General features: G+C 35.9%; 59 protein-coding genes and 1 tRNA gene (1 of these 60 running past the window's edge). 45 read left to right on the top strand and 15 right to left on the bottom strand.

Translation table 11 applies throughout. The features are described 5' to 3' along the window. The 3 genes in view from H3T55_RS12945 to H3T55_RS12935 are tightly spaced (at most 35 nt apart) and all read left to right on the top strand, a layout consistent with a single transcriptional unit that may run on beyond the window. Positions 1 to 243 carry the final stretch of a gamma carbonic anhydrase family protein gene (locus H3T55_RS12945; RefSeq protein WP_225534918.1) on the top strand. The gene continues 249 nt to the left of window position 1, outside the view, so only the last 243 of its 492 coding nucleotides appear in the window; its start codon lies off the left edge, out of view; the stop codon is at positions 241 to 243. A 15-nt stretch (positions 244 to 258) separates the two neighbouring features. After that, a complete protein-coding gene (gene wecB / locus H3T55_RS12940) occupies positions 259 to 1,404 on the top strand; it encodes a non-hydrolyzing UDP-N-acetylglucosamine 2-epimerase (protein ID WP_225534919.1) in 1,146 nt (381 codons plus the stop codon). Between the two features lie 35 nt (positions 1,405 to 1,439). Next, positions 1,440 to 1,793: an iron-sulfur cluster biosynthesis family protein gene (locus tag H3T55_RS12935; RefSeq protein ID WP_225534920.1), complete on the top strand. Its 354-nt coding sequence runs from the start codon at positions 1,440 to 1,442 to the stop codon at positions 1,791 to 1,793. A 315-nt stretch (positions 1,794 to 2,108) separates the two neighbouring features. Here the strand turns inward: H3T55_RS12935 and H3T55_RS12930 are convergent, their stop codons facing one another. Further along, a complete protein-coding gene (locus tag H3T55_RS12930) occupies positions 2,109 to 2,729 on the bottom strand; it encodes a flavin reductase family protein (protein ID WP_087642260.1) in 621 nt (206 codons plus the stop codon). 21 nt (positions 2,730 to 2,750) lie between these two features. After that, positions 2,751 to 3,722, bottom strand: coding sequence for a ring-cleaving dioxygenase (locus tag H3T55_RS12925; protein ID WP_225534921.1), 972 nt, complete (start codon positions 3,720 to 3,722; stop codon positions 2,751 to 2,753). Between the two features lie 162 nt (positions 3,723 to 3,884). Between H3T55_RS12925 and H3T55_RS12920 the strand changes: the two genes are divergently transcribed. Both H3T55_RS12920 and H3T55_RS12915 read left to right on the top strand, forming a co-directional pair. After that, a complete protein-coding gene (locus tag H3T55_RS12920; RefSeq protein WP_225534922.1) occupies positions 3,885 to 4,754 on the top strand; it encodes an SPFH domain-containing protein in 870 nt (289 codons plus the stop codon). Positions 4,755 to 4,771: 17 nt separating this feature from the next. After that, positions 4,772 to 5,425: an HAD family hydrolase gene (locus tag H3T55_RS12915; RefSeq protein WP_225534923.1), complete on the top strand. Its 654-nt coding sequence runs from the start codon at positions 4,772 to 4,774 to the stop codon at positions 5,423 to 5,425. A 106-nt stretch (positions 5,426 to 5,531) separates the two neighbouring features. On the opposite strand, the gene H3T55_RS12910 is transcribed toward H3T55_RS12915, so the two are convergent. Beyond that, a complete protein-coding gene (locus H3T55_RS12910; RefSeq protein ID WP_225534924.1) occupies positions 5,532 to 6,035 on the bottom strand; it encodes a cupin domain-containing protein in 504 nt (167 codons plus the stop codon). Between the two features lie 361 nt (positions 6,036 to 6,396). Here H3T55_RS12910 and nox point away from each other — a divergent pair, with 361 nt between their 5' ends. The 8 genes from nox (at position 6,397) to H3T55_RS12870 (ending at position 14,251) form a co-directional block, all read left to right on the top strand. Beyond that, complete coding sequence (nox, locus tag H3T55_RS12905) at positions 6,397 to 7,734, top strand: H2O-forming NADH oxidase (protein ID WP_225534925.1); 1,338 nt, start codon at positions 6,397 to 6,399, stop codon at positions 7,732 to 7,734. 476 nt (positions 7,735 to 8,210) lie between these two features. Beyond that, positions 8,211 to 9,377, top strand: a complete 1,167-nt coding sequence (gene mltG / locus H3T55_RS12900; RefSeq protein ID WP_412523581.1) for an endolytic transglycosylase MltG — start codon at positions 8,211 to 8,213, stop codon at positions 9,375 to 9,377. Between the two features lie 234 nt (positions 9,378 to 9,611). Continuing rightward, positions 9,612 to 10,085, top strand: coding sequence for a transcription elongation factor GreA (gene greA, locus H3T55_RS12895; RefSeq protein ID WP_087642267.1), 474 nt, complete (start codon positions 9,612 to 9,614; stop codon positions 10,083 to 10,085). A gap of 296 nt (positions 10,086 to 10,381) precedes the next feature. Further along, positions 10,382 to 11,113 carry a cell wall-active antibiotics response protein LiaF gene (liaF, locus tag H3T55_RS12890; protein ID WP_087642268.1) on the top strand — a complete coding sequence of 244 codons (732 nt, stop codon included), beginning with the start codon at positions 10,382 to 10,384 and terminating at the stop codon, positions 11,111 to 11,113. Beyond that, positions 11,110 to 12,174, top strand: a complete 1,065-nt coding sequence (locus tag H3T55_RS12885) for a sensor histidine kinase (protein WP_087642269.1) — start codon at positions 11,110 to 11,112, stop codon at positions 12,172 to 12,174. Before liaF ends, H3T55_RS12885 begins: the two co-directional genes overlap by 4 nt. Positions 12,175 to 12,412: 238 nt before the next feature. Then, positions 12,413 to 13,045 (top strand): response regulator, encoded by a 633-nt coding sequence (locus H3T55_RS12880; protein WP_087642270.1) that lies wholly within the window; start codon positions 12,413 to 12,415, stop codon positions 13,043 to 13,045. Positions 13,046 to 13,198: 153 nt separating this feature from the next. Next, complete coding sequence (locus tag H3T55_RS12875; protein WP_088271290.1) at positions 13,199 to 13,864, top strand: potassium channel family protein; 666 nt, start codon at positions 13,199 to 13,201, stop codon at positions 13,862 to 13,864. A gap of 75 nt (positions 13,865 to 13,939) precedes the next feature. Continuing rightward, positions 13,940 to 14,251, top strand: a complete 312-nt coding sequence (locus H3T55_RS12870) for a HesB/YadR/YfhF family protein (protein WP_087642272.1) — start codon at positions 13,940 to 13,942, stop codon at positions 14,249 to 14,251. A 57-nt stretch (positions 14,252 to 14,308) separates the two neighbouring features. Here H3T55_RS12870 and H3T55_RS12865 read toward each other — a convergent pair whose 3' ends face one another. After that, complete coding sequence (locus tag H3T55_RS12865; protein ID WP_225534927.1) at positions 14,309 to 15,796, bottom strand: helix-turn-helix domain-containing protein; 1,488 nt, start codon at positions 15,794 to 15,796, stop codon at positions 14,309 to 14,311. Between the two features lie 410 nt (positions 15,797 to 16,206). On the opposite strand from H3T55_RS12865, the gene H3T55_RS12860 reads away from it, so the two are divergent. Further along, complete coding sequence (locus H3T55_RS12860; RefSeq protein ID WP_225534928.1) at positions 16,207 to 17,145, top strand: glycosyltransferase family 2 protein; 939 nt, start codon at positions 16,207 to 16,209, stop codon at positions 17,143 to 17,145. A 73-nt stretch (positions 17,146 to 17,218) separates the two neighbouring features. Here H3T55_RS12860 and H3T55_RS12855 read toward each other — a convergent pair whose 3' ends face one another. From H3T55_RS12855 to H3T55_RS12845, 3 genes are all read right to left on the bottom strand, one after another. After that, positions 17,219 to 18,181 carry a phosphoglycerate dehydrogenase gene (locus tag H3T55_RS12855; RefSeq protein ID WP_225534929.1) on the bottom strand — a complete coding sequence of 321 codons (963 nt, stop codon included), beginning with the start codon at positions 18,179 to 18,181 and terminating at the stop codon, positions 17,219 to 17,221. 102 nt (positions 18,182 to 18,283) lie between these two features. Further along, complete coding sequence (gene ispG, locus H3T55_RS12850; protein WP_087642276.1) at positions 18,284 to 19,375, bottom strand: flavodoxin-dependent (E)-4-hydroxy-3-methylbut-2-enyl-diphosphate synthase; 1,092 nt, start codon at positions 19,373 to 19,375, stop codon at positions 18,284 to 18,286. A gap of 144 nt (positions 19,376 to 19,519) precedes the next feature. After that, on the bottom strand, positions 19,520 to 20,332 hold the full coding sequence (locus H3T55_RS12845) for a DUF1189 domain-containing protein (protein WP_225534930.1): 813 nt from the start codon (positions 20,330 to 20,332) through the stop codon (positions 19,520 to 19,522). A gap of 169 nt (positions 20,333 to 20,501) precedes the next feature. On the opposite strand from H3T55_RS12845, the gene H3T55_RS12840 reads away from it, so the two are divergent. The 20 genes from H3T55_RS12840 (at position 20,502) to H3T55_RS12745 (ending at position 40,294) form a co-directional block, all read left to right on the top strand. After that, positions 20,502 to 21,110 carry a superoxide dismutase gene (locus H3T55_RS12840; RefSeq protein WP_225534931.1) on the top strand — a complete coding sequence of 203 codons (609 nt, stop codon included), beginning with the start codon at positions 20,502 to 20,504 and terminating at the stop codon, positions 21,108 to 21,110. A 118-nt stretch (positions 21,111 to 21,228) separates the two neighbouring features. Beyond that, positions 21,229 to 22,209 carry a diaminopimelate epimerase gene (dapF, locus tag H3T55_RS12835; RefSeq protein WP_225534932.1) on the top strand — a complete coding sequence of 327 codons (981 nt, stop codon included), beginning with the start codon at positions 21,229 to 21,231 and terminating at the stop codon, positions 22,207 to 22,209. A gap of 65 nt (positions 22,210 to 22,274) precedes the next feature. Then, entirely contained in the window at positions 22,275 to 23,093 is an 819-nt protein-coding gene (locus H3T55_RS12830; RefSeq protein ID WP_225534933.1) for a hypothetical protein, read from the top strand. A 163-nt stretch (positions 23,094 to 23,256) separates the two neighbouring features. Then, complete coding sequence (locus H3T55_RS12825; protein ID WP_225534934.1) at positions 23,257 to 24,084, top strand: YveK family protein; 828 nt, start codon at positions 23,257 to 23,259, stop codon at positions 24,082 to 24,084. A gap of 11 nt (positions 24,085 to 24,095) precedes the next feature. After that, positions 24,096 to 24,797 (top strand): CpsD/CapB family tyrosine-protein kinase, encoded by a 702-nt coding sequence (locus H3T55_RS12820; RefSeq protein ID WP_088271301.1) that lies wholly within the window; start codon positions 24,096 to 24,098, stop codon positions 24,795 to 24,797. Positions 24,798 to 24,822: 25 nt separating this feature from the next. Continuing rightward, on the top strand, positions 24,823 to 25,587 hold the full coding sequence (locus H3T55_RS12815) for a tyrosine-protein phosphatase (RefSeq protein ID WP_225534935.1): 765 nt from the start codon (positions 24,823 to 24,825) through the stop codon (positions 25,585 to 25,587). 215 nt (positions 25,588 to 25,802) lie between these two features. After that, entirely contained in the window at positions 25,803 to 26,510 is a 708-nt protein-coding gene (locus H3T55_RS12810) for a sugar transferase (RefSeq protein ID WP_263864720.1), read from the top strand. Next, positions 26,510 to 27,700, top strand: a complete 1,191-nt coding sequence (gene cps2T, locus H3T55_RS12805) for a beta 1-4 rhamnosyltransferase Cps2T (RefSeq protein WP_225534936.1) — start codon at positions 26,510 to 26,512, stop codon at positions 27,698 to 27,700. Before H3T55_RS12810 ends, cps2T begins: the two co-directional genes overlap by 1 nt. Positions 27,701 to 27,704: 4 nt before the next feature. Beyond that, positions 27,705 to 29,024: a glycosyltransferase gene (locus H3T55_RS12800; RefSeq protein WP_225534937.1), complete on the top strand. Its 1,320-nt coding sequence runs from the start codon at positions 27,705 to 27,707 to the stop codon at positions 29,022 to 29,024. Beyond that, positions 29,017 to 29,718: an acyltransferase gene (locus H3T55_RS12795; protein WP_225534938.1), complete on the top strand. Its 702-nt coding sequence runs from the start codon at positions 29,017 to 29,019 to the stop codon at positions 29,716 to 29,718. Before H3T55_RS12800 ends, H3T55_RS12795 begins: the two co-directional genes overlap by 8 nt. Further along, positions 29,711 to 30,928: a hypothetical protein gene (locus H3T55_RS12790; RefSeq protein WP_225534939.1), complete on the top strand. Its 1,218-nt coding sequence runs from the start codon at positions 29,711 to 29,713 to the stop codon at positions 30,926 to 30,928. The genes H3T55_RS12795 and H3T55_RS12790 overlap by 8 nt, the downstream gene beginning before the upstream one ends. A 3-nt stretch (positions 30,929 to 30,931) precedes the next feature. Next, the gene (locus H3T55_RS12785; protein WP_225534940.1) at positions 30,932 to 32,122 is read left to right on the top strand and encodes a polysaccharide pyruvyl transferase family protein; all 1,191 of its coding nucleotides are present in this window, start codon (positions 30,932 to 30,934) and stop codon (positions 32,120 to 32,122) included. 2 nt (positions 32,123 to 32,124) lie between these two features. Then, on the top strand, positions 32,125 to 33,081 hold the full coding sequence (locus H3T55_RS12780; RefSeq protein ID WP_225534941.1) for a DUF6625 family protein: 957 nt from the start codon (positions 32,125 to 32,127) through the stop codon (positions 33,079 to 33,081). After that, a complete protein-coding gene (locus H3T55_RS12775; RefSeq protein ID WP_225534942.1) occupies positions 33,078 to 33,941 on the top strand; it encodes a glycosyltransferase in 864 nt (287 codons plus the stop codon). Before H3T55_RS12780 ends, H3T55_RS12775 begins: the two co-directional genes overlap by 4 nt. Further along, a complete protein-coding gene (locus tag H3T55_RS12770; RefSeq protein ID WP_225534943.1) occupies positions 33,938 to 35,350 on the top strand; it encodes a lipopolysaccharide biosynthesis protein in 1,413 nt (470 codons plus the stop codon). The genes H3T55_RS12775 and H3T55_RS12770 overlap by 4 nt, the downstream gene beginning before the upstream one ends. Positions 35,351 to 35,462: 112 nt before the next feature. After that, positions 35,463 to 35,984: a CatB-related O-acetyltransferase gene (locus tag H3T55_RS16765; protein WP_412523578.1), complete on the top strand. Its 522-nt coding sequence runs from the start codon at positions 35,463 to 35,465 to the stop codon at positions 35,982 to 35,984. A 5-nt stretch (positions 35,985 to 35,989) separates the two neighbouring features. Next, complete coding sequence (locus H3T55_RS12760; protein ID WP_225534944.1) at positions 35,990 to 37,195, top strand: Coenzyme F420 hydrogenase/dehydrogenase, beta subunit C-terminal domain; 1,206 nt, start codon at positions 35,990 to 35,992, stop codon at positions 37,193 to 37,195. A gap of 229 nt (positions 37,196 to 37,424) precedes the next feature. Then, positions 37,425 to 38,543: an LCP family protein gene (locus tag H3T55_RS12755; RefSeq protein ID WP_225534945.1), complete on the top strand. Its 1,119-nt coding sequence runs from the start codon at positions 37,425 to 37,427 to the stop codon at positions 38,541 to 38,543. Positions 38,544 to 38,671: 128 nt separating this feature from the next. Further along, positions 38,672 to 39,373: a glucosamine-6-phosphate deaminase gene (nagB, locus tag H3T55_RS12750; RefSeq protein WP_225534946.1), complete on the top strand. Its 702-nt coding sequence runs from the start codon at positions 38,672 to 38,674 to the stop codon at positions 39,371 to 39,373. Between the two features lie 216 nt (positions 39,374 to 39,589). Next, entirely contained in the window at positions 39,590 to 40,294 is a 705-nt protein-coding gene (locus H3T55_RS12745) for an MgtC/SapB family protein (RefSeq protein WP_087642290.1), read from the top strand. A gap of 94 nt (positions 40,295 to 40,388) precedes the next feature. Here H3T55_RS12745 and H3T55_RS12740 read toward each other — a convergent pair whose 3' ends face one another. Further along, positions 40,389 to 41,198 carry a DUF92 domain-containing protein gene (locus H3T55_RS12740; RefSeq protein WP_225534947.1) on the bottom strand — a complete coding sequence of 270 codons (810 nt, stop codon included), beginning with the start codon at positions 41,196 to 41,198 and terminating at the stop codon, positions 40,389 to 40,391. A 161-nt stretch (positions 41,199 to 41,359) separates the two neighbouring features. Here H3T55_RS12740 and H3T55_RS12735 point away from each other — a divergent pair, with 161 nt between their 5' ends. Continuing rightward, the gene (locus tag H3T55_RS12735; RefSeq protein WP_225534948.1) at positions 41,360 to 42,469 is read left to right on the top strand and encodes an AI-2E family transporter; all 1,110 of its coding nucleotides are present in this window, start codon (positions 41,360 to 41,362) and stop codon (positions 42,467 to 42,469) included. Positions 42,470 to 42,532: 63 nt separating this feature from the next. Here the strand turns inward: H3T55_RS12735 and nrdF are convergent, their stop codons facing one another. The 4 genes from nrdF to nrdH all read right to left on the bottom strand — a co-directional run bounded on the left by nrdF (position 42,533) and on the right by nrdH (position 46,481). Beyond that, positions 42,533 to 43,495, bottom strand: a complete 963-nt coding sequence (gene nrdF, locus H3T55_RS12730) for a class 1b ribonucleoside-diphosphate reductase subunit beta (protein WP_087642293.1) — start codon at positions 43,493 to 43,495, stop codon at positions 42,533 to 42,535. 242 nt (positions 43,496 to 43,737) lie between these two features. Continuing rightward, a complete protein-coding gene (gene nrdE, locus H3T55_RS12725; RefSeq protein WP_412523579.1) occupies positions 43,738 to 45,903 on the bottom strand; it encodes a class 1b ribonucleoside-diphosphate reductase subunit alpha in 2,166 nt (721 codons plus the stop codon). After that, a complete protein-coding gene (gene nrdI, locus H3T55_RS12720) occupies positions 45,869 to 46,255 on the bottom strand; it encodes a class Ib ribonucleoside-diphosphate reductase assembly flavoprotein NrdI (RefSeq protein ID WP_087642294.1) in 387 nt (128 codons plus the stop codon). The genes nrdE and nrdI overlap by 35 nt, the downstream gene beginning before the upstream one ends. A gap of 1 nt (position 46,256) precedes the next feature. Then, the gene (gene nrdH, locus H3T55_RS12715; protein ID WP_069664941.1) at positions 46,257 to 46,481 is read right to left on the bottom strand and encodes a glutaredoxin-like protein NrdH; all 225 of its coding nucleotides are present in this window, start codon (positions 46,479 to 46,481) and stop codon (positions 46,257 to 46,259) included. Between the two features lie 579 nt (positions 46,482 to 47,060). Here nrdH and H3T55_RS12710 point away from each other — a divergent pair. The 5 genes from H3T55_RS12710 (at position 47,061) to H3T55_RS12690 (ending at position 51,074) form a co-directional block, all read left to right on the top strand. Next, positions 47,061 to 47,528 (top strand): FeoA family protein, encoded by a 468-nt coding sequence (locus H3T55_RS12710; protein ID WP_225534949.1) that lies wholly within the window; start codon positions 47,061 to 47,063, stop codon positions 47,526 to 47,528. A 4-nt stretch (positions 47,529 to 47,532) separates the two neighbouring features. Beyond that, the gene (gene feoB / locus H3T55_RS12705; RefSeq protein WP_225534950.1) at positions 47,533 to 49,686 is read left to right on the top strand and encodes a ferrous iron transport protein B; all 2,154 of its coding nucleotides are present in this window, start codon (positions 47,533 to 47,535) and stop codon (positions 49,684 to 49,686) included. A gap of 4 nt (positions 49,687 to 49,690) precedes the next feature. Continuing rightward, complete coding sequence (locus H3T55_RS12700) at positions 49,691 to 49,822, top strand: FeoB-associated Cys-rich membrane protein (RefSeq protein WP_225534951.1); 132 nt, start codon at positions 49,691 to 49,693, stop codon at positions 49,820 to 49,822. Positions 49,823 to 49,931: 109 nt separating this feature from the next. Next, positions 49,932 to 50,004 (top strand) — tRNA-Lys (locus tag H3T55_RS12695). Between the two features lie 191 nt (positions 50,005 to 50,195). Next, entirely contained in the window at positions 50,196 to 51,074 is an 879-nt protein-coding gene (locus H3T55_RS12690) for a hypothetical protein (protein ID WP_225534952.1), read from the top strand. 690 nt (positions 51,075 to 51,764) lie between these two features. Here H3T55_RS12690 and H3T55_RS12685 read toward each other — a convergent pair. After that, positions 51,765 to 52,271, bottom strand: a complete 507-nt coding sequence (locus H3T55_RS12685; protein ID WP_087642299.1) for a phosphatidylglycerophosphatase A — start codon at positions 52,269 to 52,271, stop codon at positions 51,765 to 51,767. An 85-nt stretch (positions 52,272 to 52,356) separates the two neighbouring features. On the opposite strand from H3T55_RS12685, the gene H3T55_RS12680 reads away from it, so the two are divergent. Beyond that, positions 52,357 to 52,599 carry a DUF1450 domain-containing protein gene (locus H3T55_RS12680; RefSeq protein WP_087642300.1) on the top strand — a complete coding sequence of 81 codons (243 nt, stop codon included), beginning with the start codon at positions 52,357 to 52,359 and terminating at the stop codon, positions 52,597 to 52,599. Between the two features lie 50 nt (positions 52,600 to 52,649). On the opposite strand, the gene H3T55_RS12675 is transcribed toward H3T55_RS12680, so the two are convergent. Next, positions 52,650 to 53,663 (bottom strand): NAD(P)/FAD-dependent oxidoreductase, encoded by a 1,014-nt coding sequence (locus tag H3T55_RS12675; RefSeq protein ID WP_225534953.1) that lies wholly within the window; start codon positions 53,661 to 53,663, stop codon positions 52,650 to 52,652. Positions 53,664 to 53,892: 229 nt separating this feature from the next. Here H3T55_RS12675 and H3T55_RS12670 point away from each other — a divergent pair, with 229 nt between their 5' ends. Next, positions 53,893 to 54,480 carry a peptidylprolyl isomerase gene (locus H3T55_RS12670; protein ID WP_088271325.1) on the top strand — a complete coding sequence of 196 codons (588 nt, stop codon included), beginning with the start codon at positions 53,893 to 53,895 and terminating at the stop codon, positions 54,478 to 54,480. 122 nt (positions 54,481 to 54,602) lie between these two features. Here the strand turns inward: H3T55_RS12670 and H3T55_RS12665 are convergent, their stop codons facing one another. Next, positions 54,603 to 55,769, bottom strand: a complete 1,167-nt coding sequence (locus H3T55_RS12665) for a MalY/PatB family protein (RefSeq protein ID WP_225534954.1) — start codon at positions 55,767 to 55,769, stop codon at positions 54,603 to 54,605. 201 nt (positions 55,770 to 55,970) lie between these two features. Between H3T55_RS12665 and H3T55_RS12660 the strand changes: the two genes are divergently transcribed. The 3 genes from H3T55_RS12660 to H3T55_RS12650 all read left to right on the top strand — a co-directional run bounded on the left by H3T55_RS12660 (position 55,971) and on the right by H3T55_RS12650 (position 57,433). After that, positions 55,971 to 56,339 carry a CvfD/Ygs/GSP13 family RNA-binding post-transcriptional regulator gene (locus H3T55_RS12660; protein WP_225534955.1) on the top strand — a complete coding sequence of 123 codons (369 nt, stop codon included), beginning with the start codon at positions 55,971 to 55,973 and terminating at the stop codon, positions 56,337 to 56,339. 64 nt (positions 56,340 to 56,403) lie between these two features. Next, positions 56,404 to 56,775: a hypothetical protein gene (locus H3T55_RS12655; protein WP_176372910.1), complete on the top strand. Its 372-nt coding sequence runs from the start codon at positions 56,404 to 56,406 to the stop codon at positions 56,773 to 56,775. A gap of 145 nt (positions 56,776 to 56,920) precedes the next feature. Beyond that, positions 56,921 to 57,433, top strand: a complete 513-nt coding sequence (locus H3T55_RS12650; RefSeq protein WP_225534956.1) for a GNAT family N-acetyltransferase — start codon at positions 56,921 to 56,923, stop codon at positions 57,431 to 57,433. The last annotated feature ends 238 nt before the right edge of the window (positions 57,434 to 57,671 follow it).

Raw genomic sequence — 57,671 nt, 5'->3', positions numbered from 1 at the left:
TTGATCGGTATGGGTTCAACGATCTTAAATCATGCAAAGATAGGTAAAAATAGTTTGATCGGAGCAGGTTCTCTCGTCACGGAAGAAGTTGAAATTCCAGAGAATGTGCTGGCCTTTGGGCGTCCAGCCAGAGTGATTCGACCGTTGACGAGAGAAGAGATTCGCAAAAATAAAGAAAATGCTCAACAGTATGTCGCACGCTCAAAAGAATTTCTTGAAGAAAAATATCCCCGTTTAACGTGAAAGGATGAATCGCTGATGAAAAAAATCAAAGTAATGACCGTATTCGGTACTAGACCAGAGGCTATTAAAATGGCTCCGCTGATTAAAGAATTAGAACAGCATCCAGAACAATTTGAGTCCGTAGTGACTGTTTCTGCGCAACATCGGCAAATGCTGGATCAAGTATTGGCTGATTTCCAGATCACACCCGATTATGATTTGGATATCATGAAAGCTGGACAAACACTCGCTGATATCACAAGCCAGGTTCTGACTAATTTGACCGATGTATTACAGACGGAAAAACCAGACATAGTATTGGTTCATGGGGATACAACGACATCATTTGCTGCTGCTTTATCTGCTTTTTATCATCAGATCATGATCGGACATGTTGAAGCAGGATTACGTACGTGGGAAAAATATTCTCCGTTCCCAGAAGAATTGAATCGTCAGCTTGTAGATGATTTGACTGATATCTATTTTGCACCGACAATGGAAAGTAAAGAGAACTTATTGAAAGAGAATCACCCGAAAAAGCATATTTATGTCACCGGAAATACGGCGATCGATGCCATGGATTATACGATCACTGATGATTATCAGAATGAGGTTTTGGAAGCAATTGGGGAAAGCCAACGTTTGATTTTGATGACGATGCACAGACGTGAGAATTTAGGCATACCGATGGAACAAGTATTTAAGGCTGTTCACCAAATCGTTGAAGAAAATCCTGATATCGATGTGGTTTTTCCAATGCACAAAAATCCAAAAGTTCGTGAGGTTGCTGAAACTTACTTAGCCGGGCTAGACCGTGTTCACTTGATTGAACCACTGGATGTCGTTGATTTTCAAAATTTTGCAGCACGTAGCTATTTGATATTGACAGATTCTGGCGGTGTTCAAGAAGAAGCGCCATCTTTAGGGGTTCCTGTATTGGTTTTAAGAGATACAACAGAGCGCCCGGAAGGTGTCAAAGCAGGGACGTTGAAACTAGTCGGAACAGACCAACAAATCGTTTATGAAGCAGTCACTGAGTTATTGACGAATGAATCGGCTTATAAAGAAATGGCTCATGCTGAAAATCCATACGGTGATGGTAAAGCAAGTCAGCGGATTCTTGAAGCAATCGCTTATGAGTTCCAACAAACAGAAAAGGCACCATCTGCCTTTCAAGCTTAAAAATCGTTAAATAAAATAGAGTAGGAGTGATCTATATGTACTTGAATATTAGTGAAGAAGCGAAACAAAAGTTGATGCCGTATGCGAAAAATAATGCAGTGATCGTTTTGGATTTAGATGATGGTGTTGGAAGATATTCAAAAATGGGTGTTTGTTCATTGGATACAAGTTTTCGGATTTTATTACTGGATCAAGCGCAGGATCGCTCAGATTTTAGCGCTACGGTAGAATCAGATTTAGGAACAATTTACATCAAAGATTATTCTCATCGTTATTTGGATAAGGAAATGACCTTAGCAGTGGACCCTCGTTTACAGGTTCTAAAGTTAAATAGCTCCAGTGGGATTTTAGATGGAAATGTTCCAATCGTAGATTTAAGAGGAAAGTGAAAAAGTATGAGAGGTTGAGACAGAAGTGTTTAATCCCGAGAAATAAGAAAGAATTCACGAAAATTATTTTCCAAATTTTTGTGAATTCTAGCTTATTTCCGACCTTCAAACCTTAGGGCTTTAGCCCTTAGCATTTGATGAGATCGGAGTGCAACGTAGTGGGATTGCTTCTGCTCTCACCGTTTATCCGGATTACAGGTGTACGGGATTTGACTCGCAGAGTTTTGTTCCAGACACTCTAAAATTTAATGAACAGGGATCAAAAGTCAGGTTATTCGCTATGTTCCTAAAAATCGACTTTTGTCTCAGCTTCTTTTAATTCGGTCTTTTTAAATCAAATAATCCATCGATATGAGCAAAAGTTGCACCTGCTAATCGTGCAAGCGGGTTGAATTTTTCAGGTAAAATATACTCATTTTCTTGATCGAAAATTTCTTCATCGAAATAAAAGTCAGTGATTTCAACGATGAACAAATCCGTAATGATCTGCTCTTGTTGATTTTTGATCGGAACATATTGATGCAGCCGAGCCTCCATTCGAAGCGGTGCTCCTTTGATACCTGGAACCTTAACAGAACGACTTTGAACAGTTTCGATCTGATTCAGGCTGATTTCACTTTGTTCAGGTGGCAATGGAGCAGAGGTTTGATTCATTTGTTCCACGTGTGCGTCATTGATCAAATGGATAACTAACTCTTTTGTATCCAGAATATTTCGAGCAGTATCCTTCATCTCAGTATTTTGTCTAAGAATGGATAGCGTTGCTAAGGGAATCTCAGAAGCTGCAGCATTGAAAAAACTGAAAGGCGCAGCATTGATCACCTGTGATTCATGATTCATAGATGTTACCCACGCGATCGGACGAGGGATGATACTGCCCGATAAAAATTTGTAACTCTGCTTTTTTGATAAATTTTTTGTTGAATAATGTAGCATTCTTTTTCTCCCATTCTTTTTTTAGCGCTGAATATTAGCCGAAGAAGTATCAAAAGGTCGAACATCTGCTTCGATTTCTTGTCGTTTACCTTCTAGAAAAGGTGGTAAAGATAGTTTTTCACCAGCAGATTCATAGGTTTCATCTTCTAAAAATCCTGGACCGTCAGTAGCTAATTCAAACAAGACTTGTGGAGCAGCTCTAAAGTAGTCAGATTTAAAATAGAAGCGTTCGACAAAGCCGGAGTTAGGGAAGCGCAGTTTAGCGATTCTATCGATCCAAAAACGTAATGCATCTTCATCTTCAACACGCAATGCTAAATGATGCACATTTCCGAAGCCTTCTTGTGCTTCTGGAAGATCCTCACGATGTTCAACGATAATGCTGGCACCATTTCCGCCTTCGCCTACTTCAAATAAGTGAAAACTTCCTTCCGCATCGACTAATTTAAATCCTAATACTTCAGCTAATACCAACTGCATATGCTCAAAATTCGTTACTGTCACAAAAACTGGACCTAAGCCGATCAAAGCATGTTCAGCAGGGACATCTGTTTTCTTCCAAGGAACACCAGCAGCCACGCCATGGTTTTGCTCATCTGAAATCAGTTGATAACGTTGGTTGTCAAAATCCTCAAATTCTAGATATTTTTTTCCAAAACGTTCTTGAATTGGACCATGATCTATGTCGTGTTCATTAAAGCGATCGATCCAGTAGTCTAATGAAGCATCATTTTTTACACGAAAAGAAGTACGGGAAATAGTATTCGTTCCTTTTGTTCCTTTAGGTAGACCAGGAAAATCAAAAAAAGTCATGTCTGTACCAGCAGAGCCTAAATCATCTGCAAAAAATAAATGGTAGGTTTGAATGTCGTCTTGATTGACTGTCTTTTTGATCAAGCGTAACCCTAAGATATCCGTAAAGAACTGATAGATTTTTTCTGCACTAGATGTCATTGCAGTAACGTGATGAATGCCTTTGATAGTTGTATTCATGATAGAAACCTCCAAATGTTTTAAATAATAAACTTACTAAAAGTAAGTTTACATTAAAATAGTTGATTTATCAACTACTTTGACTTTCTCTAACTATTGATAGAACCTTGAAAGAAGAGTAAGATGAGAATAATCATTCTATGAAAGAAAGTAGGGACAAAAATGGAAGAGAAAAAAACGTTTCATGTCAATGGATACATTGCTTTAGTTGTTTTGATCATCTTGATTGTGATCGGCGGTTATTGTTTTTATTTTGGGGTAACAGATGAAAGTATTGCAATGATCACAGTCAGTATTGTTTTGTGGGTGATTTCCGGATTATTCTTAAGCTCGTTGACGATCGTTAGTCCGAATCAAGCCAAAGCCATTTTATTTTTTGGGCAGTATTTAGGAACGATCAAGGAAAACGGTCTATTTGTGACGACTCCTTTAACTCAAAAAATCAATGTTTCATTGAAGGTCAGAAATTTTAATAGTTCTTTGCTGAAAGTAAACGATTCAGATGGTAATCCAGTTGAGATTTCTGCAGTCATTGTTTTCAAAGTCGTCGATACAGCAAGAGCATTGTTTGATGTAGATCGTTATCAGGATTTTGTGGAAATTCAAAGTGAAACTGCGATTCGTCACATTGCGACACAATATCCATATGATACATTTAATGACGATGATTTGACCTTGAGAGGAAATACTAATGAGGTTTCAGAAGAACTAGCGAAAGAATTGCAAGAGCGTTTAGCAGTTGCTGGAGTTGAGGTGATTGAAACACGCTTGAATCATCTGGCGTATGCGACTGAAATTGCTAGTGCGATGCTGCAAAGACAACAAGCGAAAGCTATTTTATCAGCACGCCAAACAATCGTTGAAGGCGCAGTGTCCATGACTCAGATGGCTTTAGAACAAATTGAAGAAGGACAGGAAATCAATTTTACCGACGATCGTAAGATTCAATTGATCAATAATTTATTAGTCTCAATCATTACCGATAAAGGCACTCAGCCCGTCATTAATACAGGCGATGTGACTGAGCGCTAAAGAAAGTGAGTTTTGCTATGAAGTACACGACGATTTTATTTGATTTAGATGGAACGATCACAGATTCAGGTGAAGGAATCATTAATTCTGTGAGTTATGCATTAGAAAAAATGAACTTACCTGTTCCAAATAAGGAGCAGCTCTATTCATTTATTGGACCACCACTGAATGATTCATTTCGTAAGCTGTATCAATTGAATGGATCAGCTATTGATCAGGCAGTGAACTACTATCGCGAAAATTATCAAGACAAGGGAATGTATGAAAACCATGTATATGAGGGTATAACAGCACTACTGGATGACTTGAAGACAGCTGGTTGTCAGTTGTATATTGCTACATCCAAACCAGAAGTGTATGCAAAACAAATTTTAGCTCATTTCGATTTGGACACCTATTTTGAGGGTATCTATGGCGCAAGTTTAGATGGCGATCGTTCCAAAAAAGGGGACGTGATACGTTACGCCTTGTCATCTGCAAAGGTTACTTCATTAGAAAAAGCACTGATGATCGGTGATCGAAGTCACGATATCATTGGAGCGAAGGAAAATCAATTGGCTAGCGTAGGCGTCTTATACGGTTTTGGAGATCAGGACGAGCTAACAACTGCAGGAGCAGATTACCTTGCAGCAACTCCGAAAGAAATAGCAAACATTATTTTAGAAAAATAGAAAAAGAAGAGGCCGGGACAGAAGTGATCACTTCTGTCCCGGCCGTTTATTCGATTATGAAGAGCTTGAGACATAACTAGGAAAGTTATGTCCCAAGCACTTTTTTTTAATCAGGTAAATGATCATAAGCTAGACGGTCAATAACCTTTTCATGTTCCGGATATGAAGATAAAAGCTGTTTTTTCGTAAACAATTCAAAGTCCTGATAATCAAATCCAGGTGAAACCATACAACTAACTAAAGCAAATGCTTGATCAGTGTCAACAGTCGAACCAAAAATCACATTTTTAGGAACAACAGCTTGTAATACCTCTCCAGCTTCCAAATCATTTCCTAATCGAATGATTTCATAGTGACCATCGGGGTAAAGCAAATGGATACTAAGGGGTGAACCCGCGTGATAGTACCAGACTTCATCAGATTTCAACCGATGAAAATGCGACGGATTTTCACTCGTTAAAAGAAAATAAATACTTGTATAATAGGGTCTAACTACTTTTTCAGATGTTTGAAGCGATTGATCACTACTTAATACTTGTTTGAAATAGCCTCCTTCTGAATGAGGTTCTAATTGTAGTTGTTCGATCCAATACTGTTGATCTTTTTTCATAAAATACCTCCAGCTTTCTTTTTTGATCAAATTTTATAGTATGATTGATGATTCAATCTTATCATGAAACATCATCGTATGGTTGCTTGAAAGTGGTGCCTCGTTTCCTTTTTTATAAATAATGTAAATATTTAGTGGTAAGGAAATCGACATAGTTTCTACGCGAGTAGTCATTTTTTTGTATTCCATCTACTTCTATTATAACGATATTTATTTATAAATCAGTCTTGAATTCTGAGTTTTTGATGAAAAAAATTAAATATTCTCAAATATTTTAGCCAAACGCCGATAAATTGAAAAAAAGAAAGCCTTTTCTTCGGTTATAATTAAGTTCAATAAATCACATTTAAAGGAGAGTCTTATGAGCAAATTAAAAACAGTTATCGTCGGTGCAAATCACGCAGGTATCGCTGCAGCAAACACGTTGTTGGATAATTACCCAGACCAAGAAGTTGTTATGATCGATCGAAATACGAATCTTAGCTACCTAGGGTGTGGGACAGCACTTTGGGTCGGACGTCAAATTGAATCATACGAAAATCTTTTTTATACGAATAAAGAAGCTTTTGAAGCAAAAGGCGCTAAAATCTATATGGAGACAACAGTTGAGCGGATCGATTTTGACAAAAAAATCGTTTATTGCAAAAAACACGATGGAACAGAACTAACAGAATCCTATGACAAGTTGATTTTAGCAACAGGTTCAGCACCGATCAATCCGGATATTCCTGGAAGAAATCTAAAAAATGTAGAATTTCTCAAACTTTTCCAAGATGGACAAACCGTTGATGCAGCAATGGCTAAAGCAGAAGTCAAAACAGTGGCAGTGATCGGTGCAGGCTATATCGGAGTTGAGATCGCCGAAGCAGCGAAACGCCGTGGGAAAAATGTGTTATTATTTGATGCAGCTGAAAGATGTTTGCCAAATTACTATGATAAATGGTTCACAGAAGACATGGATAAAGTGTTGGCAGATAATGGGATCGAGCTTCATTATAATGAATTAGCGAAAGAATACAAAGGCAGTGATCACGTCGAAACACTTGTGACGGACAAAGGAGAATATGCTGTTGATTTAGTGATCAATGCAATTGGTTTTAGACCAAATAATGGATTAGGCAAAGACCACTTAGAATTGTTTACTAATGGTGCATATCTAGTAGACCTTCACCAACAAACAAGTGATCCTGATGTTTATGCCGTAGGTGATTGTTCAACGATCTTCTCTAATGCAGTTCAACAAACGACCTATATCGCGCTTGCAACAAATGCTGTCCGTTCAGGTATCGTTGCTGCGCATAATGTCGGCGGAACAGCGCTGGAATCGATCGGTGTTCAAGGCTCAAATGGTATTTCTATTTTTGGCTATCATATGGTTTCGACTGGTTTGACTGTGCAGGAATCAGAAAAACTAGGATTGAAAGTCAAACATACAGAATTTGAAGATTTACAAAAACCAGGCTTCATGAAAGAAAACAACTCTGTGAAAATCAGAATCGTTTATGAAGAAGAGTCTCGTAGGATCGTTGGCGCTCAAATGGCCTCTTACGAAGACATCTCGATGGGGATTCATATGTTCTCCTTGGCGATCGAAGAAAAAGTGACTATCGACAAATTAAAACTCTTAGATATCTTTTTCTTACCGCATTTTAATCAACCATATAACTACATTACGATGGCTGCTCTCAGCGCTGAGTAGTTATCTGATCAGAAAGCTTTGAACCGAATGTTTACAGGCATTTAAAGAGACTAAGGACGACTCATAGAGTTGTACCTTAGTCTCATTTTTTGAATAAAAAAAGTTCAAGCAAATCTTACAAGTTGGTGACTTTTCTCTAAAAAAGTTTAAATTTAAAAAGCTTTCATGTATAATGGTAAAAGTTAAAGACGATACATAGAAAGTAAGGAGGATTTGTTTTGGCAGAAGATAACCAAAATAATCAAGATCATTCCAACTCTTCATTCAAAGATCAAGTGCTACGTTCTTTACGCGGCGAAGAGATCGGTAATGATGATTCAGCTTCCTTTGATCCTAACGCTAATCAACCACAGCATAATGAAGCAGAATATCATAAGACTGAACATACAGAGCAACATAATAATCATACAGAGGAGCCAACTAGCGTACCAGAGATCGAACCTGTCGGCTCAAGAAGTTCGGAACAACCAAAGCGAATCGATCAATCGAAATCAACAGATTTAGCACAATCTCAGGATGAAAAATCAAAAAAACGTACAAGGAAAAAAGAAGATCGAATCGTAGGGCGGATCGTGTTGATCGTAGCCTCAGTCTTGCTTTTAGTGATTGCGATTTTCGGTTTTACGTTTTATAAATATGTCACAACAGGCTTGGAGCCATTGAACAAAAAGGATTCCAAACTTGTGCAGGTTCACATCCCTGAAGACTCTTCTAATAAGAAGATCGCGAATATACTCGAAGAAAGCAAAGTCATCAAAAGTGGCATGGTATTCAATTATTATGCAAAATTCAAAAATCTGACTGACTTTCAAGCTGGTTACTATCAAATGTCGCCGGATATGACACTTGATGAAATCGGAGCACTTTTAAGAGAAGGTGGCACCGCAGAACCAACACAACTGGCAGACGGCAAGGTGACGATCCCGGAAGGTTTTGATATCGACAAGATCGGAGATGCCATCGAGAAAAATACAGACTTCAAAAAGGATCAATTTATCGAATTGATGAAGAAGCAAGAATTTTTCGATGCGATGAATCAGAAGTATCCAGAATTACTAGGAAGTGCTGGAGAAGCAGCAGATGTTCGCTATCGTTTGGAAGGCTATTTGTTCCCAGCAACGTATGATTACTATAAAGATTCGAAGATCGAAGATTTTGTAGAGCAAATGATTGCAAAAACCAACAGTGTGATGGAAGGGTATCTTCCGATGGTGCATGCAAAAGGAATGACGATCCAGCAAGTCTTGACATTAGCATCCCTGGTTGAAAAAGAGGGTGTCAAAGAAGACGACCGCAAAAAAATTGCGCAGGTTTTCTTCAATAGAATTTCAGCAAATATGCCGCTGCAGTCCGATATCTCTATTTTATATGCTCTAGGAGAACATAAAGAATTAGTGACATATCAAGACTTAGAAGTCGATTCACCATATAACTTATACAAAAATACTGGTTATGGACCAGGACCATTAGACAGTCCAAGTGAGCAGGCAATCAATGCTGTATTGAATCCAACACCGAATAATTACCTGTATTTTGTGGCAGATATTTCAACAGGAAATGTATATTTTGCTGAGACATATGAAGAGCATCAGGAATATGTAGAAAAATATGTAAACAATACTGACACTGAAAAAAGTGAATAATAGTTAAACGTGCGTATCTTAATTACGAGCCAACCTAGAACATAGGCGGGGCTCGTTTCGCTTTCCCATCAAGCTGTAAAAGAGAACTGGAAGATTGGATCGAATTACCATAAAAAAATAAGCGAATATTATTTACAATTTGCTTAAAGCGTGGTACTCTTTTGTGGATTGAATACGGAATTTCAAAAAAGACTCAAATAAACCATAGTAGTAGATTAAGAAGGAGAATTCAACATGGCAGAAAAAGTATTTCCTATGACACTTGAAGGAAAAGAAAAATTAGAACAAGAATTAGAAGAATTAAAGACAGTTAAACGAAAAGAAATCGTTGAACGTATAAAGATCGCAAGAAGCTTTGGAGATCTATCTGAAAACTCAGAATATGAATCAGCTAAAGATGAACAAGCCTTTGTAGAAGGGCGCATCACAACTTTAGAAAACATGATCCGTTTTGCTCAAATCATCGATAATGATGGCGTTGATTCTGACGAAGTTTCTATCGGAAAAACGGTGACGTTTATTGAGTTACCGGATGGTGAAGAAGAAGAATATACGATCGTTGGAAGTGCAGAAGCAGATCCGTTTTCTGGGAAAATTTCCAATGATTCACCGATTGCTCAAGCATTGATCGGTAAAAGATTAGAAGATCAAGTAGCGATCGCTACTCCTGGCGGAGATATGCAGGTAAAAATTATCAAAGTCAGCTAAATTTGACCCTTTGAGAGAGTGCGAAACAAAACGAAAAATCAGTTTTGTTTCGCACTCTAAAACTTAATAAACGGTGGAGAAGAGTCAAGATCTTCAACAATTTCCTGAAAATCGAGCAATACGAAAAGTGTATTGTTCGATTTTTACACCAATTGTTCGAACCTGATCGACTTTTTGGCTCAACCTCTCGTTTTCTTCAAAAATTAGGGCTAAAGTCCTATAGCCAAATGGGGCTTTAGCAACTAACATTAATACGGGAATTAAGCTATACTAGTTCCATAGAAGGGGGGATCTTCATGAATAATCCATGGCGCTTTTTTATCGTCGTTGAATCATTACTTTTCATTTTTGCTTTGTGGCAAATTATACATAACCCTGGCCTGGCAGTTTTGATGGTCTTAGGTATTTTAAGTGTTGTCTATGCGATGAAGAAAGTTCATCGTACTAATTTTAATAATTTTCAACTTGTTTTAGGAATCATTTTGATTTTGATCGGTGTAATGAATAGTCCGGCATTTTGGCTAATGTTAGTTATTGGTGTTTTATTTATCGGGCTAAAAGGTGTCGAAATCGCAGGAGTGGACATCACCCAGCGGGCACCATGGCGTAAGAAACAAATGATCATGGTCGAAACGGCCAATGTCGAACCTAAAGGCGGCCGTCGTTTTAAGCGTCCTTGGTTTGCCAATGAACGTATCGGCAGCAATGTCTATGAATGGGATGATATCAATATTGATATTATTTCTGGTGATACGATCGTTGACTTAGGGAATACTTTACTTCCGAAAGATGACAGTATTATCATTATTCGCAAAGGCTTTGGCCGTACGAGGATTTTAGTTCCTCTAGGAGTGGCGGTAACCTTGGAGCATTCTACTTTTTATGGCAGTGTTAATTTTGAAGAAGAAAAATATCATTTGAAAAATGAATCGTTGAAAGTCTACAGTAACGATTTTGACTCTAATAATCGTCGTCTGAAAATCATAACAAATACGCTGGTCGGAGATGTCGAGGTGATTCGTGTATGAGTGGTAGGATGTCTCGACAAATGCTATCTCTTTATGCAGCCTGCAGCACATTTATTGTTGTGCTGCTTACGCTGTTTTCATACTTTTATTCGATCAAACAAAAAAACTGGATGCTGGAGTTGATTCAGCGAAAAGTCTTTTACATTCCATTGATCTTCCACATGCTTTTGATTTCCCTGCTGGTCGGTTTGTCGACTTTTTTACTCGTATCTATTGTTCAGAAAGCTCAGTATGGTAGAATTGAAGAAAAACTACGGTTACTTGCCAGAGGCAGCTATGAAAATCCAGTGATTGAAAAAAAGGTTCCTCATGCCGATAATGATCAATATATCGGGGAGGTGGATCAGGACATTTTAAGTATCAGAAAAAAATTAGTTGAAATGTCAAAAGAATTGCAATTATTGAATAGTCGACCACAAATGGTGGATGGAGAAACAAAAGAAGAAATTCTGGAAGAAGAACGTCATCGTTTGGCGCGGGAATTACATGATTCTGTGAGTCAACAGCTGTTTGCTGCAATGATGATGTTATCGGCGTTAAACGAGCAGGCCCAACGTAGTGAAACACCAGAAATGTTTCGAAAGCAGTTAGTGACAGTAACAGACGTCATCAATGCTTCACAATCTGAAATGCGGGCATTATTACTTCACTTACGTCCAGTAAGTTTAGAAGGAAAGAGCCTACGTAAAGGGATCGAGCAATTATTAATAGAATTACAAACAAAAATAAAAATTGAACTGACTTGGGATGTAGAAGATGTGCATCTCAACAGTAGTATTGAAGATCATTTGTTCAGAATCGTCCAAGAGCTGTTGTCTAACACATTGCGACACGCTAAGGCAAAAGAGTTAGAAGTTTATCTGCATCAGGTAGATAAGAATGTTTTACTTAGATTAGTTGACGATGGTGTTGGATTTGATATGAGTGAAAATGGAAATAAAGCTGGAAGTTACGGCTTGAAAAATATTCGTGAACGAGTTGCTGGAATGGGTGGTACTGTTAAAATCATAAGCTTTAAAGGGCAGGGAACGAGTGTGGAGATCAAAGTGCCTGTGATTTAGGTATTGAGATAAGTCACTCTTAGAAGAATGATGCTTGTTGCGAGAGTCCTAAAGCGTCTCTTCTAATTGAGACTAATAGAGCTTGTTCCGCTATTATCGTTATCCAGTTGCACAAGCCAGCCTTTCGGAAAAAAGATAAAAATGAATTGTGGCAAAAAAGCACCACATTTCATTTTTCCTATTTTTCTGTCAAGGTTAAGCGGCTTGTTCCGCTTTTAAATTAAGGAGGTATGTATAAGTGATCAAAGTAATGTTAGTGGATGACCATGAAATGGTACGTTTAGGTGTATCCTCTTATTTATCGATTCAAGATGATATCGAGGTCGTCGGTGAAGCTGAAAACGGACGGATCGGTTATGAGAAAGCGTTAGAGTTAAGACCAGATGTGATCCTGATGGACTTAGTTATGGATGAGATGGATGGTATTGAATCCACGAAAGCGATTCTAAAAGACTGGCCTGAAGCTCGAATCATTATTGTAACCAGTTTTATTGATGATGAAAAGGTTTATCCTGCAATTGAAGCTGGGGCTGCTGGCTATCTACTAAAAACATCGACAGCGCATGAAATTGCTGATGCGATTCGTAAAATTTTTAGAGGTGAACGTGTTTTAGAGCCGGAAGTGACGACGAAGATGATGGAGCGTTTAACGAAAAAGCAAGAACCTGTTTTACATGAAGACTTGACGAATCGTGAGCATGAAATTTTGATGTTGATTGCTAAAGGACGCAGTAATCAAGAAATTGCAGATGAATTATTTATTACCCTTAAAACAGTAAAAACGCATGTGTCGAATATATTAGCAAAATTAGATGTCGAAGATCGTACACAAGCAGCGATTTACGCGTTTCAACACGGATTGGCAAAATAGAATAAGACCGAAAGTGGATAAAATCGCCTCATAGTGGTTGCTTTATTCGCTTTTTTTGTAGATATAGAGAAGGATCAGATTGATTGGTGTTCCTGTTCAATTACCTATTGGTTTGATATACTTAGATTAAATTTGAAACTAGGAGAAGTAAGCATGAAACAGAATTTTGCAATTATCGGACTTGGGAGATTTGGCGGGAGTATATGTCAGACGCTGATCGAATCTGGTCAAGAAGTTTTAGCTATTGATAGCAATGAAGATCGTGTAAATGAATATATGAATATTGCAACACATGCAGTTGTAGCAAATGCCCAAGATGAAACGACACTGCGATCTTTAGGTATTCGTAACTTTGATCATGTAGTAGTGGCAATTGGTGAAGATATTCAAGCCAGTATTTTAGTCACATTAATGGTTAAAGAAATGGGTGTCCCTAATGTATTGGCGAAAGCAGTCAATGAATATCATGCAAGAGTATTGGATAAAATCGGTGCCGATTTAGTCGTTCATCCAGAACGTGATATGGGAATCAGAGTTGCTCATAAACTAGTATCCAGAAATATTTTGGACTATATCGAATTATCGAATGATGTTTCCTTGGCAGAAGTACGTGTGTCGAATCCGAAATTTTATGGGAAAACGCTAGGTGATCTAAACTTTCGTCAGCGTTTTGGTTTGACCGTTGTTGCAATCAGACGTTCTAAATCAGAAGTGATCGCTTCACCAGCAGCGGAAGAAATTGTTCGGGAAAATGATAATTTATTAGTAGTAGGCGAAACAGATGACGTTGATTTATTGGATGAAAAGATGAATCAATAAAACGTAAGCACTTTATTCTATGAACCTTAAACTTTATGCTAGAATAACAAGTGAGAGCAAAGGGGAGAGATAGAGATGAAATTAACGATTACACCAGAAGCACAAGAATGGTTTAAAAATGAAGTAGGCGTTACTTCTGATAGTGGTATTCGCTTTTTCGGTAAAATTTATGGGAAAACAGATGTCCATGATGGATTTTCCATTGCGATGTCTGTTGAAGCACCAGATCAACCGATGGTGAAAGAGGTTATTGATGATATCACTTATTTCATTGAGGAAACGGATGACTGGTTTTTTAAAGGATATGATCTCTTAGTTGATTACGATCATGAAAAAGACGAGCCTAAATATGTATTTGCTGAAAATAAAGAAGATTTACAGCAGTAAAATCAAAATAAAAAGGAAAGAGTTATGGTCCACGCAACTCTTTCCTTTTTAGTTTACTTAAGCAATCAAAGCAGTAGATTTTTCAGTATATTTTTGGTGTAGATTATCAATCAGATTTACTTGATAATCCAGTAATGGAGACAAAGGAATGATTTGGTAATTTTCTTCTTGCTTCGCCTTATCCGGCAGTAAAAGTTTCGATGTTGCGATGTAAAAGTCATAGTTGTCGTCAGAAGTTGAAGTAACAAATGAAACGGAGATAAATGATAGTTTTTCAAGGAAGTCAAAAAGTGACTGCAGAAAAATAGCATTCGGTGATAGAATGATTCCAACTTTTAAACGATATTTAGTGTTACTTCTTTGATAAAAAGGAAGTAGGAAAAAAGAACAGATATAGACTAAATCATTCAGATTATTTTTGATCCAGGCAAATTCCGGCTCAGATGTAAGAGACGTTAAAAATGTTCTGACTTTTTTTGAAAGATGAACAAATAAAGGTTGCTGATCTTTGATGAAATCTTCCATAAAATTGATAGCTAATGGCAAAGATCCCTTTACTACAGAATGATTGAGGCAAGAATTGAAAAAATTGATATTTAGTATTTCTTGTTCATTAGGTGATAATTTTTTTTCTGAACATAGTGGAAGATAAAATTCTTCAAATCGTTCGATCAGGTTTCCAAAGGGCTGATGATCGCTGTTCATGTATTCTTTCACATAATGGATTCTAGGGTCATCCGCATAAAAATAAATACTCCAGTAGAACATCATGAAAGATAAAAAGGTTTTTTCTCTTTCTATGTAATGTGAAGGTACGTTCATTTGCTGTAACTCTCTGACAAATGAAGCATTTACTTCGGGAAAAATCAATTCTTTAAATGGCGGTTCTATTATGTAATGTTTTTTCTTGATCCGTAATTTTGAGATGGTTTTTAATAAGTACCATTCTCTAGGTTCGGTATAGGTCATCCATTGATGGTCTTCTGAGTCAAATAAGTCCATTCCGCGTTTAGGCTCTTCCAAAGCTATAAAAAGATCTTCTCCATAAGACGCGATCCAAAAGAGGTTTAGATAGACGATACGGATCAAATTCTCTTCTCCGCTTAATTGAAGTTGGGAGCAATTTAGTTGGACGTTAAAGCTTTTTAGGTAGCGGATAAGTGGTTGAAGTTTTCTGATGATGGACGCTCGGCTGATATAATGATCTTTACAGAAATTATCAATAGTGTAGTTACGTTCTAAGATGGTTGCTAGTAAAAATTGGTAAGACAAGCTCTTCCTGAATAAAAACTGATGATAGGGAATATCCCGTAAAGCAGCATTATCGATCTGGACTTTGCCTTGTTTGTTCAACAATTCGATATTTTGCTTTTCTAAAAGATCGTCGTGGATATCAGCAAAAATCGAATTTAAACGTGCATAAGAAAAATCAGTGAATTGTTCAAAATAATGAACACTGTATGTACCGTCTGTAGTTGCTATGAGCTGATTGAAAACGATGAGCTTGCGCTGAGCAGAATCATCTAATAAAATTTCTTCTAACATATTTAGTCTCCCTACTATTTAAAATATTCTGAAAAAAGGATCATATAAAAATTCATAACACATAAATTCAATGTATAAAAATTAATCTATGGTATTATAATAACCACTTTTTGACCAAATTTCAATTATATAATTAAATAGAAACGAAAATGTAATGATTATTTAAAATTAGGTTAATCCTTTAGTTATTAGGTAAATTAGGTGTTATCCTAATCTTGATGGCTATATTTTTTTGTTTTAATTAAAAAATATTGGTTATTTATTTCAATAATATTTCTTTTAATGATCGGTGATTTTTCTTTAGAAAAAAATTGGAGGCAGAAGGGAACAAAGATCTCTGTCCATTTTTTTGTAACTCACCGTTAGATGTATGTTATAATCAAAAAAGAATGTTTTTTGGAGGAAAGCTTATGTTGTCGATTGTTGTTCCTTGTTATAATGAAGAGGAATCCATTCCATTATTCTTTGAAGAAGTGGAAAAAATCAGCGTGCAGATCAAATATGATATTGAATATATTTTTATTAACGATGGGTCAAAAGATGGGACGTTGGAATCATTAAGAAAATTGTATAAAGCTCATCCTGATAAAGTCCGCTATCTTTCTTTTTCTCGCAACTTTGGGAAAGAAGCAGGGTTGTACGCAGGGCTCAAGGAAGCTCGCGGGAGTCTAGTTACTGTGATGGATGTTGATTTACAGGATCCGCCTGAACTATTACCGCAAATGATTCAAATGTTGGAAGCAAATAAAGAATTGGACTGTATTGGTACTAGACGTGGTGATCGCGAAGGTGAACCGCCAATTCGTAGTTTTTTTGCTCGAATGTTCTACCGCTTAGTCAATAAAATCGGTGAAACAGAGATGGTCGATGGTGCCAGAGATTTTCGTTTGATGACGCGTCAAATGGTAGATGGGATTCTAGAATTGACAGAATATAATCGCTTTTCAAAAGGGATTTTTAGCTGGGTCGGATTTAATACAGAATACTTATCTTATGAAAATCGTGAACGTGTAGCTGGATCTACTTCTTGGTCATTTTGGAGTTTATTGAGTTATTCCATCGACGGTATCGTTAACTTTTCGGAAATGCCTTTGAACCTAGCTTCTTACGTAGGTGCTCTTTCTTGTGCTGGATCAGTCATTGCGATGCTGGTGATTTTCTTTAGAACGATCATTATTGGTGACCCAACTAGTGGATGGCCGTCTATGGTTTGTATCATTTTATTTGTAGGCGGGCTGCAACTTCTTTGTCTTGGAATCATTGGTAAATATATTGGAAAGATTTTTTTGGAAACGAAAAAACGCCCGATTTATCTTGTGAAGGAAACAGAACAAGATAATAAGGAATAACAGAATTAGAAAGTAATCAGAAAAGACCAGCTTTGATCTCATTGAGAATCTAAGGCTGGTCTTTTTGACGTGCTCAGTAGCCTTGGCTCAGAGCAATTTCATTTTTAGCTAGTGTGCCATCTGATAAGAATTGGATCAGATTTTGTTTGAAGATAGCTAACAGCTTTGTTTTAAATTGAGGGGTGAGTCCAGAAATATGAGGTGTTACTAGCACGTTTTCCATAGTCCATAAAGGGCTGTCTGACGGCAAAGGTTCTTCTTCAAAAACATCTAAAGCAGCAAAACTCAGCTGACCGTTTTTTAGTGCTTCGATCAGGTCAGTTGTGTTGACAGATGGTCCACGGCCCACATTGACAAACACAGCTCCTGGTTTCATCGCAAGAAACATTGATTCATTGTACATTTGGTAGGTTTCATCGGTTAACGGTAAAATATTTACAACGATATCCATTTCTTTGATGATCCGCTGCATGTTTTTTTGTGAGTAGCATTCAATAAAACCAGGAGTGACATGTCCTGATGTGTTGATACCATATGGCTGGATATTTAGACCTTGAGCAAATAAGGCCAGCTGTTGACCGATATTTCCAGTGCCGACGATCAACATCTTTTGCATAGATAATTGCTTATAGGAAATATTTTCTCGGCTCCATATCCGATTTGTCTGGTTGATGATGCTTGTACGAATCCCACGGAAAGCCGCGAATAAAACACCTAATACGTGTTCTGAAATCGAAACACTGTGAATACCGCTTGCGTTTGACAAAAGAATGCCTTTTTCCGCAAAGCGGTCTAAATCATAGGAATCAACACCTGCTGAAATCGATTGTACCCATTTTAAACGACTAGTTTCAGAGTCCAGAAGATATTGGCCTAACTCTTTATCCCAGCCTAACATGATTTCAATATCATCCTTGATTATTTGGGGTGTTTCTCTGTGAGCATCAACAACGATATGATCAACAGCTGTCTTTCGAATATCCTCCACTTGTTCTTCCTTCATTTTTTCAAAAAGATAAATAATTGGTTGTCCCATTTTGATTCCTCCCTGCATCATCATTGTAACAAAAAACGAAGTCAAACTAAAAAGGATTGAACTATGAGTCGTTCAATCCTTTCAAATATAGTATGGTTCAAATTAGATTTCTTCACCGCGGGCATAAGCGGCTGCTAGAAGATCTACTTCTTTTTTCAACTCTTCAACCATGATCTCTTCTGGAACTGTACGGATGATTTTCCCTTTTTTAAACAACATTCCTTTACCATTTCCACCAGCGATACCGATATCTGCTTCTCTAGCTTCACCAGGACCATTCACGGCACAACCTAAAACAGCTACTTTGATCGGTGCTTTGATCTTTTCGATATATTCTTCGATTTCATTAGCAATAGGAATCAAGTCGATTTCAATACGTCCACAAGTAGGACAAGAAATCAATGTCGCAGCATTACTTGCTAAACCAAATGCTTTTAGAACTTCTTTAGCTACTTTGATTTCTTCGACAGGATCTGCAGATAGTGAAACTCGGCAAGTATTTCCAATGCCGCGGGAAAGCAAAGCCCCAAGCCCAGCAGCGGATTTCATTCCGCCGGAAAATTTCGTTCCAGCTTCAGTGATTCCCAAATGTAAAGGATAATCAAATGTTTGAGCAGCCAAAGTATAGGCTTCGATCGCCAAATTCACGTCACTAGCTTTTAATGAAACGATAATGTCATAAAAGTCTAAATCTTCAAGAATTTTGATATGTTCTACAGCACTTGCAACCATCGCTTCGGCAGTTGGATAGCCATACTGCTGTAAGAATTTCTTTTCTAAAGAACCAGCATTCACACCGATTCTAATAGGGATTCCTTTGGCTTTGCAAGCAGTAACTACTTTTTCTACGCGGTCTTTTCTACCGATGTTTCCTGGATTGATCCGAATTTTATCTACGCCTTGTTCGATTGCTTTCAGTGCTAAACGATAATCAAAATGAATATCTGCGACTAACGGAATCGAGATTTGGCTTTTGATGGCACCTAAAGCATTCGCTGCTGCTTCATCAGGAACAGCCACACGCACGATCTGGCAACCTGCTTCTTCCAATTGTTTGATTTGCGCAACTGTTGCTTCAATGTCATGTGTCTTTGTTGTACACATACTTTGAATAAATAATTCATCACTTCCGCCAATCGTTAAGTCGCCGATTTTCACCGGACGTGTATTTTTACGATGGGTCAATTCTCCCATAATAGATTCTCTCCTTATTTTGTCGTACAGTTTTTTTATTGTTAATTCCTCAATAAGTATAATTCAACGTCTATCTTAACACATAATGATAAATCTGAGAATGTAAGAAAAGTTTAAGATTTCTTCTTAACATCATCAAAAAGATTAGATCGTCGGTGGTTCTTGCCGCGCTTCTTTTCGGGTAGCAAAGAAAAAGAGCATCAGCGAAACGAAAATGATCAAAAAGCTATCATCAAAAGGTCTGACCAACAGTTGGAGTAAGCTGCTGACGATCACTGGTAAGGTTGAGCAGTAGACAACTATCTTTAAGCAATCAAGAAAGCGCAGTTTGTATAAACGAACTTTACTATAAAGATTGGCACCGATCGTGATCAGCAATAGATTGATGATCAAATTAATAAATGCTGGATACAATGTAACTACAAAAACAATGAGTTTGAGCCAAAATGGCACATTCGATTCATCTAGTGCTTGTTTCAAATCTTGACTGTTCAATCCATCTAGAGTACCTTGTGAATAAGGCACTTCAAACTGACTTGTGCCAAATAAGGCATCTGCCGTTCCAGAACTTGGTAGGGAAACAACAAACTCGTCATCTAAAAAACCGACACTGACTGCATTTCCCACAGAATCAGCGGTAATATCACTGAGCGAACGTTTTCCTTCCGGATCGAAGGTGAAGATAATCGAATTTGTTTGATAAATAAAACCTTTGGTAGAAGGATCTGTTTTTAATCGACCATCGGTAATTGTAAAATCAGGTAATTTTTCAGCGATTTTTTGACCATCATTTTTGATATCTTGAACCATAGAAAATATTTGTTTTGTTAATGGAAAAGCAAGAATCACACTTAAAAAAAGGATGTACAAAATGACTTTCCAAAAGGGCATGTTCTTTGCTTTATGAAGTTCGGAAAATTGAAAAAAAGCGTGTTTAAATAATGTGAATGTATTCATAGATTTTCTCCTGACTTGATTTTACGTACAGTCGTCATTTTAAAGGAGTTAACCTGTAAAAACAAGTGTCGTGCAAATTTTTGTAAGCAATTACTTTGAAGGTTAGCATAAAATCTGTTATGCTATAAATGTATGAAAATTTATACTTACTTAAATGGAGGGATTTTTTATGACTTACACTTTACCAGAATTACCTTATGCTTATGATGCGTTGGCACCTTACATCGATGAAGAAACAATGCATTTACACCATGACAAACACCATAACACTTATGTGACGAACTTAAATGCTGCAATTGAGAAACACCCTGAACTTGGTTCGAAATCTGTAGAAGAATTGATTTCTGACATGGATGCGATCCCAGAAGATATTCGTACTGCTGTACGTAACAATGGTGGCGGACATGCGAACCATGCATTTTTCTGGAACATCATGGCACCTAATGCAGGCGGCGCACCAACTGAAGATATCAAAGATGCGATCGATGCAGCTTTTGGTAGCTTTGACAAACTAAAAGAAGAATTTAAAGCTGCTGCAACAGGACGTTTCGGTTCTGGTTGGGCATGGTTAGTTTTAAATAACGGCAAATTAGAAGTGACATCAACTGCTAACCAAGATTCTCCTTTAATGGAAGGCAAAACACCAGTTTTAGGTTTAGACGTTTGGGAACATGCGTATTACTTAAACTATAAAAATGTTCGTCCAGAATACATTGACGCATTTTGGAACATTGTGAACTGGGATGAAGTAAACAAACATTTTGCTGCAGCAAAATAAGTAGAGAATAATAGAAATTCTATCTTTTCAGAGGAAAACAGTAAAATGTACTGTTTTCCTCTTTTTATTTGTGGCATACTAATAGTAGGAAAAAGATAGCTGAAGGAGCTTGATGAGAATGAATCTAAAAATACAGAAGGTCCACGGGTCAGAAAATGACTTTTTTTTGATTGATCAATTACAGTTAGAGCGTCCTTTTACGAAAAAAGAACTTGAAGACCTACGTATTCGCTTATGCGATCGTAAAAACGGATTGCTTGGAGGCGCGGACGGATTATTGCTTGTTGAAGCATCGAAACAAGGTGAAGCATTAGCAAAGATGCGTGTCATTAATTCAGACGGCAGTGAAGCGAGTATGTGTGGAAACGGCTTGCGGACAGTTGCTAGATATTTATCTGAAAAGCATGATGAACAGTCATTTATAGTAGAAACGATGTTTGCGGATCTTAAAGTTCGCAGAGCCGAAGAATTAGGCAAAGGGGTAGCTACCTATCAAGTGGAGATCTCACCTGTTCGTTTTGAAGCAGAGGCAATACCGATGGTGACGAATAAAAATAGAATTATTGATGAAGTAATACCAGAACTATCTGATGAAATAAAATTTTCTGTAGTAGCAGTTCCAAATCCTCATCTTATTGCATTTGTAGATCATCAAATGTTGGTTAGTCCGGAGTTTGAACGGATTGCAGCTTATGTCAATGGAGAGAATCCGCTTTTCCCAGATGGAATCAATGTCAGTTTTGTTGAGATTTTGGGAGAAAATCAATTGTTTGTTCGGACCTATGAACGTGGAGTAGGTTTTACAAGCGCATGTGGAACAGCAATGTGTGCGAGCAGCTTGATGTATGTATTGTTGAATGAGCGAGTATTTGGAGAAACAGTCACAGTTAAAAATGTGGGAGGAATTGTAAAAACAGTTGTTCATGAAGACGATGCTGAAGGATATTGGATGGAATTGATCGGTAATGCAAGTGTGACACATCTTTTGTCAGGTGATTTAGTTGATTTTACGGATGGACAGTTCAATAGATTACAGATCGATGAAACAGATGAACAGGCAGCTTACATAGCATTTTTAGAATCGATCAAAATAGACTAGTGCGCTGGGAGATCTTGTCTGATCGAAACAAGAGGATCGCTTTGGAGAACTAAGGGAGTGTCAAAATGAATAATTTTGGTTGGGTAAACATGAATCTGATAAAAAGGGTTGGCTGCATAGCAGTCATTGGTAGTTCGTTGTTGATTTGTTTTTTAGGAGTAAGGATGAATGCTGAGCAGCGACGACAAAAAAAAATCGATTACGCAGAAATAACGATAAGAAATGAAACAGAAAAAATCACGTTTTTAGATAAACAGCTCAGTAAGCTTTATAAAGATGAAACGGAAGAGTTTTTGACTGAATCAATAGAAGAAGTACAAATCAAACAACTAGAAAGCAAAATCAATCAATTAAAGACAGAAGCTTCGGACTTTGGACTCAAGTCTGAACATTTGCCTTTGGATATCTCACAATTATCAAAAGATAAACAAGTATTGCTTTCTAAGGTAGCAGATATTAAAACTAAATATACGATTCAGCAGCAATTACAGGAAATGTTGGTTCAAACACCAGAAAATTGGGAATCCACTAGTGACGCTGTGATAATCAATGAAAATGCCACTGTAGAGAATTTACTTAAATTACATAATGATGTCGTTCAATTTAATAGCTTGTGGTCAAATAGTATCAGTGCATTTTTAAATGAGATGAATGTTCAAGTAAAACTGTATAACGAAATCGAACAAGGAATCGATAAAATGATCGATGGACAAGCTTTAACGAGTGAAGCGACGCTTGAAACGTTTATCCACCATTTCAATCTAGTCACACAGGTGAAGAATACAACGCTGAGAAAAGGGTTGTCAGAACGGTTAGAACAAATCGATCAGCTTATGAATGCCCAAATTGTTGGCGAGGAAAATTTGCTGGAAGAACCAATTTAGTTAATATTTATTAAATAATAATGCAATATATCGATTGCTTTTTAAATAAATTATCAATTATTTGAAAAAATATCGAAAAAGTTGATAACATTTTATTAGTCGAATACCCTTGTACTTGCTTAAGCTTAAAATTATAATTAATTGTGTAGTAATGGAGGAAAAAATGGAAGAAACAATAAGTTTACAAGAACTCATCGGAGTTTTAAGAAAACGTATAGGTCTAATTATCGTTAGTATGTTTTTAGGGTTGGGGGTTGCTGGAGTTTTAACCTATTTTGTTATTACACCAAAATACAGTTCCCAAGCCCAATTGATCGTTCGTCTGCCGCAAAATGAAACGACGAATGTGAATGATATCAATGGGAATCTTCAGATGATCAATACGTATAAAGATTTGATCAAAAGTGATACGGTCATGACGGAAGTTCAGCAAAGGATGAAAGTGGACCATCAAAGTGATTTGTCTGTTGAGGCACTTAAGGCAAGTGTATCAGTCAATCAGTCTCAAAATTCTCAAATGTTCTCGATCGTTTCTAAAGTAACAGATCCATTGGTTGCTCAAAATATTGCCAATCAGACAGCTTTGGTTTTCCAAGAGCAAGCAAAAGACATGCTGAATGTCGATAAGATTACGATCATTTCAGAAGCGACGGCCAATTTAAATCCAGTGTCACCTAATGATAAAATCAATCTATTGATAGGACTAGCATTAGGGCTCTTATTTGGAATCATGGCTTCCTTCATTTTAGAATTATTTGATAAGACAATCAAAGATGACAGCTTTGTGGAAGAAGAATTAGGATTTACGATATTAGGTGTTGTTCCAAATATGACTGCTAAAGAGTTAAATGCAAAGGTTGTTCGCCCTTCACCTTCAACGGTTTCAAAGCCAAATAGCGGTTTTGCCAAAGAGGGAGCAAGAGTCATTCAAAAAGAAGATCTCAACTCAGATACTTCTACCCCAGCGCGTAGAAGTCGTCCACGAGTTTAAAGGAGTATAGAATGTCAAATAAAATAAGAAATCAAAAAAAACAAAAAACAAAAGCAGTCAGTCTAATAACTTTAGCAGATAAATCATCACCGATATCAGAACAATATCGAACGATCAGAACGAACATACAATATGCAATGATCGATAGAGACTTAAAAACATTAGTCGTTACTTCTTCAGGTCCAAGTGAAGGAAAATCAACGACCTCTGCCAATTTAGCGATCGTGTTTGCTAATTCTGGGAAGCGTGTTTTATTAGTAGATGCAGATATGCGCAAACCAACGGTGGCAAAAACATTTTCGTTAGACAATGTTCGAGGCTTGAGTACCCTTTTGGGTAGCAGAGAAGTTGTGCTGCATCAGGTCGTTCAGTCATCCGGCATTGATAATTTATTCCTTATGACAAGCGGACCTAAACCGCCTAATCCATCTGAGTTACTGGATTCTAGGAGAATGGAAGAGCTTATCCAAGATTTAAAACAACAATATGATTTGGTCATCTTTGACATGCCTCCTGTTGTGGCAGTGACAGACGCACAAATCGTATCCTCAAAATCAGACGGAACGATCTTGGTCGTCCGTGAAAATGTCTCAAAAAGAGACTCTCTATTAAAAGCTAAAAACTTATTAGAACTTGTAGATGCCAATATCTTAGGAGTTGTTTATAACGGCTCTAAAAGTATAACAGATCAAGGCTACTATTATGGTTCATGAGGATAGGCAGAAAGGATAAATACCAATGATTGATTTGCATTGCCATATATTACCTGGTATTGATGATGGGGCCAAAACGATCGATGACTCGCTTGACATGGCTAGGATGGCTGTGAAACAAGGCATTACTCACATTTTGTGCACGCCGCATCATAATAATGGCAGATATGACAATCCAGCAGGTCAGGTCATATCCTGTGTTTCAGCGTTACAAGCAGAACTGGACAGGCGAAATATACCTCTTACCTTATTTGAAGGTCAAGAGGTTCGAATTGCTGGAAATATCAGAGAGCAGATCAAAGAAAATAAAATCTTATTTGCAGACTTGAATAATCGTTATATTTTGATCGAATTTCCAACAAACGATGTTCCAGCATATGCAGAGCCTCTTTTTATTGAGCTACTTGATGAAAATCATATTCCAATCATTGTGCATCCAGAGCGAAACAATAAATTTATTGAAGATCCTAATCGGTTGTTGCCATTTTTGGAGATGGGTGCCCTTGCTCAATTAACAGCGCCTAGCTATGTTGGTGTTTTTGGAAAACAAATCGAGCGAACAGCCAAACAAATGGTTGCCCATAATATGGTTTCGATGATGGCTTCAGATGCTCATAATGTAAAAAAACGCGGATTTTTTATGAAGAAAGCGTACGATGCGATTGCCAAAGATATGGGAACTGCGCACGTTGAAGTGATGCAGCAGGTTGCGAAAGATATTTTAAATGGTGATCCTGTCCAGACATTGGAATTTGAAGAACTACAAAAGAAACGATTTCGACTGTTTTAAACGAAATAGAAAAATGTGAGTGTAAGAGTTTTATATAATTTTTGTATATATTATTAGGTGTTGGTATATGTGATTTTTGATATTGGTTGTATCTTAAATCAACTGAAATATTAGGGAATGCTGGGATCAGCAGCTGTTGAGGTTCGAAAAAACTGAAAAGCTAATAGCATCAGTAAATAGTTTGTTCCTACCCTATCATAAAAGGAGTGTTGAAATTGGAGGAAAAAATAGTAAGTGTTGGAGGAAGTATACAGAAAAAAAAGCAGACATCACAGCCTGACAAGCAGATTTCTGTATCGATAGTTGAATCACAATCTATTCGTTTTCGCGTACTCAAACGAACGATCGATATTGTTGGTAGTCTTTGCGGCTTGATTTTATTAAGCCCTGTATTTCTTATTGTCGCATTTTTGATCAGAAAAGAAGATCCTAATGGACCAGTTGTTTTTTCTCAGGAAAGGGTCGGGAAAAAAGGCAGTCACTTCACAATGTATAAATTTCGTTCGATGTGCACAGATGCAGAAGAAAAATTTCATGATCTAGTTGAGCAAAATGAAATCGAAGGGGCTATGTTCAAAATCAAGAACGATCCAAGAGTAACGAAAATAGGAAAAAAAATACGCAAAACAAGCATTGATGAGCTGCCCCAATTAGTGAATGTTTTAAAAGGTGACATGTCACTCGTTGGGCCACGACCTCCATTAGAAAGAGAAGTCTCTCAGTATACACAACGTGATCTACAACGATTGAATGTGAAACCTGGCTGTACAGGATTATGGCAGGTCAGAGGTAGAAACGATGTTCATTTTGATGAAATGGTCGAGTTTGATTTGGAGTACATTGAAAATCAATCTATTTGGAATGATCTGAAAATCATGTTTCAAACAGTGATCGTGATGTTTTTTTCTAGAGGAGCTTATTAATGAATAAAAAGATTCAGCATGTATATATTATTGGCTCTAAGGGGATTCCGGCTAAGTATGGAGGCTTTGAAACCTTTGTTGAGAAGTTGACAGAATACAAGCAGTCTAGAAGTATTCAGTATCATGTCGCTTGTATGAATGTAGGAGACGATCTATACGGAGATGGAGAACAGCATTTTGAATATAATCAAGCAGACTGTTTTAATATAGCGGTGCCAAATATCGGTCCAGCTAGAGCCATTTATTATGATATAAAAGCATTAGATTATGCCATCGAGCTAGCTAAAAAAAATAGTGATATAGAACCGATTTTTTATATATTAGCATGTCGAATAGGTCCGTTTCTCAATCATTATAAAAAAAAGATCAAGAAAATTAGGGGAAAACTTTATGTAAATCCCGATGGTCATGAATGGTTAAGAGCCAAATGGAGTTATCCTGTTCGTAGATACTGGAAATTTTCAGAAAAGTTAATGGTAAAGCATGCAGACTTGATGATTTGTGATAGCTTGAATATAGAAAAATATATCAAGACCGATTATGAAAAATATACGCCAAAAACAACTTATATTGCTTATGGGACGGATATTGAGAAATCAAATCTGACTTCAGAAAGTTCATCTGTTGAAAAGTGGTTTTCTAAGCACGAAATTTCAGAAGATGATTACTATCTTGTAGTTGGTCGTTTTGTTCCAGAAAACAATTATGAAACGATGATTCGCGAATTTATGAAGTCATCAACAAAAAAAGATTTTGTATTGATTACAAATATTGAGAATAATAAATTTTATAAAAGTTTATTGGAGAAAACTAAATTTCAAAATGATAGACGAATTAAATTTGTTGGTACGGTATATGATCAGGAGCTTCTAAAATATATTAGAGAAAATGCTTTTGCCTATTTGCATGGTCATGAGGTTGGCGGAACTAACCCTTCTTTGTTAGAGGCATTGGTCTCTACAAAACGAAACCTTTTAATTAATGTAGGATTTAATGAAGAAGTTGCAAAAGAAAATGCTTTTTATTGGTCTAAGAATAATGATGAATTGTCCTTAGTAATTGATGAAGTTGATTTCTCTAAAAAAGGGCTAGAGATGAATGAAAAAGCTAAGGAAAGAATTATTAGAGATTTTAGTTGGTCATATATAAATAATTTATATGAAAATCTTTTCTTTAGTGAGGAAAGGTAGAAAGATGAGAATACTACATTATGGACTTGGTTTTCCTCCAAATAGAACAGGGGGACTAGTAAAATATCTTTTCGATTTGATAGATGAGCAAATGGTGTCAGGAGAACAGATTATTTATCTATTTCCAGGAAAAATAAATCCTTTTTTTAGCAAACCAAGGATCAAAAAAAATAAGAGCAAGTCAAAAGAAAACTTTGAGGTTTATGAATTAATAAATTCTCTACCCTTACCCTTATTTGGAGGGATTAAGGAGCCTCAAAAATTTATGGAAACAGTTGACAAGAGGATTTACACGAGATTTTTTGAAGCAATTGAGGTGGATGTCATACATGTCCATACATTGATGGGGATACATAAAGAGTTTTTTGAAGCTGCTAATGAAATGCAAAAAAAAGTCGTATTTACAACACATGATTATTTTGGCGTTGCTCCAGAACCTAATTTTTTTCTAGATGGTCTGAGTTATCATAATCAAAATACTGTTGAAAATTGGATAAAGGTATCAAAGAATGCTTTATCAGTAAAGAAGTTGAGAATATTTCAATTAGAGCATTACAATTTGATAAGAAGTGTGATCAAGTATCTAAAGACCAAGTCTATAAACTTTTCTAAGAGTAGTACTGACGACCAATCTGATTTGATTATCACTTCTGAACTGGAAAGAGAATTTTCCTTATTAAAAAAATATTATTTATCGATGCTCTATAAAATTGATTTTTTCCATTTTAATAGCCAAATAGCTAGAGAAGTCTATTTAAACAATATATCCATAAAACGTTATGGAGTAATTTCAATTACATCTGTATTACCAAAAGTGCCCAGTAAAGAAAGAAATAAAATAAATCCAATTAAGATAGGATACATAGGTCCATATAAAGAGTTTAAAGGATTTACTGATTTTTTAATATTATTGAATGAATTGAATGATAGGACAGAATTTGAATTCCATGCCTATGGGGATGATGCAAACTATAATCTGCCCAGTAAAATTATTAATCATGGACGATATTCAAAAACTGAATTGCTTAAAGTTTATGAAAATATTGATATTTTGATAGTGCCAAGTAAATGGAAGGAGACATTTGGTCTTATTGTTTTAGAAGCTATGAGTTGTGGTACACACGTTGTTGTAAGCAATAACGTGGGAGCAAAAGACTTAGTAGAAGGTCAATACATTTATTCTAGCATTGCTGAATTAAAAGAAATTATTTTAAATATTAACATAGATGAAATTTTAGTTAAGAAACCTAAGACTATTCAAAACCATACAATAGAGATTAAAAAAGTTTATGAAGCGATAACGAGGGAGACTGAAAATGATTAACTTTATCATAGTTAAAGTGTTAGGGAAAGAAAGATTTAAACTATCAAAGGAAGTCCCTCTTTCTTATATAATGATGCTAGGTCAAAAGTTTATTTTTGGGTTAGTTCGAGGTAAATTAAGAACAGTCACATTAAAAAAGAAAGGCAAAAATGTTATTGTTGGCAAAAAAGTTGCAATACGGGTGAAAAAACATATAAGCATTGGTAACAATGTTAGGCTAGATGACAGAGTTATTTTAGATGGCTTATCCACAGAAGGGATTACATTAGGAGATCGTGTCAAAATAGGTGCGGACAGTAAAATATTATGTACTGGCAGTTTGGAAAATCTAGGAAAAGGGATTGAAATTGGGGAGAATTCTTCATTTGCTGAAAATACCTTCTTTGGCGCAGCTGGAGGAATCAAGATTGGTCAAAATGTTATTTCTGGTCAAAATGTTCGTTTTCACTCAGAAAATCATAAATTTGCTGATCTGGATGTGTTGATACGTGAACAAGGAGTTACAAGAAAAGGGATTAAAGTAGGAGATAACTGCTGGATCGGTTCTGGTGTGGTTTTTCTTGATGGTTCTGAAGTTGGTTCAGGCTGTGTGATAGCTGCTAATGCTGTTGTTTCTGGAAAATTTTCAAGTAATGAAATAATTGGTGGCATGCCAGCAAAAAAACTAAAGACAAGAGGAGAAAAGAGTGAATAAAACTACTATACTATCATTGTTTTTTAGTCTTTTTTTATTTTTAGCAGAAATAACTAATAGTGATGTAACTATATTTGTGGCTGTAGTTATCCTGTTGATCGATTTTGTGAAAAGAGGAATTTATTTAAAAGATATCAGGCATGTCAGCCCATTGTTATTGATCGTTTTATTTGGTACAGTCATTGGTGTTTTAAATTATGGTTTTTTTAACAAAGATCTATACAGAGATGTTTATAAAACATTAAGTCCAGTGATTTTCATTTTGTTAGGAGCCAGTTTGTATAAGGATAATTTAAGAAAAAATGATTTGTTTATGAGTTCAGTAGTTCTATCTGGTCTTTTTGTGAGTTTAAGACATATTATACTTGTTATCATAGCAGTTGCTAAGCAAGGGGTCGGCTTTGAAATCATTCGTGGTGTTGGTGGAAATATGTCGATGGTAACAATTCTTGCTCTAGTGTTTTGTTTGAATTTAAAAGAAGAACTAAGTAATAGATTAGTAAGTATAAGAAAGAGTCTGTGTATTCTTTTTATCTTATCTATAATGTTATATGTTTCTAGAACAACATTAGTTGTTTTAATTCCATTTCTACTACTTTTTTCCTTTAGGAGCATGAATTTAAAAAAAGTATCACTATATGGAATCTATATAATTTTACTAGTTCTTTTTTTTAAAGCTATAAGCCATATTGATTTGTTTCAAGAGCTAATAAATAAATTTACAAAATCTTTTACAGAAATTAATTCTAAATATCAGAGTTGGGACTGGCTTACAATAAATAATAATTGGAGAGGTTATGAGATATTTTTAGTAGTTCAACAAATTAAATATGCTGATTTCTTTACTAAGTTATTTGGCTTTGGTTTTGGTGCTTTGTTGGATCTAGGTGTATATATTTTGTTAGGTGATAACTATTTTTCAAGTATACCAATATTACATAATGGCTATTACTACATACTATATAAAGTTGGGATCATTGGATTGCTATTACTATTTGTATTCTTTATCTTATCTCTATATAGAGTTATTAAGTTATGTTTGCGTTCTAATGAAGAAAATAAAAAGTATCATTTGTTTTTAATAGGTTGTTATGTGGGGATAATGGTTTCGATGTATGTTATTTCAGGTTTCTATAATGGTGTTAGTATGATTTCGTTTTGTATGTCAATTGGTTATTTTGAAAGAAAATTGAGAAGAATGGATAGGTAAATTATGAAGATTGGGTTTATGGGTGTTGATTTAACAAGTATGAATAAAGGTGTTTCTGCTTTAGGCTTTTCAGTAATAAAAATAGTAGATGATTTGATGAAGGAAGCAGGAATTGAATACGAAATCAATTTGCTTGAATCTACTGATGAAGATAATAAAGTTCTGTTAAAAAAGTACTTTCAGCTAGAAAAAGAACAGATAAAACTGCATTCATTTAGTTATAAAAAACCAAAAGATATAATTGAGTTATATGCTCTTATTAAAAAAATGGATTATGTCATTGATATTACTGGTGGCGATAGTTTTTCAGATATATATGGGAAAAAATGGATGTTGAGAGCCTCTTTAGGCAAACTTATTACGGTATATTCTAGGACACCACTTATGTTAGCACCTCAAACATATGGACCTTTTGAATCAGGGTTTGGCAGATTTTTGGCTAAATATATTGTCAATAAAGCTAGTGTCGTATTATCTAGAGATATTTTGTCTAAAGAGGCTTTAGCTAAACTGAGTAATAGAGAAGTGAGTGCATCTACAGATGTTGCTTTTACTCTTCCTTATGACAATAGTTTCTATTCTATCAAACAAGATAAGTTAAATATTGGGATTAACGTTTCTCAATTATTATGGGTGGGAGGATACACTCAAGAAAATCAATTTGGGTTAACAATTGACTATAAAACATATATATACTCTATTATAGAGTGGCTTAATTCTACTGGAAAATATAATATTTACATCGTTCCACATGTTGTTAAAGAGCCTGAAGACAGCTATGTTGATTCAATTGAAAATGATATCTTAGTTAGTCATGAATTGAAAAATAAATATGAATTTTTAACCGTAGCACCGATATTCAATGATCCAATAGAAGCAAAATCATATATTTCGTTGATGGATCTATTTATTGGTTCACGTATGCATGCTACTATTGCATCATTTTCATCAGGAGTTCCGACTATCCCTTTAGCATATAGCAGAAAATTTGAAGGTGTATTCAATAATTTAGGCTATTGTCATGTTGTAGATGGAAAAACATTAACAACTGATGAAGCTATTGAGAGAACTAAAAAACTTGTTGAAGATAGAGAAAGACTGAAAGTAAATATTGAAGAGTCTGAAAAAAATGTTAAAGAAGCTATTTCTAGAATTTATACTGATTTTAATGCAACCTTATCTGAGGAGAAATAATAGTGAGAAGCATAATACTAATACTTGTTCATTTTGGGGAACTACCTAATTATTTCAATTTATGGCTTAAAAGTGCAGAGTTTAATCCAACTATTGATTTTCTGTTAGTAACAGATAATTCTCTTGAAGAGTATACATTTCCTAAAAATGTTCAGATCATAAATAGCAGTATGGTTGAAATCCAGAGCGAGATTCAAAATGTCACTAACCAAAAGGTATCAATAAAATATCCGTACAAATTAGTTGAATATCGTCCGCTTTTTGGTGAACTGTTTCAAAGCTTGATTGGCGGGCATGACTTTTGGGGATATATAGATTCAGATGTGATTTTGGGTGACGTAAGAAAATTTCTAACAGATGAATTGCTTGATCAGTACGATCGTTTATTAACAAGAGGTCATTTCACATTATTTAGGAATACAAAATACATGAATACAGTATATAAGATAGAACATGAGTATAAAGATTGTTTTAATTTTAATGATGTTATGAGGTTTGATTCGGTTTGTGCTTATGATGAGTGGGGGTGGGATTTTGGTTATGGTCTAAGTGAAATATTATCGAGAAAAGGTATTGTTTCCTATGATCAGATTATATTTGCTGATATCAACCCTGCAATCTATTATTTTGATCTTGTGAATCATGACTTTGGTAATGCTGAATATTTTATCTTTAACAATGGGAAATTAGTAGCTCATAGAGAAAAACAAGAAAAAGAATTTATGTATATTCATTTGCAGAAACGTCAACTGTCAAATTTTGTTGGGGAAGAGGCTCACTATTATATTTATCCAGATAGATTTTCTGTTGCGAAAGAAACAACCGAGACTTTGGAAGAACAAGAAAAGTTGTTTTACAGTAGAAAGAAAAAGAGAAGAATAAAAACTATTTTAACAAAAATCAAATCAGATTATTTATTGATGAGATTAACGATGCTTTTTAGGAGAGTTAGTAAATGATAGGTGTTGTGATTTTAAATTATAACGGTGCATCTCTTACTGGAGATCTGACAGATAAAATTAGAAAATATCAAAGTATTGAAAAAATCGTAATTGTTGACAACAAGTCAACTGACGACTCTTTTACAGCATTGAAAAAACGCTTTATCGATGACGAAAAAGTAAAAGTAATTCTCTCTGAGTCTAATGGTGGGTATTCCTCAGGAAACAATATCGGTTTAAAATGGCTTGTAGCAGAGGGAAAATATAATACAGCTTTTATTTGTAATCCAGATGTATTATTTGAAGAAAGTTTTATTATTCAACTAGATAAGGGTTTAAAAGAAAATCCAGATTATGGTCTTTTGACTGGAATCATGTTGAATCCTGATGGAACATTTACAAAAAATCAATACTGGAGTTTACCAACTTTTAGAGAAGATTTCTTTAGGGGATTTTTTATCTTTAATTTTTTGATTAAGAAAAATAATAAAGGATTAATAAAAAGTGACAATATTTTAGAATGTGTTCCAGCGGGCTCAGTAGAAGCTGTTAATTTAGAATATATGAAAGAAGTCGGATATTTTGATGAATCGGTATTTTTATTCTATGAAGAAAATATATTAGCGAAAAAACTGAAAGAAAGTAGATATAAAACTGGTGTTTTACTTTCTTGTGAGTATTATCATTATCATTCACAAATTATTAACTCTACCGTATCTATTATGAATAAGTATAAGCTATTTCAAAGGTCTATGTACTATTATCAAGTAAAATACAATAAAATTAATTCTATTCAAAAAATTTTGTTGAAAGTATCTATGGTTATTGGCAAAGGTTTGTTCTTTTTCAAAAATTGTAGATTGGGAGGTAAGAGATGAACCGTTACAAAGAACTTCTTACAAATTCAATACTTTTCACTATAGGAAATTTTGGGAGTAAGTTGATCACGTTTGTCTTAGTTCCCTTCTATACATATTATCTTACAACACAAGAATTTGGTACGGCTGATATTATCACGACTAGTATCCAACTCTTATTACCACTGGCAACTCTAGGAGCTGCGGATTCGATCATTCGATTTGGAATGGATAAAGACTATGACCAAAAAAAGGTTTTCACAAATTCAATGTTAATCACCTTTTGTGGTTTGATAGCTGTATCTTTAGCTTTTATAACTATTTCTTCATTCATAGGTGTTAAAAAATATATTCTAATTACTATTCTGACTTTAATTATGCAGGCATTTCAAATTTTAGTTTCGACTTATGTCCGTTCATTAGGCTTGATCATAGTTTATACTATAAACAGTATTCTTTATACTCTGTCTATTTGTTTGTTCAGTCTAATTTTTTTGTTAGGTTTGAATTGGGGAGTTTTTGGATATTTTTATGCTCAAATATTAGGAGCGTTTATGTCGATACTACTGCTTTTTACTTCAGGCAAATTGTATAGATATTTCTCTTTGGCTGTTATTGATAGATCTATGATATCAGATATTCTTAAATTTTCTGTACCATTGATTCCAAGTGGAATTTCTTGGTGGGTTATAAACGGGGCTACTAGATACATAATACTTATATTTGTGGGGGCAGTTGGAAATGGTATATTCGCTGTGGCTAGTAAAATACCTGGATTACTTACATTAATCCAAGGAATCTTTATTCAAGCGTGGCAGATGTCTGCTATTCAAGAGTCTAAGAAAGAGGACAAAGGTGTTTTTTATGAAACGGTTTTTTCTTTTTACGCTAAATTTCTATTTACAGGAATCTCTGTATTCTTATTATTTTTAAAACCATTGATAAAACTAATTTTTGCTCCTAGTTATTTTGAAAGCTGGATATTGATTCCCTTTTTATTGTTGGCTGCAGTTTATAATAGTTTTAGTAATTTTTTTGGACAAATTTATATTGCGGAAAAAGAAACAAAAGGTGTTTTTAAAACAATCGTTTTTGCAGCAGTTTTTTGTACATTCATCAATATTTTACTAGTACCGTCAATTGGTATCATCGGGGCATCTGTAGCACAATTTGTTGGTTGGTTCATGACTTTTCTTTATAGACGATATGACACAAAAAAATATGTAAACTTCAATATTCAAGTTTGGAACTTATTATTTTGCCAACTAATTATTTTTTTACAAATACTTTTACTTTTTCAAAATGTTATAAATGAACAATTCGCGAATGTTTTACTTTGGGTGCTAGCACTGCTTATACTACTTATAAACAGAGAGTTGTTTTTTGTATGTATAAAGTTGATGAAAAGAGGGGGAAAAAGAATTGAGTAGAATCAGTAACTTTATTATTTTGAGAACAACAAAGTTTCGTAGAGTGAATAAAATAGTGGTCTCCTTTTTTTCGAAAGTTGAAGGTGGCCAAATCTATTCAAGGAGTCTACGTATGGCTACAAAATTAAATTATGGTGTAGAAGTAGGGATGTACTCTTATGGCAGTTGCTTTTCTGAAAACTTCAATCTCGGAGGAACGGTTGAAATAGGAAAATATTGTTCTATAGCCGAAAATGTGAGGTATTTTGGTGCTAATCACCCTTTAGAGGCATTGTCAACATCACCTCTTTTTTATAACAAAGATTTTGGTTTTGATGTTCAAGATGTAGATAGATACCATTTAGAAATTGACCATGATGTTTGGATTGGATATGGTACAATTATAGTTTCCGGTTGTCAAAAAATCGGAGCAGGAGCCGTTATTGGAGCGGGTTCTGTTGTTACAAAAGATGTTCCGCCATATGCTATTGTAGGTGGGAATCCGGCTAGAGTAATCAAGTATAGATTTTCTAAAGAAGTAATTGATGCGATTGAAGAAAAGAAGTGGTGGGAATTAACACCAGAACAAGTAATGGATTTTTATCAACAATTTGAAATCTCGAGCAAAACGAAAGCGACAGAGATAAGAGGTTAATATATATGAATGTAGAAAAGTTTACAAACACATATCAGATGTGCACTTCTTGCGGTTTATGTGAAAGTGTCTTTGGGAAAGAAAAAATACAATTACAAGAGTCTAGAGGTTTCTATTTTCCTAAAGAAATGGCTAAATTGGATAAAGAAGATAGAAGCTTATTTAATTCTATTTGTCCCGCAATCAATATGGAAGGAAAATGTAGCCAAAATGAATTATTTGATCCAATAATTGGCTCGTATATAGGATATTACAATGGATATTCAGCTGATGAATACATTAGATGGAAATCATCAACTGGAGGAGGGATTACAAGTTTTTCAAATTTTCTATTAGAAGAAAAATATGTTGATGGTATTTTACATATTGGAAAAGGTAGTACTGTTTTTAAAGCAGAAGCGTCAATTTCTAAGACTGTTGATGAAATAATAGAAAAATCTGGTTCTCAATATATGCCCACTTCATTACTTAGCGATATTCTAGAGTATTTAAAAGAGGATCAAATAATAGCTATAATTGGAAAGCCATGTGACATCAGAGCTGTAAATAATTTACTAAAGCAATTTCCAAAATACCAAAAAAAGATCTTTGTTACAATATCTTTTTTATGTGGTGGGATTCCTTCCATAAATAGTACCTATAGTTTGATTGAACAATTAGGGATAAAAAAATCTGCTGTTAGTAAGCTAAAATATAGAGGAGAGGGGTGGCCGGGAGATTTTAGTGTAGTAGCAGGAAATGGTGAGCAAAAAAGTGTTGACTATGATGAAGCATGGGGAAAAAATCTTGGACGTTCAGTACCATTGGTCTGTAAAATTTGTGTGGATTCTGTCGGTGAGTATGCAGATGTTGTATTCGGTGATGCTTGGGAAAGCGATGACAACGGTTATCCTGTATTTACATCAAGTAATGGCAATAATCTAATCATTACTAGAAGTAAGAAAGGAGATAACTTAGTGAAGTTATCTAATGAAAAAGGGTATTTAGAGCTTAAAGCTGAGAAAGTTGAGCAGTTTAAAAAAATTCAACCATCACAAACAATAAGAAGATCTACTTCTGAGCAAAGAGTAATTGCATTGAGATTTACGCAGTTGAATATAAAGTTTGATTTGAAACACATAAAATCTATTTCCAAAAATAAGTACTCATTAGTTAAAAAGATAAGATTTACACTAGGGACATTTCGGAGAGTAATTAATGTTCGAAGATAGATAACTCGCTAATCATGATTTTTGTAGAAGAATTTTTTGGCTGTTTACGTTAAACGTCAAGGAATAGTTTTACTTTTATTAAGAAGCATGTCTATTTATTATAGTTAAAGTGTTTTCTTACATTTACATTAAGTTCTCATGCCAAATCTTCAAAAATGTTGCGACAGGATTGAAATTGTGAGAAAATAGATTTCATGAATTATTCTTGCAAAAAATGAGGAAGTGTCTTATGAACCTATGGAAAAAAGTAATACTAACTGCTTTAGGATTAGTACTTGTTTCAGTTGCCGGTATTTGTGCTTATGGAATTAAAATGTATTCTGATGCCAGCGGTACAGTTGAAGGCGTGTATGAATCGATCGATCGAACATCAAAACGCAGAGAAACAGCCGTGAACATTGATGCACAAGAACCTTTCTCCGTTTTATTGATGGGAATCGATACAGGAGATCTAGGACGAACAGAACAAGGTCGTTCTGATACGACAATGGTAGTTACTATTAATCCAAAAGAAAAAAAATCAACAATGATCAGTTTGGACAGAGATATTTTAACTGAGATTGTTGGCTATGGTACAGAAGATAAACTGAACCATGCTTATGCATTTGGCGGTGCGAAGATGGCGATTGATACAGTAGAAAACTTACTGGATATTCCAATCGATAACTATGTATCGATCAATATGAAAGGCTTAAAAGATCTGATTGATGCTGTAGGTGGTATCGAAGTGGATAATCCGTTTGAGTTTACATTAGATGGTATTACGGTTCCAAAAGGTCATATTAAGCTTGATAGCGAAACTGGTTTAGCTTACGCTCGAATGCGTGAAGAAGATCCTGAAGGAGACATTGGACGTCAACGTCGTCAGCGTGAAGTTGTTGAAAAAATCGTGAACAAGATAATCAGTATAGACGGCTTGACTAAATACAAACAGATTTTGAATGCAGTACAAGATAATGTAAAAACAGATCTAACTTGGGACAATATGGTAGACATTCAGAAGAAATATATGCCTGCTTTCAAAAATATTGACTCTTTACAATTAGAAGGTGAAGGACAAGAAATTGGCGGTATCTATTACCAAATCCTTGATCCCGAAAAATTATATAAAACACAAACAAATTTACGTGCTCAGCTAGGGCAACCGGAAAATAAAGAGATGCAGGCAAAAGATACTGCAAACTACAATAATTATGTTGGTGGTACGGGATACGGTTCAAGCTCAACAGATGCAGCTGCAGGTACTTATGGTTATGGACAAGATGTAGTAGCCAACGATGTGACTGGTGGCGGAACTTATACTGATCCAAATGCTGAAGGAACTGAGCAGTATACTGGAAATTACTAATTAGAAAACTTCTATCCTGATAAAGGTTAGAAGTTTTTTTTATTTTTATACATTTCTACTAGAAATCCTTTTTAGAGGGTGTTATAATTGGACTATACCAAATAAACGAAGACGAGGGAGTAATTTCGATGGAAATCATTAAAGTAGCAAACGCTGAAGAAGGCGGAAAAAAAGCATTTGACTTGATTAAAGCAGGTATGGACAATGGAGCAAAGGTTTTAGGTCTTGCGACAGGAAGCACACCGGAAACATTATATAAAGAGATGACTTCAAGTGACTTAGATTTTTCAGATATGGTTTCTGTAAATTTAGATGAATATGTTGGTTTAGGTGGAGACGATGATCAAAGTTACCGTTACTTCATGAATGATCAGCTATTTAACAAAAAACCATTTAAAGAAACATATGTACCGAATGGTAAAGCAGCAGATTTAGAAGCTGAGTGTGTTCATTATGAAAGTATCATTGACAGTCATCCAATCGATATTCAAATTTTAGGAATTGGTCAAAATGGACATATTGGTTTTAACGAACCAGGAACACCATTAGATAGTTTAACTCATGTAGTTGAATTGACAGAATCAACGATCAATGCGAACAAACGCAATTTTGAAAAAGTTGAAGATGTACCTACACGTGCTGTATCAATGGGAATTGGTTCAATCATGAAAGGTCAAAAAATGATTTTGATTGCTTACGGTGAAGCAAAAGCAGATGCGATCAAAGGAATGATCGACGGACCTGTTTCAGTAGATTTACCAGCAAGTGCGTTACAAAACCATCCAGATGTTGTCGTTATCGTAGACGAAGCAGCAGCAAGTAAATTATAATCGCAGGAGATGAGGGAAAGACCAAAGCCGATCAGGCTCGATTTTGGTAAATTTACCGAAGAACCTGACTTGGGATTTCCCTTGATTACATTTTAGAGTGCGAAACAAAACTGATTTGTCGTTTTGTTTCGTACTCTTTTTTTTGTTGTAGTATGAAAAAAATGACATGGATTTAGTGTTATAATAGAAGGGAGAATAATAGGAGGAATGAGCAGAATGGATGTACATTTAACAATTCAAGAGATCATTGTGCGCTTGAGCTTAGCGATGCTGATCGGTGGTGTGATTGGCTTTGAGCGACAGTATAAAAATCGTCCGGCGGGAATGCGCACACATATTTTAGTTTGTATGGGAGCGGCAATTATCGCTTTGATTCAAGTAGAGATTGCAGCAAGTGCGCTGGAAGATGCGATGAATCATCCAGAATTGAGCGGCGTGATTCGTTCTGATCAAGCGCGTTTGATTGCTCAAGTCGTCAGTGGTATCGGCTTCTTAGGTGCAGGAACGATCATTGTAACGAAACAATCGGTAACAGGTTTAACGACAGCAGCTTCCCTTTGGGCGGTTGCAGGATTAGGTATTTCCATTGGTATGGGGTATTACGCGATTGCAATCACTAGCTTTATTGGAATTTTTGTCGCTTTGACATTAGTTAGAAAAGTGATTCATGTGCCGACAACAAAAAAATTAGAGATTCGATATCTTCATAAACAAGAAACGAAGGAGTTTATCAATCGTTATTTCGAAGAGCATAAAATTGAGATCGAAGACGTGAATTTTAGTGTTTTATTAGTTGGTGATGACCAAATTTATACCAATATTTATACGATCGATCTACCTAAAGGAATGACCTACGCTGAGGTGATCGAGGATTTATCGATTCATAAAAATATAACTAAATTGCGTTTGGTAAGTATTTAATTTATTTTTGTCTTTAATAGAACTCCCCCAGAAAAACTGAGTTCTTAGCTTCAGTTTTTCTGGGGGAAAATCATTGTCAGGTTATTTACAGGTATCAAAGAGAAATAAGCAACCAACTTAAAAGAACAGTGAAACATCCACTGATAAAATTGACCCAATCGTTGTTCAGCCAAAAAATTCCACTAATTTTAGTTGTTGGCTGCTGATGATGTACATTACGTTCTGTCACCTGATCGCAAATAGAACATCTGTATTTTACCTGAAACGCTGCACCTAAAAAACTGTCAATCAATGAATGGGCAAAGCCGCAAACAACAGGAACGAATACAAGATTTGTAGTAAAAGTGATGTCAGGATCATGAAATAACCAAAAAGTAATCGAAATCATAAGACTACCAAGGATAGAAGCAAAGGTTCCAAGTAATGAAACGCCTCCAGATAGGCCAGAAGGAATCGGCTTAAATGTGAGAATGGAAAGTGGGGGAGACGTACTTAAAATACCGATCTCAGATGCCCAAGTATCTGCTGTAGCACCTGCTATGGCACTAACATAGCCGATCATGAATAAAAGGTTATCTGTATAGTAAAAAGGAATCAATGAAACAACAGCGGGAAGGCCGTTTGCCAGTATTTGCCAACCGTCTCTTTGTGCGTCTTTTTTACTTATAGTATCTTTACCATCAAGTGCAGCTACTTTTTTTAAAAAAGAAATACAACTAGAACTGCCAAAAAGAAGGATCAAAAGTACCCAAGTTGGCCAGCTGCCAAAACCACAAACTAGGGTTCCAATCATGATCAAGGCAAAAACACCCGATTTTGTGAGTAATTGATAGACATAAGAAAAAATGGCAATGAAGCTGCTGCCGAAAACACCAAGTAGTAATTTATACGTCAAAATAGTCATATGTTGCCTCCTAAAACAAAACAAGTATATCATGAAAGTACAAGATAGATTAGATAAATACACAATAATCTATGATCACGAAATAATAGTTATCAAAAAAATATTTTTTATACTTGAAAAGAATGATAAAATAGAAATAGCTAGATTATTGGAGGTTGGATATGGGTTCTCTTTTTAAGCAGTCAAAGTTACTATTTTGGACAACAGAAGTGGTTTTGACTATTATTGGTGTTTACTTTTTATTAAGGATGCCGAATGTTTTTAGTCCGATATTGGGAATGATTTCTGCTGTTTTTATGCCGTTGCTGATTGCAGGCTTTTTGTATTATATGTTTGATCCAGTTGTTGTATTTCTTGAAAAACATAAAGTCCCTAGACTTGTTGGCTTTATGCTTTCTTTTTTAGTCTTAGCGGTTTTGATTGCTCTTGTGATCATGAATGTCGTTCCTCAATTGGTCAAACAGTTTGTTGACTTGACGCAGTCACTTCCAGGATATGCGGAGGAAATGAATCGTTGGTTGACTGAGCTAGGCAACTTAGAAGAAATCAAAGGATTCAATATTCAGGATCAATTAGATAAAGCGAATATCACGATTACAAATATTCTGAATTTCGCGATCGTAGGGGTGACGAGTAGTTTATCGAAAATCGTTGGGATATTAATGAAATTCTTTATTTTACTTTTTACAGTACCGTTTATTTTATTTTTTATGTTTAAAGACGGACATAAGTTTTTAGACGCGTTATCTCATTTTTTTCCTGCAAGTATTAGAACAGAGCTTCGTCAAACAGTAAGAGAAATGAATCAAACATTGTCAGCCTATATCAGCAGTACTGTTTTGGATGCTTTGATCATTGGAGGTTTAAGCTTTATCGCAATGACGATCTTTAAACAACCGTATAGCTTGCTGCTTGCTGTTTTTTGTGGAGTGACTAATATCATTCCTTATGTAGGGCCATTTATTGGTGCTGTCCCTGCCGTTCTTGTTGGCTTTTTTATTTCACCCTGGCAAGCACTATATATGATGTTGTCGATTCTTGTCATTCAGCAGTTAGATGGCAATTTGATCAAACCCTTATTGATGGGCAAGTCGATGAATATCCATCCATTGACGATCATTCTTGTATTGATTGCAGCTGGAAGTGTCGGTGGAATCATTGGAATGCTGATTTGTATTCCTGTCTATGCTGTGATTAAAACTTTAGTGGTCAATATCGTTAAAATTTATAACATTCGAAAAGAAGAGAGGACTCAACTCTCGGATGAATGATAAAAGAAAAAGGATCAGCGATAACATTTTATGTTGTCGCTGATCCTTTTTTATTTAATTTAATTATTCCATACCAATCAAATAATCGTCATCTTTCATGGCTTCAACAGTTCCTAATAAATAGCCGTTACCAACTTGTGAGAAGAAGTCATGGTTACTTGTTCCTGTAGAAATACCATTCATGACGATTGGGTTTACATCGTTCGCTGTATCAGCAAATAATGGGTCCATGCCAAGGTTCATCAGTGCTTTATTAGCATTATAACGCAAGAAGGTTTTTACTTCTTCCGTCCAGCCTAATTCATCATAAAGCTCTTCTGTATAACGTTCTTCATTTTCGTATAGTTCATAAAGTAGGTTATACATCCAATCTTTTAATTCGTTTTGTTCTTCTTCAGGCAGTTCATTAAAACCTAATTGGAATTTATAGCCGATATATGTGCCGTGGACAGATTCATCACGAATGATCAATTTAATGATTTCAGCAACATTAGCTAATTTGTTATTGCCTAGATAATAAAGAGGAGTATAAAAACCAGAATAGAATAAGAAGGTTTCTAAGAATACACTTGCAACTTTCTTTTCTAATGGTGTGCCGTTTTTATAGATTTCATTGATCTTTTCTGCTTTTGTTTGTAAGTAAACATTTGTATTAGTCCATTCAAAAATGTCATCGATCTCTTTTTTAGTATTCAACGTACTAAAAATTGAAGAATAACTTTTCGCATGAACAGATTCCATAAATTGGATGTTGTTAAGCACCGCTTCTTCATGAGGCGTACGGATATCTTTTCTTAGTTGATCCATGCCGCTTTCAGATTGAACTGTATCAAGTAAAGTTAAGCCGCCAAAAACATATCCAACAGTTGTTTTTTCTAAGTCTGAAAGTGTTCTCCAGTCATCTAGATCGTTTGATAGTGGGATACGTGTATCAAGCCAAAATTGTTCTGTTAGTTTTTCCCAAGTTGATTTATCGATCACATCTTCGATCGCATTCCAGTTGATCGCTTCATAATATGTTGCCATTTATTTTCCTCCTAATTACCGAATGACTGTTTAACCAATGATCATAAAGAGCGGGCGAAAACTAAAAATTAGTTTTGATTCGCTCTCTAAACCAGAATAAACGGCGAGAAAAGAGCAGCTCTTTCGGAAATAAGCCGAAACTCACGAAAATTTGAAGAGCACCATGTTTCTTATCATTTTCGTGGATTCCTTCTTATTTCTCGGAGCTAAGACTTTTGTCTCAGCCTCTAAACCAATTTAAGTTAGATCACACAACTTTCACATTGATTGCTGCCGATTTCTTCCGCATCATCAGTAAATGTTCGTACGTAATAGATTGATTTTACACCTTTATGGAAAGCATAGTGACGTAAAATATTCAGATCGCGTGTTGTTTGTTTTGGTGTATCTTTCCATTCATAAAGCCCCTCAGGAATTTCAGAACGCATAAACAGAGTTAAGCTCATTCCTTGATCTACGTGTTGCTGTGCTGTTGCATAAACATCGATCACTTTGCGCATATCCATGTCGTATGCAGATGTATAATATGGAATGGTATCATTTGCCAAATAAGGAGCAGGATAATAAATTTTCCCGATTTTCTTTTCTTGGCGTTCTTCGATCATTCGAGTGATTGGATGAATACTGGCGCTTGTATCGTTGATATAAGAGATTGAACCATTTGGTGCAACCGCTAAACGATTTTGGTGATACAAACCATCTTGTTTGACTGCATCGCGTAATGCTGCCCAGTCAGCTGCTGTCGGTACAAAAATATCTTTGAAGATCTCTTTGACTTTATCTGATTGAGGCGTAAAATCACCTTCGATATATTTGTCAAAATAAGAACCATTTGCATAATCTGATTTTTCAAAATTATGGAAGGATTGTTTTTGTTCTTTAGCGATAGTATTACTCTCAACTAATGTCCAGTAGTTCAATAACATGAAATAAACGTTCGTAAAGTCTAAAGAGTCTTGAGAACCATATTCCATATGATTTTTTGCAAAGAAAGTGTGTAATCCCATGGCACCAAGTCCAATGGTATGACTCAATCGATTCCCGTTTTGGATAGAAGGAACGACGTCGATATCTGAAGCATCTGTTACGAAAGTTAAGGCACGAGTCATCGCACGAACAGATTTCCCGAAATCAGGACTGTCCATCAAATTAACGATATTTGTAGAACCTAAGTTACAGCTGATATCTGTACCAAGTTGTTCGTATTCTTGTTTGCCATTTAAAATAGACGGTGTTTGAACTTGTAGAATTTCTGAACATAGATTACTCATGATGATTTTTCCATAAGCAGGATTACTTCTATTAGCTGTATCGATATTGATGATATAAGGATATCCTGATTCTTGTTGCAGTTTAGAAATTTCATTTTCTAAATCACGCGCTTTGATTTTACGTTTACGAATGTTAGGATTCGCTACTAAGTTATCATACTCTTTTGTAATATCAACGTATGAGAAGGGAACACCGTATTCTTTTTCGACACTATAAGGGCTAAATAAATACATGTCTTCATTTTTACGTGCAAGTTCATAAAATTTATCTGGAACGACAACGCCTAAAGATAATGTTTTAACACGGACTTTTTCATCTGCGTTTTCTTTCTTTGTAGAAAGGAACATTTCGATATCTGGGTGGAAAACGTTTAAGTAAACAACACCTGCACCTTGACGTTGACCTAATTGATTGGAGTAGCTGAAGCTATCTTCGAACAATTTCATTACAGGAACGACCCCGCTAGCTGCTCCTTCATAACCTTTGATTGGAGCGCCTGCTTCACGAAGATTGGCTAATGTGATTCCCACACCTCCGCCGATTCTTGATAATTGTAAAGCTGAGTTGATCGAACGACCAATGCTGTTCATATCATCTGTCACTTGAATCAAGAAACAAGAAACCAATTCCCCACGGCGTTTACGTCCAGCGTTTAAGAAAGAAGGAGTTGCTGGTTGATAACGTTGGTGGATCATTTCATCTGCTAAAACCATGGATAATTCTTCATTACCGTCAGCAAAGTACAAGGCGTTGAAAGCAACACGATCTTCATAGCTTTCTAAATACTCTGTTCCAGCATTGTTTTTAAGTGCATATTGTGAATAGAACTTGTAAGCGGCCATAAATGATTTAAATTCAAACTTTTGTTCATCAAGAAATGTATATAATTTTTCAATAAAAGCCATTGAATATTTTTGAATAAAGGCAGTTTCTAAATAATCATTATCGATTAAGTAGTTGATCTTTTCTTCTACTGTATTGAAGGTTCTTGTGTTTGGTTCAACATTTTCTTTAAAAAATGCTTCCAAAGCTTCTTTGTCCTTATGCAAAGGAATTTGTCCATTCACCGGACGGTTGATTTCATTGTTTAGTTTAAAGTAACTAACCTCTTTGATTTCTTTTAGACTCAAGTTCATTCACTACTTTCTTAAAGGATTCTACGTCTTCATTGGTACCGCTAAATTCAAAAGATAAAAGTAACGGAACGTTATAATCACGTGCTATATCTTTGGCTGTATAAACAAATAATTCTGCAAAGTTACGATTGCCGCTGCCAGCAACCCCTATCAAATGTTCTTTGTTCTCCTGATGATCGAGAAAATCATTGATGACATCAGTAATATCAGCATCATAAGTTGGAACAACCAGAATAAAAGGTTCATTTATCTCAAAAAAAGGATTCGCAGGCTCAATTTCATAAGCTGGCAAATCCAATTTTTTAATAAATCGTCTGGTTTGTCCGGTAACAGTAAAATAAACGAGTTTCATTCTAGCTGGCCAAGTTTTTTAATTGATCTGGACGGAATCCCACAACTGTAGCAGCGTCAGAAGTGATAACCGGAACACTTTGGAAGCCTTGTTCTTTTAACCAGTCGATCGCATCTGGTTGGATATCGATATTTACTTCTTCAAATGCTATATTATTTTCGCTCAAAAAGCGTTTTGCCATCTTACATTGGATACAATTATTTTTAGAAAAGATTTTTACGTTCATTTTTATTTCCCCCTCAATTAGTTTACATTCACTAGTATAAATCTCTCTGGGAAAAAGTCAACACTTAGGCACTATATATTGTGGTTGTTTTTTAGCTGAATACCATGTTTTGTGTTTTTGAAAAGAATATGAAAGCTCGTATTCTCTCGTTTTATGCGACATTCATGCCGATTTTCGTGTTCAAAAAAGAAATTTATTAAATTTTTCGGCGGGATTTTTAAGGAGAGAAACACAAGATATAGGGGGTGACTAAAAGGAAGCACACTAGAAATATTTTGGCGAATATAAGGATCAATTATTTTCTTACTATAGGTAGAAAGAACATTGATTTAAACCTCACAAACAGGTATACTTAATGAGAACGATTATCAATATCATTAGAGAAAGAAATGAAACTTTTTCACAAATGATATATATCGTGAGTGATATTGATGAATGTATGTTATCCAGCTACACAAATCAATCCTTCGGAAAATAGATAAATTGCCAGTGAGACAAAAAACGTCTCAATATCAATTTCCTAATTTTCTACAGGATCAAACGATTTGTTCCGCTTTTAAAATTAAAGGAGGCTACATAATGTTGACATTGGCACAGGCAAAATTGAACAGGGTTTATATGATCGACGAGATCCAGGCAGAAGGATTTGCAAAGAAGCACTTGAACAATCTTGGCCTTGTGCCCGGGGGCAAAGTAGTGCTGCTGAACTTTTCTGCTGATAATGGGATCGTTCTTTTACACAATAGCCGGATCGCGATCAATGTATCTGTATTAAAACAAATTACAATAGTAGAAAAAAATACAGAAGAAGAAAATTGGGTATCATTAGATCAGTTGTCTGTTGGTGAAAAAGCACGTGTTGTAGGTATTCACGGTCAAGGAGCGGTCAAGCGACGTTTGATGGATATGGGACTGACTAAAGGGGTGGATCTATTAGTTAGAAAAATGGCGCCATTAGGGGATCCGATCGAAATCAATCTTCGCGGTTATGAGCTGACGTTGAGGAAAAATGAAGCAGAATTAGTCTTAGTACAGAAAGTGGGGTAAGGAGATGAAAGAACAGCATATTGCTCTGACAGGAAATCCTAATAGCGGGAAAACAACTGCTTTTAATGCATTGACTGGGGCAAATCAATATGTAGGGAATTGGCCGGGAGTCACAGTTGAAAGAAAAGAAGGTAAATTGAAGAAAGACAAAGCGATCACGATTCAGGATCTGCCTGGTATTTACTCTCTTTCACCTTATACGCCAGAAGAAGTTGTTGCTAGAGATTATCTGCTTAGCGGTTCTCCTGATGTGATCGTTAATATTGTCGATGCAACAAATTTAGAACGAAATCTTTATCTGACGACCCAATTGATGGAAACAGGGATTCCGGTTGTTGTCGGATTAAATATGATGGATATTTTGGACAAAACTGGTAAAAAGATCAATATCGAAAAATTAGCATATGGCTTAGGGATCGATGTCATTGGAATCAGTGCTTTGAAAAATCGTGGACTCGATGAATTAATAAAAAAGGCAAGTAAAGTTCAAGAAGTTTTTCCGCCTGAATTTAATTATCCAACATACGATAATCGGCTAGAAGCAGCCTTGAATGAAATTGTGGATGTTCTAGGGGATAGTGTGATGGAAAAGCAGGCTCGCTGGTACAGTGTTAAATTATTTGAACGGGATACTAGAGTGGCTGCTCAATTGACGCTGAGCGACTTGCAGAAAAAAGAAATCGAAGATATCATCAAGATTACAGAACAAATTTTTGGTGATGATAGTGAATCGATCGTGATCAATGAACGCTATGAATTTATTACGCGCTTAACTGCACTTTGTGCGATCGAAAAAAATGAAGTTTCATTCAGTATGAGTGATAAAATCGACCAGATCGTAACGAATCGCTGGTTAGCGTTACCGATTTTTGCAGTCATCATGTGGTTTGTTTATTATCTAGCGATTCAAACAGTAGGGACGATGGGAACAGACTGGATCAACGATGAGTTGTTTGGAAATATCGTACCAACGAATGTAGCAAACTGGCTAGAGAGCTTACAGGTAGCACCTTGGATGCAAAGTTTGATTTTAGATGGGATCATCGCAGGAGTAGGAGCTGTTTTAGGTTTTCTGCCGCAGTTGATCGTCTTGTTCTTATGTTTGGGCTTTTTAGAAGACTGCGGATATATGGCACGTATCGCATTTGTGATGGATCGTTTGTTTAGAAAATTCGGCTTATCAGGGAAATCATTTATTCCCATGCTGATCGCTACAGGTTGTGGTGTTCCAGGAGTTATGGCTAGCCGAACGATCGAAAATGAAAAAGATCGTAAGATGACGATCATGGTAACGACCTTTATGCCTTGTTCGGCGAAATTGCCGATCATTGCTTTGATTGCGGGGGCATTTTTCCCAAAAAGCAGCTGGGTATCGCCTTCTGCCTACTTCATTGGAATCGTAGCAATTGTATTGTCTGGTATCGCTTTGAAAAAAACGCGTTCATTTTCAGGGGATCCGGCTCCGTTTATCATGGAACTTCCTGCGTATCATATGCCCCAACTAAGAGGCGTTTTGAGACATGCATATGATCGTAGCAAATCGTTCGTCAAAAAAGCTGGAACGATCATTTTTGTGATGAGCATTATTATTTGGTTTACATCAACTTATACATTTACTTTGCAGGAAGCCGCAGAAGACCAAAGTATTTTAGCAAACTTAGGAAAAGTCATCGCACCGTTGTTTGCACCGCTTGGCTGGGGTACTTGGCAAGGAGCTGTTGCAACGATCACTGGATTAGTAGCGAAGGAAAATGTGATTGGAACGTTTGGTATTCTTTTTGGTCATTTGAGTGAAGTATCAGAAAATGGCGTTGAAGTTTGGTCTGCTCTTCAGGCGGCATTTACGCCAGTTGCAGCCTATTCATTTTTAGTTTTCAACTTATTGTGTGCGCCTTGTTTTGCCGCGATCGGTGCGATCCGTCGGGAAATGGGCGATTGGAAATGGACATGGGGAGCCATTGGTTATCAGTGTGGTTTGGCTTATATTGTCAGCTTTATTATCTACCAAGTCGGTCATGTCATTTTTGAAAAGGGTCCGATAGGTGCAGGATTCTTTAGTGCCATTTTATTGATGTTCATCATGGGGTATTATCTATTTAGAAAACCGAAAGTCAAAGAAGAACCTGTTATTACGATGGCAACATTAGAAAGAGGGTAGGAACATGGCAACGTTTATTTTAGCAGTACTGATTTTTGGTGGTGCGGGGTATATCATCTATTCTCGTATAAAAACTGGAAAGAGTTGCGATGATTGTCATACGACTTGTCCAGTGAAAAAAGAACAGGAAAATTGATCGAACGACACGATGAAAGAAAAGTAACCGTCATTTCTTTTATTGTGTCGTATTTTTTCACTTGAACAAACAACAAGCAAGTGCTACAATATTTAAGTACTAAACATTTGGGTCGTTAGCTCAGTTGGTAGAGCAGCTGACTCTTAATCAGCGGGTCATGGGTTCGAGCCCCTTACGACCCATTGGGTGCCAAACCCACGAGAATGGTATTCTGTCGGCGTCTTCGGGCGTTTCGAAGACGGAATATGCATTCTTTTTTTTGTTTATTTGACTGTCCTTTAACTAAAAACCTATTTTAAAAATCGTATAAAGTGAGTATTCTCTGATTTGGTGATACACTAAAATTGAAGAATAGGAATGGGAGGGAAAAGTCATGAAAAAGATCATTAGTTATTCATTGATATTACTAGCAACTATCTCGCTAGCCGCATGTGGAGGGAAAACGAAGTCATCTGAAAATTCAACACCGCCAAAGCAAACGGAGAAAAGTAGTCAAGCATCAACTACAACAAAAGAAAGCTCAACTAAATCAAGTACCTCAGCTTCTAGTTCGACAAAAGCTTCATCATCTTCTGAAACAAAAACAAGCGAAACACAAACTGTTGCTCAGCCGCAAAGCAATACACCAGAAAAACAGGCAAAAGCAGTACTTGATGAGCTGAATAGTCTATTTCCAAATAATACGTTGCCGCAAAGCCTATTAACGAGTAGAACAGCTGAATATTTAACAGCAGCAACGACAAGTACAGCAGATCAAACGAATTTCAGAATACTATATTATGCAGAAGATCATCCGATCGCAGTCAATGATCTTGCAGTAAATAATTTACAGCCGATTGCTTCTTTTGAAAAGAAAAGCTATGGTTCGGCTGAAGAAGCTGTAGGAGCAGTAGGACAAATTATTGATACTGGCGGGAATAAGGTGGATTTGGGCTATGGTATTACGGGATATGAACAAGGGGCAGCCGGTTCGACCTATTTATCTTGGCAGGAAGGAAATTGGAGTTTGGTTGTACGTGCTTCTAATATTGGTGGAGAAGTAGCAGAACCTTTAGCAAAAGAAGTAGTTACCTATCTAGAAAAAGCAATGCTGCCGGCTCCTCAAAATCTAGGCCAAATTTCTTTAACAGCGAGTACAAGCGACAGCTACCAAATCAATACAGTTGTTTGGCAAAAAGGAACGACCGTATATACGATCAATCATTTTGATCCCCTTCAAGCAGTTAAGATGGCTGTCTCAACAAACGGTTAAAAACGTGCAAGACCCATTTATTTACCTCTGTAAGTAGAAAGCGAACGATGGTGTTTCAAAAGGAAAATAAAACAGAATCATCATTGACGAAACATTCACTCATCTTGTACAATAAGTACAGGATAGAAGCGAAAATAATTAAATAAAAAAAGGCACTTCACAATTTGGTGGCAGCCAAACTATGAAGCCCTGAAAAGTCAGCAGACACTGACCAATCAAGTTGCCCTCGTCGATGCAAAAAGCACTGACATGATTTATTGTACTCAATTTTTAGGAAAATATCTACCCCTAAAATGTATGAGAGCACAGACATGCCAGCCTTTATTTATTGAACGAAACAGCAGTGTTGGAGAAGATTCTGACACTGCTTTTATTTTCGCTTCTATTCTTTTTTCATTTTTTGTTATCTTTATTCAGTGGAAGGCTTCTGTCATAGGTAGAAAAACAGGAGTCAGTGCATAAAGATACAAAAAATAAAGCTCATCACTATAGGTAGTTGATTTATCTATTGGGGAAGAAAATCAATGACTGAAAACAGTGTCCGCTTACACGTCACAAAGAACTTTTGAAACCTATAGTGGTGGCTTTAAATGGAAGTATAAAACATCATATACTTTATAGTTATTATAATGGAAGAATTACTATCAACGCAATCAAAACGACGTTAAATATAGTAGATAGAGATACATTTTACTGCGTGATTCTACTTTTATCCGGTTGTGAGTGCGCTAAACGGCTAGCTGCTGCAGCTGCGATCGCTCCAACGATATCATCCAAGAAAGTATGAACTTCTGGTCCCTCATGAGAATTTAGTTTTGCTAAGATTCCAGGCTTCACTTTATCGATATAACCATAGTTAGTAAAACCGATCGAGCCATAAACATTCACGATGGAAAGAGCCAAAATTTCATCAATACCATACAAGCCTTCATCATCTTCAATAATTTCCTGAAGTGGGTGAAGCAATTTTTTTTGTTCAGCTAAAATATCTAACTGAATACCTGTAATGATGGTATTATGAACTTCACGTTTTGAAAGTACACTATCGATATTTTCAATACAAGTGTTTAGATCAAGATTTTCAATATAAGGCTTTTGTAGATATAATACTAACTCAGCTAGATCTTCCATTTCAACACCGCGTTCTTTCAATAGCTGACGTGCTTTTTTCTCTAACGTTTCACCTTTTATGACCAAAATAAAAACCTCCAATTCGTCTTTTTTAAATTTAGAATACATCAATGGTATACTATCTAAAGAGTAAAATGCAAGGAGAAGATCGATGAATCCCTTAATCGAATGTTGTGAGCAAAATTTAGCGAATGGTGGAGAGCTGATACTAAGCGATCCATTTATCGAAGAAAATAGTGATATTGTCACCTATTCCTGTATGAATGAATGTGTCCTTTGTGCTCAAACGTTATTCGTTTTATTTGAAGGAGAGAGAATTGTTGGTGAAACACCTGAATCGTTAGTGGAAAATATAAAGAAAGCTCTAGTCGCTTGGCAAGAAGAAATGGGCTAAATACAAAAAGGAACCGAACAGGTTTTATCTGTTCGGTTCCTTTTTCTATACTAAAGCATTGTTGCTTCTTTGCCTTCAAATAGACTAGTACTGTGCATGGGTTGAGTTCTAGCATCAGGTTTGATGAAGTGCAAAGCGTTATTTACGGCAGTTGGAGCTTCTCCAAAACCTGTAGCAATTAGTTTTACTTTTCCATCGTAGTTACAAATATCACCTACAGCGTAAACGCCAGGAATATTTGTTGACATATCAGAATTGACTTCGATTGCATTACGGCTGACTTCCAAACCCCAGTCTTTTAGATGGCTCAACGAAGAAGTGAAGCCGTAATTGATGATCAAAGAATCTAAATCAAGCTTCTCAAAATTATCAGCTTTCGTTTCTTTTAATTGAATGCCTTTAAAAGAGCTGTCTTCCATCAAAAGCTGATCGATCACATAAGGTGTGTAAATAGAAACATCTGATTTTTTTAGATTATCTACACTATGCTCATGGCCACGGAATTCAGGTCGACGATGAATAATCGATACGCGTTCAGCAATGGGTTCCAACATTAATGCCCAGTCGATCGCAGAATCACCACCACCAGCTATGGCAACTTTCTTTCCAGAAAATTTATTCATATCAGTAACATAGTAATGAACATGATTCCCCTCAAGCTCTGCTGCACCATCAAGAGTTAAACGTCTTGGTTGAAATGATCCGTTTCCGATCGCAAAAATAACTGCTTTAGAATAGTGGATCCCTTTAGACGTTTCGATACGCAAATGTCCATCTTCCTGCACTAAATTACGTACTTCTTCTTCCAAACAAATATCATGAGAAAAAGGAGTGATTTGTTTTTCTAAGTTTTCAATCAGTTCACTTGCTTTCACGGCTGGAAAACCAGGAACATCATAAATATATTTTTCAGGATAAAGCGTTGATAATTGTCCGCCTACTTGGGGTAAACTATCAATGATTTTCGTTTTTGCTTTACGAATTCCTGCATAAAAAGCGGCGAAAAGACCAACAGGCCCCGCGCCAACAATCGTTAGATCATAAATATCTTTTGCGTCAGACATTAAAAATTCCTCCTGTTTCGGTTTATAAAAAGTTCCTATCTATTTTAAAGATAAAACGAAAATGCAAAGTATATCGTTTTTCACAAAATATCACTTGTAACAGAAAAAAGCAAGTGGAAGTTTGTGAAAGAAAGGAACTCTTAAAAGATTGGGATGAGAGAATAGAATGTTCAAGTGTCATTGATTATGATAAAATGAGGAAGTAAAAACTACACTAGGAGGAAATAAAATGTCAGAATTTCCACAATTAGATTTAGCAAATGTCAAAGGACCAAAAGCGGTGATCAAAACAAATAGAGGAGATATCACAGTTCAACTATTCCCAGAGCAAGCACCTAAAACCGTTGAAAATTTTGTTCAATTAGCGAAAAAAGGCTACTATGATGGAGTGATCTTCCATCGTGTCATTCCTGATTTTATGATCCAAGGTGGAGATCCAACTGGAACAGGCATGGGCGGCGAAAGTATTTATGGCGAAAAATTTGAAGATGAATTTTCTAAAGATGTCTTTAACCTACGAGGCGCTTTATCAATGGCGAATGCTGGACCGAACACGAACGGCAGCCAATTTTTCATTGTCAACAATCAAAATGTACCAGCTAATATGATGGGACAACTAGAAGGAGCCGGCTTCCCAACAGAAGTGATCGAAGCTTATAAAGCAGGCGGAACACCATGGCTAGATTTCCGTCATACTGTTTTTGGTCATGTTGTTGAGGGAATGGATGTTGTTGATGAAATCGGCGGCGTTCAAAGAGATTCTCAAGATCGCCCAACATTTGATGTTGTGATCGATAAAGTAGAAATTAGCGAATAGAATACAAAAAATAGAACAGAAGTGCTTGATCTTAAGGAAAGATCAGGCGCTTCTGTTCTTATATTTAAATGTTAAGTGATAAGCATATAACTCGTTGAGCTACATCTTGATCCGTTTTGATTTTATTCGAATGCATATTTTATTCTACGTAATCCTTCTAACAGCGTTTCTTTTGGACAAGCAACGTTTAAACGCATATGCTGTGAACCATGAGGACCAAAAGTGATCCCGGCGTTTAGAACGACCTTACCTTTGTGGACCAATTGTTCTTGAAGTTTTGCATCAGATAGATCAAAAGCTGAAAAATCAAGCCAAATCAGATACGTTCCCTCTGGACGCATCATTTTTACTTGAGGCAGTTCATGATTTAAAAAGTCAGCTACGGTATCAATATTTTCTTTTAGATATGCGAGTAACTCTTTAAGCCAGTCATCGCCATGTTCATAAGCTGCTTCTGTTCCAACATACCCGAAAATGTTGATTTCATCTTGGGCATTCTGTTGCTGGATCGTAACGAATTTCTTTCGTAAGTCAGAATTTTCGATAAAGACCATTGAATTTTTGATACCGGCTAAATTAAATGTTTTTGTGGCTGCTGTTAAAGTAATAGAAAAATCCTTGAAACTAGAATGAACATTGGCAAAAGTTGTAAACTGGTGAGGAGCAAAAATCAAATCTTGATGAATTTCATCACTTACAACAAGGACATCGTATTTCGCACATAATTTCCCAACAGCTTCTAATTCAGCAGCGGTCCAAACTCGTCCTCCTGGATTATGAGGATTACATAAAATGAATAGACGGACGTTTTCATTCAGAATTTGCTTTTCCATGTCATCTAAATTCATAACAAAGTGTCCATCGGCCACGTCTAAGGTACTACGAACAAGCTTGCGATTATTTTGCTCAACGACTTTAGCGAATGGTGGATAAACAGGATCATGAATTAAAACAGCTTCACCAGGTTGAGTAAACGCCTGAACAGCTAATGCTAAACTTGGAACGACCCCACTGTTAAAAAGAATCGCTTCCTTGCTGATCGAGTAATCATGATGGCGCTGCTGCCAACTTTGAATTGCTTGATACAATGAATCTGGTGCTGGAGAATATCCTAGAATTCCTTGATCTATCGTTTTCTTTAAGGCATCTAAAACAGGCTTATTCGCTTTAAAATCCATATCAGCTACCCAAAGTGGAAGTAATCCATCTTCTCCATAAGTATCCTTGATGGAATCCCATTTTGCACAATTTGTATTTCGACGGTCATATACTTTATCAAATTCTACCATTCGCTTCATCCTTTCATTTATCCAATTATTTAGTATATTACTTGATTGATAACTCTAGTATAATAGACTTTTAAGAAAATATGAACAAAAAGAACGAATATTATATAGTAGAAAGAAATCTATGCACATTTCTACGGAACATGCTATTATTTTAAATGAGGAAAATACTTTAGTGTGAAAATTGAAAAGAGGCTAATAATTATGAATTACAAAATAGGCATGGTCGTTGATGGAACGATTACAGGATTGCAACCCTACGGAGCATTTGTTTCACTGAGCGAGACGGTTCAGGGACTGATCCATGTGTCTGAAGTCCAAGCAGGATATACAAAAAATATACACAACTTACTGGAGGTTGGGCAAAAAGTAAAAGTTCAAATCATTGATATCGATGAATATACAAAAAAAATCAGTTTGTCTTTGAGAACATTAGAAAGTCAAACTCAGCAGCCAAACTATCGACGAAAAAAATACTTCACGAATAAAAACAAAAAAATTGGTTTTCAAACACTTGAAAAAGAGCTTCCTATTTGGCGAGATGAAGCAATGGAGAAACTCTTGTCGAAATAATTCTGTTTTTTTTCAGAAAATATGGTACAATTTTCCTAGTTTATGAAAACAAAAATTAATTGAGGTGGATGTTTTGTCTAACAAAAAAGTCGCTGGTACTATTATATTGCATTTAAATGATGGTTCTAAAAAATTTCTTGTTCATCCAGTTGATGGATCGATGCAGTTTGTTACAACAAAAGTTTCAGAAGAGATGACCGCTTTGGCTAGTATGTTGCAGATTATCAAAGAAGAAGTTCTTTTAGATGTTACTTCAATTAATTTAGTCGAATTGACAAATGCCCATACTGAGGTTGAAAATATGCCTCTATTTGTATTTGAAATGAATGAAGATTCAGGAATACCAACAATCGGTAGTACGTATGTTTGGGAAAAACCGTCCGAATTAAAAAATTTACTCTCTTCTTTTGAAATCGAAGGAGTACCGATGTTTTAAAAATTAGATACATAAAGAATATTGAGAAGATGTCATGGATGCTTTTGATATTCAACATTGTGTAGACGGAGTGAACCAAATGCTGGTTTGCCCGTCTTTTTTTATAACATATATCATAGTAGGGAAGCGCAAGGAGGAAAAGTTAATGGAGCTCAGAAAAGCAACTACTGAAGAAGGACAAACTGCATTAGAACTATTAAAAGAAACTGCAGAATGGTTAAAATCGATCGGCAGTGATCAATGGTCTGATGTATTAAAAGGAGAAGATAAGCACGGATTAATTGCTGCTGTAAAAAGAGGCGAAGTGTTTTTCTTCTATAATAATGAAAAACAATTGGCAGGAATGGTTGCTGCTTGGCAGAAACCTACTGAATGGGATCGCCTGCTTTGGGAGAACATTGAATCAAGCCAGAAATCATGCTATCTCCATCGTGTGATAATACGTCCCAGATACCGAAAGGCTGGTTATGGGAAAGAATTGCTGAATGCTGTAAAAGTTGAATTCGAAAATCAGGTCGATGAACTACGTTTGGATTGTCTAGCAAGTAATCAGCGCTTATCAAGGTTCTATATTGAAAATGAATTTAAGCATATTGGGCGTTCAAAAAATAATACAGGAGTAGAATTCGAACTATTTTCATATAAACTAAAAAAATGATCGGAAATATAAGTGATTTAATCTAAAAATAAGAGCCAAATGTATATAATCTATCAAAAAGCGAAAAGGTACTTGGGACAGAGAATTATGATGAAAAAAATATTCGATTCTTTTTAAAATAAAGGTTGACCAATTAAGAAAAACTTGTTATATTATTACATGTCGCAAGGCGAGCAACAAAAACGCTGAAACGACTGAAATAGAATAACAAATCAAGTTTTAAAAAAACTTGAAAAAT

Origin of the sequence: Enterococcus sp. S22(2020), from assembly GCF_020295385.1 — a bacterium.
Classification (GTDB): Bacteria; Bacillota; Bacilli; order Lactobacillales; family Enterococcaceae; genus Enterococcus_L; species Enterococcus_L dunnyi.
This window is presented reverse-complemented; position numbering and strand designations above follow the sequence as displayed.

What these genes read in the sequence shown, in the direction of transcription:
- wecB (WP_225534919.1), top strand. Translation starts at nt 259, where the DNA reads ATGAAAAAAATCAAAGTAATGACCGTATTCGGTACTAGACCAGAGGCT.
- H3T55_RS12935 (WP_225534920.1), top strand. Translation starts at nt 1,440, where the DNA reads ATGTACTTGAATATTAGTGAAGAAGCGAAACAAAAGTTGATGCCGTAT.
- H3T55_RS12930 (WP_087642260.1), bottom strand. Translation starts at nt 2,729, where the DNA reads ATGCTACATTATTCAACAAAAAATTTATCAAAAAAGCAGAGTTACAAA.
- H3T55_RS12925 (WP_225534921.1), bottom strand. Translation starts at nt 3,722, where the DNA reads ATGAATACAACTATCAAAGGCATTCATCACGTTACTGCAATGACATCT.
- H3T55_RS12920 (WP_225534922.1), top strand. Translation starts at nt 3,885, where the DNA reads ATGGAAGAGAAAAAAACGTTTCATGTCAATGGATACATTGCTTTAGTT.
- H3T55_RS12915 (WP_225534923.1), top strand. Translation starts at nt 4,772, where the DNA reads ATGAAGTACACGACGATTTTATTTGATTTAGATGGAACGATCACAGAT.
- H3T55_RS12910 (WP_225534924.1), bottom strand. Translation starts at nt 6,035, where the DNA reads ATGAAAAAAGATCAACAGTATTGGATCGAACAACTACAATTAGAACCT.
- nox (WP_225534925.1), top strand. Translation starts at nt 6,397, where the DNA reads ATGAGCAAATTAAAAACAGTTATCGTCGGTGCAAATCACGCAGGTATC.
- greA (WP_087642267.1), top strand. Translation starts at nt 9,612, where the DNA reads ATGGCAGAAAAAGTATTTCCTATGACACTTGAAGGAAAAGAAAAATTA.
- liaF (WP_087642268.1), top strand. Translation starts at nt 10,382, where the DNA reads ATGAATAATCCATGGCGCTTTTTTATCGTCGTTGAATCATTACTTTTC.
- H3T55_RS12885 (WP_087642269.1), top strand. Translation starts at nt 11,110, where the DNA reads ATGAGTGGTAGGATGTCTCGACAAATGCTATCTCTTTATGCAGCCTGC.
- H3T55_RS12875 (WP_088271290.1), top strand. Translation starts at nt 13,199, where the DNA reads ATGAAACAGAATTTTGCAATTATCGGACTTGGGAGATTTGGCGGGAGT.
- H3T55_RS12870 (WP_087642272.1), top strand. Translation starts at nt 13,940, where the DNA reads ATGAAATTAACGATTACACCAGAAGCACAAGAATGGTTTAAAAATGAA.
- H3T55_RS12865 (WP_225534927.1), bottom strand. Translation starts at nt 15,796, where the DNA reads ATGTTAGAAGAAATTTTATTAGATGATTCTGCTCAGCGCAAGCTCATC.
- H3T55_RS12860 (WP_225534928.1), top strand. Translation starts at nt 16,207, where the DNA reads ATGTTGTCGATTGTTGTTCCTTGTTATAATGAAGAGGAATCCATTCCA.
- H3T55_RS12855 (WP_225534929.1), bottom strand. Translation starts at nt 18,181, where the DNA reads ATGGGACAACCAATTATTTATCTTTTTGAAAAAATGAAGGAAGAACAA.
- ispG (WP_087642276.1), bottom strand. Translation starts at nt 19,375, where the DNA reads ATGGGAGAATTGACCCATCGTAAAAATACACGTCCGGTGAAAATCGGC.
- H3T55_RS12845 (WP_225534930.1), bottom strand. Translation starts at nt 20,332, where the DNA reads ATGAATACATTCACATTATTTAAACACGCTTTTTTTCAATTTTCCGAA.
- H3T55_RS12840 (WP_225534931.1), top strand. Translation starts at nt 20,502, where the DNA reads ATGACTTACACTTTACCAGAATTACCTTATGCTTATGATGCGTTGGCA.
- dapF (WP_225534932.1), top strand. Translation starts at nt 21,229, where the DNA reads ATGAATCTAAAAATACAGAAGGTCCACGGGTCAGAAAATGACTTTTTT.
- H3T55_RS12830 (WP_225534933.1), top strand. Translation starts at nt 22,275, where the DNA reads ATGAATAATTTTGGTTGGGTAAACATGAATCTGATAAAAAGGGTTGGC.
- H3T55_RS12825 (WP_225534934.1), top strand. Translation starts at nt 23,257, where the DNA reads ATGGAAGAAACAATAAGTTTACAAGAACTCATCGGAGTTTTAAGAAAA.
- H3T55_RS12820 (WP_088271301.1), top strand. Translation starts at nt 24,096, where the DNA reads ATGTCAAATAAAATAAGAAATCAAAAAAAACAAAAAACAAAAGCAGTC.
- H3T55_RS12815 (WP_225534935.1), top strand. Translation starts at nt 24,823, where the DNA reads ATGATTGATTTGCATTGCCATATATTACCTGGTATTGATGATGGGGCC.
- cps2T (WP_225534936.1), top strand. Translation starts at nt 26,510, where the DNA reads ATGAATAAAAAGATTCAGCATGTATATATTATTGGCTCTAAGGGGATT.
- H3T55_RS12800 (WP_225534937.1), top strand. Translation starts at nt 27,705, where the DNA reads ATGAGAATACTACATTATGGACTTGGTTTTCCTCCAAATAGAACAGGG.
- H3T55_RS12795 (WP_225534938.1), top strand. Translation starts at nt 29,017, where the DNA reads ATGATTAACTTTATCATAGTTAAAGTGTTAGGGAAAGAAAGATTTAAA.
- H3T55_RS12785 (WP_225534940.1), top strand. Translation starts at nt 30,932, where the DNA reads ATGAAGATTGGGTTTATGGGTGTTGATTTAACAAGTATGAATAAAGGT.
- H3T55_RS12775 (WP_225534942.1), top strand. Translation starts at nt 33,078, where the DNA reads ATGATAGGTGTTGTGATTTTAAATTATAACGGTGCATCTCTTACTGGA.
- H3T55_RS12770 (WP_225534943.1), top strand. Translation starts at nt 33,938, where the DNA reads ATGAACCGTTACAAAGAACTTCTTACAAATTCAATACTTTTCACTATA.
- H3T55_RS16765 (WP_412523578.1), top strand. Translation starts at nt 35,463, where the DNA reads ATGGCTACAAAATTAAATTATGGTGTAGAAGTAGGGATGTACTCTTAT.
- H3T55_RS12760 (WP_225534944.1), top strand. Translation starts at nt 35,990, where the DNA reads ATGAATGTAGAAAAGTTTACAAACACATATCAGATGTGCACTTCTTGC.
- H3T55_RS12755 (WP_225534945.1), top strand. Translation starts at nt 37,425, where the DNA reads ATGAACCTATGGAAAAAAGTAATACTAACTGCTTTAGGATTAGTACTT.
- nagB (WP_225534946.1), top strand. Translation starts at nt 38,672, where the DNA reads ATGGAAATCATTAAAGTAGCAAACGCTGAAGAAGGCGGAAAAAAAGCA.
- H3T55_RS12745 (WP_087642290.1), top strand. Translation starts at nt 39,590, where the DNA reads ATGGATGTACATTTAACAATTCAAGAGATCATTGTGCGCTTGAGCTTA.
- H3T55_RS12740 (WP_225534947.1), bottom strand. Translation starts at nt 41,198, where the DNA reads ATGACTATTTTGACGTATAAATTACTACTTGGTGTTTTCGGCAGCAGC.
- H3T55_RS12735 (WP_225534948.1), top strand. Translation starts at nt 41,360, where the DNA reads ATGGGTTCTCTTTTTAAGCAGTCAAAGTTACTATTTTGGACAACAGAA.
- nrdF (WP_087642293.1), bottom strand. Translation starts at nt 43,495, where the DNA reads ATGGCAACATATTATGAAGCGATCAACTGGAATGCGATCGAAGATGTG.
- nrdE (WP_412523579.1), bottom strand. Translation starts at nt 45,903, where the DNA reads ATGAACTTGAGTCTAAAAGAAATCAAAGAGGTTAGTTACTTTAAACTA.
- nrdI (WP_087642294.1), bottom strand. Translation starts at nt 46,255, where the DNA reads ATGAAACTCGTTTATTTTACTGTTACCGGACAAACCAGACGATTTATT.
- nrdH (WP_069664941.1), bottom strand. Translation starts at nt 46,481, where the DNA reads ATGAACGTAAAAATCTTTTCTAAAAATAATTGTATCCAATGTAAGATG.
- H3T55_RS12710 (WP_225534949.1), top strand. Translation starts at nt 47,061, where the DNA reads ATGTTGACATTGGCACAGGCAAAATTGAACAGGGTTTATATGATCGAC.
- feoB (WP_225534950.1), top strand. Translation starts at nt 47,533, where the DNA reads ATGAAAGAACAGCATATTGCTCTGACAGGAAATCCTAATAGCGGGAAA.
- H3T55_RS12700 (WP_225534951.1), top strand. Translation starts at nt 49,691, where the DNA reads ATGGCAACGTTTATTTTAGCAGTACTGATTTTTGGTGGTGCGGGGTAT.
- H3T55_RS12690 (WP_225534952.1), top strand. Translation starts at nt 50,196, where the DNA reads ATGAAAAAGATCATTAGTTATTCATTGATATTACTAGCAACTATCTCG.
- H3T55_RS12680 (WP_087642300.1), top strand. Translation starts at nt 52,357, where the DNA reads ATGAATCCCTTAATCGAATGTTGTGAGCAAAATTTAGCGAATGGTGGA.
- H3T55_RS12675 (WP_225534953.1), bottom strand. Translation starts at nt 53,663, where the DNA reads ATGTCTGACGCAAAAGATATTTATGATCTAACGATTGTTGGCGCGGGG.
- H3T55_RS12670 (WP_088271325.1), top strand. Translation starts at nt 53,893, where the DNA reads ATGTCAGAATTTCCACAATTAGATTTAGCAAATGTCAAAGGACCAAAA.
- H3T55_RS12665 (WP_225534954.1), bottom strand. Translation starts at nt 55,769, where the DNA reads ATGGTAGAATTTGATAAAGTATATGACCGTCGAAATACAAATTGTGCA.
- H3T55_RS12660 (WP_225534955.1), top strand. Translation starts at nt 55,971, where the DNA reads ATGAATTACAAAATAGGCATGGTCGTTGATGGAACGATTACAGGATTG.
- H3T55_RS12650 (WP_225534956.1), top strand. Translation starts at nt 56,921, where the DNA reads ATGGAGCTCAGAAAAGCAACTACTGAAGAAGGACAAACTGCATTAGAA.